At 35.3% G+C, this 57,671-nt stretch carries 49 protein-coding genes (1 of these 49 running past the window's edge); 9 read left to right on the forward strand and 40 right to left on the reverse strand.

The genetic code is table 11. From position 1 onward, the window contains the following. The first annotated feature begins 259 nt into the window (after positions 1–259). On the forward strand, positions 260–1,216 hold the full coding sequence (locus tag F7888_RS00005; RefSeq protein WP_191775801.1) for a dimethylarginine dimethylaminohydrolase family protein: 957 nt from the start codon (positions 260–262) through the stop codon (positions 1,214–1,216). Between the two features lie 403 nt (positions 1,217–1,619). Here the strand turns inward: F7888_RS00005 and F7888_RS00010 are convergent, their stop codons facing one another. From F7888_RS00010 to F7888_RS00045, 8 genes are all read right to left on the reverse strand, one after another. Continuing rightward, positions 1,620–2,852, reverse strand: coding sequence for a Zn-dependent hydrolase (locus tag F7888_RS00010; protein WP_225228516.1), 1,233 nt, complete (start codon positions 2,850–2,852; stop codon positions 1,620–1,622). 82 nt (positions 2,853–2,934) lie between these two features. After that, complete coding sequence (locus F7888_RS00015; protein ID WP_191775804.1) at positions 2,935–3,327, reverse strand: gamma-glutamylcyclotransferase family protein; 393 nt, start codon at positions 3,325–3,327, stop codon at positions 2,935–2,937. Positions 3,328–3,438: 111 nt separating this feature from the next. Then, entirely contained in the window at positions 3,439–5,634 is a 2,196-nt protein-coding gene (locus tag F7888_RS00020; RefSeq protein ID WP_191775807.1) for a DNA topoisomerase III, read from the reverse strand. Between the two features lie 191 nt (positions 5,635–5,825). Beyond that, entirely contained in the window at positions 5,826–7,025 is a 1,200-nt protein-coding gene (locus F7888_RS00025) for a DUF2812 domain-containing protein (RefSeq protein ID WP_191775810.1), read from the reverse strand. Continuing rightward, positions 7,018–7,338 carry a PadR family transcriptional regulator gene (locus tag F7888_RS00030; protein ID WP_191775812.1) on the reverse strand — a complete coding sequence of 107 codons (321 nt, stop codon included), beginning with the start codon at positions 7,336–7,338 and terminating at the stop codon, positions 7,018–7,020. The genes F7888_RS00025 and F7888_RS00030 overlap by 8 nt, the downstream gene beginning before the upstream one ends. Before the next feature lie 445 nt (positions 7,339–7,783). Then, positions 7,784–8,425 (reverse strand): ATP-binding cassette domain-containing protein, encoded by a 642-nt coding sequence (locus tag F7888_RS00035; RefSeq protein ID WP_191775815.1) that lies wholly within the window; start codon positions 8,423–8,425, stop codon positions 7,784–7,786. A 1,595-nt stretch (positions 8,426–10,020) separates the two neighbouring features. Next, positions 10,021–10,686: a hypothetical protein gene (locus F7888_RS00040; protein ID WP_191775818.1), complete on the reverse strand. Its 666-nt coding sequence runs from the start codon at positions 10,684–10,686 to the stop codon at positions 10,021–10,023. Between the two features lie 171 nt (positions 10,687–10,857). Continuing rightward, entirely contained in the window at positions 10,858–11,280 is a 423-nt protein-coding gene (locus F7888_RS00045; RefSeq protein WP_191775821.1) for a hypothetical protein, read from the reverse strand. A 983-nt stretch (positions 11,281–12,263) separates the two neighbouring features. Here F7888_RS00045 and F7888_RS00050 point away from each other — a divergent pair. Beyond that, positions 12,264–12,938, forward strand: a complete 675-nt coding sequence (locus F7888_RS00050) for an HAD family hydrolase (protein ID WP_191775824.1) — start codon at positions 12,264–12,266, stop codon at positions 12,936–12,938. A gap of 42 nt (positions 12,939–12,980) precedes the next feature. On the opposite strand, the gene F7888_RS00055 is transcribed toward F7888_RS00050, so the two are convergent. The 7 genes from F7888_RS00055 to F7888_RS00085 all read right to left on the reverse strand — a co-directional run bounded on the left by F7888_RS00055 (position 12,981) and on the right by F7888_RS00085 (position 22,103). Beyond that, positions 12,981–13,718: a DUF2161 domain-containing phosphodiesterase gene (locus F7888_RS00055; protein ID WP_191775827.1), complete on the reverse strand. Its 738-nt coding sequence runs from the start codon at positions 13,716–13,718 to the stop codon at positions 12,981–12,983. Between the two features lie 103 nt (positions 13,719–13,821). After that, entirely contained in the window at positions 13,822–15,945 is a 2,124-nt protein-coding gene (locus F7888_RS00060; RefSeq protein WP_191775830.1) for a glycoside hydrolase family 52 protein, read from the reverse strand. Positions 15,946–15,985: 40 nt separating this feature from the next. Beyond that, on the reverse strand, positions 15,986–16,879 hold the full coding sequence (locus F7888_RS00065; RefSeq protein ID WP_191775832.1) for a carbohydrate ABC transporter permease: 894 nt from the start codon (positions 16,877–16,879) through the stop codon (positions 15,986–15,988). 15 nt (positions 16,880–16,894) lie between these two features. Next, positions 16,895–17,773 carry a carbohydrate ABC transporter permease gene (locus F7888_RS00070; protein WP_191775835.1) on the reverse strand — a complete coding sequence of 293 codons (879 nt, stop codon included), beginning with the start codon at positions 17,771–17,773 and terminating at the stop codon, positions 16,895–16,897. A gap of 83 nt (positions 17,774–17,856) precedes the next feature. Then, positions 17,857–19,179, reverse strand: a complete 1,323-nt coding sequence (locus tag F7888_RS00075; RefSeq protein WP_191775837.1) for an extracellular solute-binding protein — start codon at positions 19,177–19,179, stop codon at positions 17,857–17,859. 400 nt (positions 19,180–19,579) lie between these two features. After that, a complete protein-coding gene (locus F7888_RS00080; protein ID WP_191775840.1) occupies positions 19,580–20,365 on the reverse strand; it encodes a response regulator transcription factor in 786 nt (261 codons plus the stop codon). After that, on the reverse strand, positions 20,358–22,103 hold the full coding sequence (locus F7888_RS00085) for a sensor histidine kinase (RefSeq protein ID WP_191775843.1): 1,746 nt from the start codon (positions 22,101–22,103) through the stop codon (positions 20,358–20,360). Before F7888_RS00085 ends, F7888_RS00080 begins: the two co-directional genes overlap by 8 nt. 390 nt (positions 22,104–22,493) lie before the next feature. On the opposite strand from F7888_RS00085, the gene F7888_RS00090 reads away from it, so the two are divergent. Further along, positions 22,494–23,543: a M42 family metallopeptidase gene (locus F7888_RS00090; protein WP_191775846.1), complete on the forward strand. Its 1,050-nt coding sequence runs from the start codon at positions 22,494–22,496 to the stop codon at positions 23,541–23,543. Between the two features lie 57 nt (positions 23,544–23,600). On the opposite strand, the gene F7888_RS00095 is transcribed toward F7888_RS00090, so the two are convergent. The 7 genes from F7888_RS00095 to mnmH form a co-directional block, all read right to left on the reverse strand. Further along, positions 23,601–25,148: a polyamine aminopropyltransferase gene (locus F7888_RS00095; RefSeq protein ID WP_191775849.1), complete on the reverse strand. Its 1,548-nt coding sequence runs from the start codon at positions 25,146–25,148 to the stop codon at positions 23,601–23,603. A 26-nt stretch (positions 25,149–25,174) separates the two neighbouring features. Then, the gene (locus F7888_RS00100) at positions 25,175–25,570 is read right to left on the reverse strand and encodes a DUF350 domain-containing protein (protein WP_191775852.1); all 396 of its coding nucleotides are present in this window, start codon (positions 25,568–25,570) and stop codon (positions 25,175–25,177) included. 14 nt (positions 25,571–25,584) lie between these two features. Continuing rightward, a complete protein-coding gene (locus F7888_RS00105) occupies positions 25,585–26,181 on the reverse strand; it encodes a DUF4247 domain-containing protein (RefSeq protein ID WP_191775855.1) in 597 nt (198 codons plus the stop codon). Between the two features lie 85 nt (positions 26,182–26,266). After that, positions 26,267–26,938 (reverse strand): PspA/IM30 family protein, encoded by a 672-nt coding sequence (locus F7888_RS00110; protein WP_191775860.1) that lies wholly within the window; start codon positions 26,936–26,938, stop codon positions 26,267–26,269. Positions 26,939–26,956: 18 nt separating this feature from the next. After that, positions 26,957–27,463, reverse strand: a complete 507-nt coding sequence (locus F7888_RS00115; protein WP_191775863.1) for a DUF4178 domain-containing protein — start codon at positions 27,461–27,463, stop codon at positions 26,957–26,959. A gap of 197 nt (positions 27,464–27,660) precedes the next feature. Next, positions 27,661–28,515, reverse strand: coding sequence for an MBL fold metallo-hydrolase (locus tag F7888_RS00120; protein WP_191775866.1), 855 nt, complete (start codon positions 28,513–28,515; stop codon positions 27,661–27,663). A 120-nt stretch (positions 28,516–28,635) separates the two neighbouring features. Next, positions 28,636–29,682, reverse strand: a complete 1,047-nt coding sequence (gene mnmH, locus F7888_RS00125) for a tRNA 2-selenouridine(34) synthase MnmH (protein ID WP_191775870.1) — start codon at positions 29,680–29,682, stop codon at positions 28,636–28,638. Between the two features lie 188 nt (positions 29,683–29,870). Here mnmH and F7888_RS00130 point away from each other — a divergent pair, with 188 nt between their 5' ends. Both F7888_RS00130 and F7888_RS00135 read left to right on the forward strand, forming a co-directional pair. Then, complete coding sequence (locus F7888_RS00130; RefSeq protein WP_191775873.1) at positions 29,871–30,488, forward strand: acetate uptake transporter; 618 nt, start codon at positions 29,871–29,873, stop codon at positions 30,486–30,488. A gap of 108 nt (positions 30,489–30,596) precedes the next feature. Beyond that, the gene (locus tag F7888_RS00135) at positions 30,597–31,352 is read left to right on the forward strand and encodes a MerR family transcriptional regulator (protein ID WP_191775876.1); all 756 of its coding nucleotides are present in this window, start codon (positions 30,597–30,599) and stop codon (positions 31,350–31,352) included. A gap of 252 nt (positions 31,353–31,604) precedes the next feature. Here the strand turns inward: F7888_RS00135 and F7888_RS00140 are convergent, their stop codons facing one another. The 3 genes from F7888_RS00140 to F7888_RS00150 form a co-directional block, all read right to left on the reverse strand. Next, positions 31,605–32,228: an exonuclease domain-containing protein gene (locus tag F7888_RS00140; protein WP_191775879.1), complete on the reverse strand. Its 624-nt coding sequence runs from the start codon at positions 32,226–32,228 to the stop codon at positions 31,605–31,607. Between the two features lie 69 nt (positions 32,229–32,297). Beyond that, complete coding sequence (locus F7888_RS00145) at positions 32,298–33,671, reverse strand: aldehyde dehydrogenase (protein WP_191775882.1); 1,374 nt, start codon at positions 33,669–33,671, stop codon at positions 32,298–32,300. Positions 33,672–33,742: 71 nt separating this feature from the next. Continuing rightward, the gene (locus F7888_RS00150; protein WP_191775885.1) at positions 33,743–34,597 is read right to left on the reverse strand and encodes a VOC family protein; all 855 of its coding nucleotides are present in this window, start codon (positions 34,595–34,597) and stop codon (positions 33,743–33,745) included. A 138-nt stretch (positions 34,598–34,735) separates the two neighbouring features. Between F7888_RS00150 and F7888_RS00155 the strand changes: the two genes are divergently transcribed. Further along, entirely contained in the window at positions 34,736–35,224 is a 489-nt protein-coding gene (locus F7888_RS00155) for a CBO0543 family protein (protein ID WP_191775888.1), read from the forward strand. 13 nt (positions 35,225–35,237) lie between these two features. Here the strand turns inward: F7888_RS00155 and F7888_RS00160 are convergent, their stop codons facing one another. The 5 genes from F7888_RS00160 to F7888_RS00180 form a co-directional block, all read right to left on the reverse strand. Continuing rightward, on the reverse strand, positions 35,238–36,671 hold the full coding sequence (locus F7888_RS00160) for an amidohydrolase (RefSeq protein ID WP_191775891.1): 1,434 nt from the start codon (positions 36,669–36,671) through the stop codon (positions 35,238–35,240). 203 nt (positions 36,672–36,874) lie between these two features. Next, positions 36,875–37,513 (reverse strand): ribosome hibernation-promoting factor, HPF/YfiA family, encoded by a 639-nt coding sequence (gene hpf, locus F7888_RS00165; RefSeq protein WP_191775894.1) that lies wholly within the window; start codon positions 37,511–37,513, stop codon positions 36,875–36,877. A 127-nt stretch (positions 37,514–37,640) separates the two neighbouring features. Continuing rightward, positions 37,641–38,033 (reverse strand): thiol-disulfide oxidoreductase DCC family protein, encoded by a 393-nt coding sequence (locus F7888_RS00170; RefSeq protein WP_191775896.1) that lies wholly within the window; start codon positions 38,031–38,033, stop codon positions 37,641–37,643. Positions 38,034–38,067: 34 nt separating this feature from the next. Further along, positions 38,068–38,982 carry a ketopantoate reductase family protein gene (locus F7888_RS00175; protein ID WP_191775900.1) on the reverse strand — a complete coding sequence of 305 codons (915 nt, stop codon included), beginning with the start codon at positions 38,980–38,982 and terminating at the stop codon, positions 38,068–38,070. A gap of 129 nt (positions 38,983–39,111) precedes the next feature. Continuing rightward, positions 39,112–41,175: a cation:proton antiporter domain-containing protein gene (locus tag F7888_RS00180; RefSeq protein WP_191775903.1), complete on the reverse strand. Its 2,064-nt coding sequence runs from the start codon at positions 41,173–41,175 to the stop codon at positions 39,112–39,114. A gap of 277 nt (positions 41,176–41,452) precedes the next feature. Here F7888_RS00180 and F7888_RS00185 point away from each other — a divergent pair, with 277 nt between their 5' ends. Further along, positions 41,453–42,682, forward strand: coding sequence for an MFS transporter (locus F7888_RS00185; protein WP_191775904.1), 1,230 nt, complete (start codon positions 41,453–41,455; stop codon positions 42,680–42,682). Between the two features lie 29 nt (positions 42,683–42,711). Here the strand turns inward: F7888_RS00185 and F7888_RS00190 are convergent, their stop codons facing one another. From F7888_RS00190 to F7888_RS00200, 3 genes are all read right to left on the reverse strand, one after another. Next, the gene (locus tag F7888_RS00190) at positions 42,712–42,888 is read right to left on the reverse strand and encodes a DUF4083 domain-containing protein (RefSeq protein WP_191775907.1); all 177 of its coding nucleotides are present in this window, start codon (positions 42,886–42,888) and stop codon (positions 42,712–42,714) included. Positions 42,889–43,023: 135 nt separating this feature from the next. Further along, positions 43,024–43,749: a membrane protein insertase YidC gene (gene yidC / locus F7888_RS00195; RefSeq protein ID WP_191776759.1), complete on the reverse strand. Its 726-nt coding sequence runs from the start codon at positions 43,747–43,749 to the stop codon at positions 43,024–43,026. A gap of 73 nt (positions 43,750–43,822) precedes the next feature. Continuing rightward, positions 43,823–44,113, reverse strand: coding sequence for a hypothetical protein (locus tag F7888_RS00200; protein WP_191775910.1), 291 nt, complete (start codon positions 44,111–44,113; stop codon positions 43,823–43,825). A gap of 288 nt (positions 44,114–44,401) precedes the next feature. Between F7888_RS00200 and F7888_RS00205 the strand changes: the two genes are divergently transcribed. Continuing rightward, positions 44,402–44,743 carry a hypothetical protein gene (locus tag F7888_RS00205; protein WP_191776800.1) on the forward strand — a complete coding sequence of 114 codons (342 nt, stop codon included), beginning with the start codon at positions 44,402–44,404 and terminating at the stop codon, positions 44,741–44,743. A gap of 54 nt (positions 44,744–44,797) precedes the next feature. Here F7888_RS00205 and F7888_RS00210 read toward each other — a convergent pair whose 3' ends face one another. The 5 genes from F7888_RS00210 to F7888_RS00230 form a co-directional block, all read right to left on the reverse strand. Continuing rightward, complete coding sequence (locus tag F7888_RS00210) at positions 44,798–45,661, reverse strand: CheR family methyltransferase (RefSeq protein ID WP_191775913.1); 864 nt, start codon at positions 45,659–45,661, stop codon at positions 44,798–44,800. 24 nt (positions 45,662–45,685) lie between these two features. Next, positions 45,686–48,925 carry a response regulator gene (locus tag F7888_RS00215; RefSeq protein WP_191775916.1) on the reverse strand — a complete coding sequence of 1,080 codons (3,240 nt, stop codon included), beginning with the start codon at positions 48,923–48,925 and terminating at the stop codon, positions 45,686–45,688. A 28-nt stretch (positions 48,926–48,953) separates the two neighbouring features. Then, entirely contained in the window at positions 48,954–51,023 is a 2,070-nt protein-coding gene (locus tag F7888_RS00220; RefSeq protein ID WP_191775918.1) for an EAL domain-containing protein, read from the reverse strand. Between the two features lie 139 nt (positions 51,024–51,162). Beyond that, the gene (locus F7888_RS00225; RefSeq protein WP_191775921.1) at positions 51,163–53,781 is read right to left on the reverse strand and encodes an EAL domain-containing protein; all 2,619 of its coding nucleotides are present in this window, start codon (positions 53,779–53,781) and stop codon (positions 51,163–51,165) included. Positions 53,782–53,981: 200 nt separating this feature from the next. Further along, the gene (locus F7888_RS00230; RefSeq protein WP_191775924.1) at positions 53,982–55,127 is read right to left on the reverse strand and encodes a CAP domain-containing protein; all 1,146 of its coding nucleotides are present in this window, start codon (positions 55,125–55,127) and stop codon (positions 53,982–53,984) included. 183 nt (positions 55,128–55,310) lie between these two features. Here F7888_RS00230 and F7888_RS00235 point away from each other — a divergent pair, with 183 nt between their 5' ends. Further along, the gene (locus F7888_RS00235; RefSeq protein WP_191775927.1) at positions 55,311–56,543 is read left to right on the forward strand and encodes an aminopeptidase; all 1,233 of its coding nucleotides are present in this window, start codon (positions 55,311–55,313) and stop codon (positions 56,541–56,543) included. 122 nt (positions 56,544–56,665) lie between these two features. On the opposite strand, the gene F7888_RS00240 is transcribed toward F7888_RS00235, so the two are convergent. Further along, positions 56,666–57,190 carry a DoxX family protein gene (locus F7888_RS00240; protein ID WP_191775931.1) on the reverse strand — a complete coding sequence of 175 codons (525 nt, stop codon included), beginning with the start codon at positions 57,188–57,190 and terminating at the stop codon, positions 56,666–56,668. Positions 57,191–57,394: 204 nt separating this feature from the next. After that, a protein-coding gene (locus F7888_RS00245; RefSeq protein ID WP_191775934.1) for a uroporphyrinogen-III synthase crosses the window boundary here: on the reverse strand, positions 57,395–57,671 show its end. The gene runs 527 nt beyond the window's last position; the window shows 277 of its 804 coding nt (coding positions 528–804); its start codon lies off the right edge, out of view — the gene reads right to left on this strand; it ends in the stop codon at positions 57,395–57,397.

Consider the following 57,671-nt stretch of genomic DNA (forward strand, 5'->3'; position numbering starts at 1 on the left):
GGGGAATTCCCCCTTTAAAACAAGCCTTTTTGATCTTATTTGAGAAAAAAAGGCTTGTTTTTTTCTTTGGAAATTAAAGTTATCAAAAAACGATAGTTTTTCAGTGGCCTCGCGTTGCTCCTGCGGGGTCTCACTTTGCTCACGCATCCCACGGGAGTCTCCGTGTATTCAGTCTGCTAGACATTTCATTTATATTTATTTTTGTTTAATACAACAATTATTGATAAAACACAACCTTAATAAATAAGGAGGCATTCATATGGCTATTAAAGTTCAAGGTGAACGTTGGTTCCCTTCTGAAATTTCTTTTTCTGATGAAAAAAATGATTTATGGGGTGATTGGTACTGTGATTCTGAGGTTGGTAAATTGCGTGCAGTACTAATGCATCGCCCTGGATTTGAGATTGAAGGAATCACTGAAGATAATTTTGAGGAGTACCGATTTAGAGCTCCAATGAATCCAGAACGTGCTCGTGCTCAACAGGATGCCCTAGCAGACATCTATCGAGCACATGGAGTCGAAGTCCATTACGTACAGAATCAGCGTATGGACAAACCCAATGCAATGTTTATGAGAGATTTAATGTTTATGACACCAGAAGGAGCCATTGTATGCCGTCCTGCCATCCCCGCTAGACGCGGAGAGGAAAAAGCCGTTGCTGCAACACTTGCATCACTTGGTGTTCCAATCATTAAAACCATTAATGGGTCAGGCTATTTTGAAGGTGCAAGCGCGATGTGGATTGACCGTGAAACAGTCATTATTGGTACAGGAAGCCGTACCAATGAATCAGGAGCAAATCAAGTAGAGGCAGAGCTTCGTAATATAGGAGTAAAGAATATTATTCGTACTCAGATTCCATATGGCTCTATTCATTTAGACGGTTATATGAATATGGTGGATACGAATAAGCTTCTCATTTTCCCATGGCATGTTACATATGATTGTGCGAAGCAATTACTTGATTTAGGAATCGAATTAATCGAATTACCTTATATCGAAGAACTGAAGCAAGGCATGAGCATGAACTTTGTAGCTATAGAACCTGGAAAAGTCGTTACTCCTGCAGGCAGTCCACAAACTAAGGCTCTTCTTGAGAGTCATGGTATTGAAGTCATTGAGGTTGAAATGGATGAAGTCATGAACGGTTGGGGAGCGATCCACTGTATGACCGCATTTCTACAACGTGATTCAGTTGGTATTATTACAAAATAAGCAAAAAAGAACTCTTTACATGTAAAGGGTTCTTTTTTAGTAGCAATTATTGATTTAAGAGGTTGCTAATTCTTTTAGCTAGAAGGGAAAGGGTCTATGCTGATTGGCCGTTGGAGTCTAATCTGATCGATTAGCTCAAGCTCTGATAAAATTAAAAGGAAAAATTCCGCTTAATTTTAAATTTTGATTAAACACAGTTGATATAAAAGGAGAATTTCCGCTTATCGTCTCAAAAAATGCAAAAAAAACTCAATTTCCATTGAATAGGGGAAAATCTTCCCCTTATTTACCTCGATACAAGCTACATTTTTGATTTAACCGAAAAATCTCCCTTTATTTACTTACTTTTAGTAACTAATAGAACACCTTATCTTATTTGGAAGCAGTCCTGCTACCCGATCATTTATTCATTCGCTACCTTTAAGACAGTTTTATATAAAACCTCTGCCCCTACACCAATATCCTCTTTATCAGACCATTCTTTCGGATTATGACTAATCCCATCCTTAGAACGAACAAATATCATTCCCATATTCGTTACTTTTGCCATTATCATTGCATCATGCCCCGCTCCACTTGGTAATTCAATTTCTTTTATGCCAAGCTCCTTCACTGAACCTTGAATCATTTCCTTAAGCTCTGATGAACAGATAGCCGATGGAAGACGATGTAAATCCTCAATCACACATTCTATTTCACGGCTTGAACAAGTCGTAGTGATAACGTCTCTAATTTGCTTCTCTACCTCAACTAGTAATTCATTTGATAAATCACGTAAATCAATTGTAAAATCTACTTCACTAGGAATGATGTTGATTCCCCCAGGACTAGCTGAAATACGCCCAACTGTAATCACTGTCCTCTCTTGTTGTTTTGCAATTTCCTCTAGCTTAGATAGAATAGTTGCCGTAGCAGCTAATGGATCTTTTCTTAACCACATTGGTGTTGTCCCTGCATGCCCTGCTTCACCTTTGATCGTTACCTTTAACCAAGTCACCCCGACAATGCCACTTACAATTCCCACAGGAACATCCTCTTGCTCTAAGATTTTTCCTTGTTCAATATGTAGCTCTATATAACTTTTTATCGTACTCGGATCACGTTTAACCTCATTTAGCTTACTAGGATCATACCCAAATTCCTTCATCGCTTCAGCTAGTGTCGTGCCATTTTGATCTTTGCTACTAGTAAGCTCCTCCTGACTAAGTACACCAATTAATGCAGAGCTTCCTAACATCCCTGTTGAGAACCTTGCCCCTTCTTCATCTGTGAATGCAACAACCTCAATTGGATGCTCTGTTGTGATGTTCTGTTCATTAAGAGTATGTAGAACCTCAATTCCTGTTAAAACACCAGCCGGCCCATCAAAAATCCCTCCACTAAAAACACTATCAATATGAGAACCTATGATAACCGCTGGCGCATTTGGAATCGTTCCCTCTTTTCTGCCAAATAAATTACCAATGCCGTCTTCCCATACTTGTAATCCTGCATTTAGCATATATTGTTTAACTAAAGTTTTTGCTTCCTTCTCTTGCTCTGTAAAAGATAAACGAGTGATTCCACCTTTAGGGTCACTTCCAATTTTCCCTAGATCATGTAAATGACCCCACAGACGTTCTTGATTAATATTCAACCTCAATCTCTCCTTTTTGAATAACTAGAATATTGCAATATTTCACCTTATAAATCTACAAACTGTATAGGACCTCTTCTACCTATCTATTTAACAATCTATTTCTCCAAGATCCAGATGTGATTCGAGGGAGACCTTCAATTTGCTCCTGGTTGTATACATAGACAAACCCTTCTAAGTTCTTGTTCCTATCCTTCACTAGAACTCGATCATAATGATTACTTTCCCTGCCCTCTTGGTAGTCCTCTAATTCATCCATTCGTGCTAATCCTTCTTCAGTGACGGTAAACCATTCACCTGATATGATCCCACCATTCTCGTCCAATAATAATGCTGGATATGGACCCACATCATGTAAGTAGCCGCGAATAGATCCTTCTTCCACATGGACTAAATGAGGCTTGGCAACATGATGATTTGATTCACCAACAAGTAAAGTACCGTAGACAAACACAAGATATTCTTTATCTTTCATGAAAAAAACACCCTTCTAATAGAATTAATTACTAAGATTAACTATTGCTTCCAATTATATCAAAAACAACAGCAAAAGAGGCCTTTCAACAAATGAAAGACCTACATTTTTTTATTTCAATTTCAACTTTGCCAAAGCCTCTGCTAATGCTGGATTAAACGGCTCTTCCTCTTGGTTTGTTTGCTTCTTCATATATTTAGCAACATCACTTTTTGAAACCTTCTTGTTAGCATCTTTTTTCCTTCTCTCATTAAATGTCGAGAGCTTCTCTCTATGCCCACATTTACATGCAAACATCTGACCTTCACCTTGTCCCCTGAGCTCTAGCTTTTTCTTACATTTTGGACAACGTGCATTTGTCACCTTCGAAATATTCTTTCTATGTCCACATTCACGATCTTGGCAGACATGCATTTTTCCTTTTTTCGTATTCACTTCAAGCATTGGCTTCCCACAATCAGGACATTTCGATCCAGTCAGGTTATCATGCTTGAATTTCTGAGTACTATTTTTTATCTCATGGACAATTGTTTTCGCATAGCTTTTGATTTCATTCATAAAGACATTTTTATTGAGCTTGCCTTTTGAAATTGCCTCAAGTTTTTGTTCCCATTCAGCAGTAAGTGCTGGTGACTTTAAGTCTTCAGGTGCTAACTCTAGTAGCTGCTTTCCTTTAGACGTGATGAAGATATCTTTTCCTTTCTTTTCAATCAGGAAGGAATTGAAGAGTTTTTCAATGATATCAGCTCTTGTCGCAACCGTTCCTAGTCCCCCTGTTTGACCAATTGTTTTAATCAACTCTTTGTTTTCACCAGCCATGTACTTAGCTGGATTCTCCATCGCAGAAAGGAGAGTCGCTTCATTAAATCTAGCTGGGGGTTTTGTTTCACCCTTTGTTTGAGACACTGAAGCAATCGATAGTGTCTCCCCTACTTCGATTCTTGGAAGCAGTTGTTCCTTCATATCATCGCTTTCTTCCTCCTCATCGAAGCGGTTCTCATATACCTCTTTCCACCCCATATTGGACACGATTTTTCCCTTAGCAGTGAATGTTTCGTCGCCAATTAATGCCTTAATGGTTGTTTGCTCATATTCAAATGGAGGATATAAAACTGCTAAAAATCGTTTCACCACTAAATCATAGACTTTTCGCTCTTTATCAGACATTTTCGCTAGAAACACCGTTTCCTCTGTCGGAATAATCGCGTGATGATCAGAAACCTTTGAGTCATCAACAAATGATTTGTTCGCTTTAATAGGCTTTTGTAGAATTTTATGAGCGAGCTTTGTATAAGGACCTACTCCACTGGCCTTAATTCTTTCTTTTAACGTCTCAACAATGTCTGAAGACAAATATCTTGAATCAGTTCTTGGATACGTCAATACCTTGTGCTGTTCATAAAGCTTTTGCATGATGGAAAGAGTTTCTTTTGCTGAATAACCAAACGCTTTGTTGGCATCCCTTTGTAACTCCGTCAAATCATATAATTGCGGTGCAAAGCTTTTCTTCTGTTTCTTATCTACATTCGTCACCTTAGCCTGCTTCTTATTTGTTTTGGTTAACAATTGATCTGCATTTTCTTTTGAAAATGTCCTTGTATCATTTGTTTTCGAATCTTGCCAAGTGAGTGTTAATTTATCAGCTGTTATAGCTCTCAATCCGTAATACGGCTTAGGAACAAATTGCTTAATTTCTTCCTCTCTTCTAGCAATAATCGCTAGAGTTGGCGTTTGAACACGTCCTGAAGACAATTGTGCATTATGCTTTGTTGTAAGTGCTCTTGTTGCATTTAACCCTACATACCAATCTGCTTCAGAGCGAGCAACAGCTGATAAGTAGAGATTTTCAAATTCTTTGCCATTTCTTAGCTTTTGAAAACCTTCCTTAATCGCTTTATCCGTAACCGAGGATATCCACAAACGCTTAGTAGGCTTTTGAACTCTGGCTTTTTTTATAATCCAATCAGCTACTAGCTGTCCTTCTCTCCCTGCATCCGTCGCTACAATAATTTCACCGACGTCACTACGTGTAAGCTGTGATTTCACTGCATGGAATTGCTTACTCGTTTGTTTAATCACAACTAGTTTCAAATCATTTGGCAGCATCGGAAGATCTTCCATTTTCCATGATTTATATTTGTCATCATAAGCCTCAGGATCTGCTAATGTGACGAGATGGCCTAAAGCCCAAGTAACAATATATTTGTCTCCTTCTAAATAACCATTTCCTTTTTTATGACAATTCAACACTCGTGCAATATCACGAGCAACTGACGGTTTCTCTGCTAGAACAACACTTTTCTTCATGCTATGTATAACATCCTTCCTCAACGAATCATTAACCATTACTATATCATATCATTTGTGATTAATTAACTAACCTTGAATTGTTGCTGTCGAAATCGCAGCCTGAATACACTCCGCGTCCTGCGGGAGTCTACGTGTATTCAGGCTCCTAGAAATCTCATTGTCAATTAATTTATGTCTAAAATAACAACTTAATCCGATATTAAAGTAAACTTTGCTACTATGTTTTCGATTATTGTATTTACATCTGCATAGCCATAGTATTGAACATACATCACTGTTGTTCCATTTGAAGCGAATACCTTTTTCCTCGTCTCTTCCTCATAAACAATCAAACGATCTAATTCCGGGTGTTCTGTTTCTATATAATCTTCTCTACTATCTTCGAATCTATGTCTTTCAATTAAATCAGACATCAGCTGGTTTGATAGAGTTGATATACTTAGCTGATAAACCTCTGTACTAATAGAAGGTGAATATTCACCGCTTCCATCTGCCCACATTTCCCCTGGAACAACACCCTGTTCATCAGTTTCATATTGTACGGGTGCCAATGGACTCCAATTGTATGTATATCGGTTGCCCCAGTCGACATTGTCACTCATATAAGAAGGTTCCTCTCGAACCATTGCTGGATTCTCTTCTACATCTGCTAATCTCACAATAGGTAAGTCAAGACTTGTTTCTGGTAAGGTTTTCGTATCCATTTTCACAAGAGTAATAAATGGAATGATTGCACTCAACCCTATCACTACTGTAAAAAGAAATGCGATGGTAGAATGTAGTCGATAATGCTTTTTCCAAGATGCATGATGATCAATCGATTTGCCTTCAATGAGATTTCTTCTTAGTGCATGAATTGAAATAGATGCTTTTAGAGAATGATAGGCTGAGTATGCAAGAAAGAAGGATATAATAATTTGTTGTATACCTCCATCCTTGACCAAGGCTAAAGTAGGTGTCCCATCAAGAAAGAAAATAGAAGATTGCATACCGATAATTAAAAGTAATGAGATCACTACTATAATCGCATTCGATGCTAATTTCTTATCAAGCTCCTTTAATGTATAAGACTGCTCGGCTGGATCTGTATGCAACTCTGGCGCATCAAGTTCTTCAGCTGATGAAAACACATGAAAATAACCATACCTTGTTACATAGTCCCAACCGCTTTCCGAATACATCTGCATTTGTTCTGGTGTCATTTTTTTCTTTATCGATACCTCAATCCGATACCTCGTTTTTTTCGGTTCACCTTTTTCAAACTTAGCAAACTGGATCCCCATCTTTTTTAGATGCAAGCCCTTAGCAGCCATGTCTGCAAACCAGCTTTCATGCTCACCAATCCGCCAATAATCACTAGGACGAAGTTTTTTGACCATTTTACTCATCATTTTCACCTTCTTCTAAAATGTCACTATCTTTTATCAAGGCTTTCAATCGTCCATACTCTATCCGCAAAGCCTGTTCTCCTTCTCTTGTAATGAGATAGGTCTTCCTTCTTCCATCATTTTCTGCCAGCCAAATAAGACCGTCTTTTTGCATCCGTGAGAGTACTCCATACAGTGTCCCTGGACCCATTTTCACTCTTCCTTTTGATACCTCTGTAATTGCTTGCATTAGTTGATACCCATGGTTAGGACGCATTAACGCTAAAAGTACATAATACATGGCTTCAGTCATTGGTCCCCCATTATATGCCATTGTTATATCCCTCCTTTCGTCCCTAATTCATTATTATGTATAACGATATATCGTATAACATAATATTACTTTATAAAATTTCTATAGTAAATACAAACATAAGTGAACTACCCCTATTTAAACTTCGCTTGCTGACTCCGGTTTGAAGATGGGAGTCTTCTCGACAAATTGATAAAAACCATACTAGTAAGTAGAAAAGCGACAAACCATGTGGGGATAGTTTGACGCTTACGTACAACCGAAGACGAATCTACGGAGCTATCGCAACAGCAATTAGAAGATTGGTGCCGTTCTAAAAAAGACTTAACATTTTTGCTTTCAAGATATTGACGTAGATCCATACAGGTGGCTCACTTAAGTAGATACTAGGATAAAACATATATTGAAATGCATAGTCATAAAATTCTAGTTGTATCATTTTGAAAAACATATCTAAATTGGAATATTAGTAATTTATTTCTTTTAATTCACCACTTTCCATTTTATAGACAGCATCACATAACATTCGAATATCTTCCGAATTATGACTTGCTAATAATAAGGTCTTACCCTCTTTTTTTAGGTCTAATAACATGTTTCTGATATCATTAATTCCATCTTCATCCAAACCATTCATTGGTTCATCCAGAATTAATAAATTGGGATTTTCCATTATCGATTGTGCAATACCAAGTCTTTGCTTCATTCCTAACGAATATTTTTTTACTGGTGTTTTATCATTATAATCTAAACCAACTATTGAGATGCATCTTTTTATATCTTCATCGCTAGCTATTTTTTGTATTGAAGCTAATAATTTTAAATTTCTATATCCTGAGTAGTGAGAAATAAAGCCAGGTGTATCTAATATTGCACCAAAGCTTTCTGGAAAGCTCCCATTACCTATTTTCTTATTAAAAATATGAATACTACCAGCTGTAGGTGATAATAAACCTGCTATACTTTTAAATAGTATACTCTTACCTGAGCCATTTCTACCAACAATTCCATAAACTCCTGGAGAAGATATTTCTAGATTTATGTTTTTAAGTAGATATTTACCTTTTATAACCTTGGTTAAGTTGTTTATTTTTATTATATTATTCATAGATTTTCACACTACTCCTAATAATTATTATTATTAAATATTGTTTCCTTATGTATCTTGTAAACAAACAATGTTAAAACATACATAATAATAATACTAAGTACTAAATAAAAATAGGACCATGACAATGGGTAGAAAACTAACTCCCTTAAACCAATTAATCCTAAAGTCAAAGGGTTCAGTTTGATTATAATTGTGTTTAATGGTATTACAGTGATTGAAATAGTTACTATCAAAATCAATATTAAGATTGCAACTGATTGATTTCTTGTTAAGAAAATCAATAAGATATAAATTAGGATTAATAAAAAAACGGATAAAAATATTAAACAAAATTCATGGAATAACAAATTAAGATAATAAGAATCTAGTTTGTAAAAATCTACCCTGCTAAATAAGTTGTGATTTTGAGTGAAAAAAAACAAAAGAATGAGTGAAGTAATAAAACTAATTATTAAAGTGACAAATGTATGTATAAAAGAGATAATTGTTACACTATTAAACCAATAATAAAAATTCTTCATTGAAATTAATATATAAATTGAATTCTCATATAGTTGATGATTTATAAAAGTACCAATTCCTATTAATGGTGTAACTATAATTAAAATCCATTTTAATGTATCAATTGTTAAATTTATTGGTAAATAATAGATTTTCACTAGTGCTTCTAATAAATTTGTTTCAAACAAATTATAAGTATAATAGCTTATTATTGTATTTATCGAAGAAATAAGAATAATTAATACTATATTTTTTATATTAAATATATGAAAGAAATGAAATGAAAGAATTCTTGGGAATATCATACTTTTTTTTCCTTTTCAAAGTATAAATCAGTTTTTTGTAATATTATCAGTCCCACAACTATTAATATTATTATCCAAACAATCCAAAATGAAAATATTGTATATGTGAATTGTGTTTCAGATTTCAAGTATAAATAATTAAATATGTTCGTGTGGAAGTAAAAAGTAAATGGGTAATAATTATCTATCTTATTCACAATAACTATTAAATTTATTAGATAAACTGCAAAAGTAAAGATAGAAGAAAATATACTGTTCTTGGATATGATGTAAAAATTTAAAAAAAGAAGAGCCAAAACCCATAATTGTAAGAACATCAATACAAATGAAACTAGAATATAGAATAATGGACTAGTTTTACTTAAAAATGATTCAAAATAAGCATAATAATTTTGTGAATAAAAACTCCAAGAATCCTTGAACTCTGATAAATCAAATAAAAACACAGATTGAAATAACAAAATAATTATAATTGAGGATAAAAATAGACAGGAAATAAATATAGTTAATTTTATATAGTATGAATACCATTTATACTTAGTTTTGAATCGAAATGTAAGGTAATTAGTGAAGTGACCTTCAAAAAAACAACAAGGTAATAAAATTAAAAACAATGGTACAATCATGTAAGAAAAAGTTAAGTAATCAGTCAATTGAATTATAAAATCATAAAAATTGGTTCCATGCTTTTCATCAGAGATATCTTTAAGTTGCACACTAAATAATAGAAATAAAATTAAGCAAGTAAAAAATATATTTTTTTTAGGAAAAAATAACTGTTCTTTATTAAATATTATTTTGTTCAACTTTCAAACCTCCAATATAAATTATGAAGGTGCTAATAGACAATAGAATAACAGCATTAATTATTTTATGTGTGAAACTTATTCCAAAATGATCTACATTGAACAAAGCTTGACCTGTTAAGTTTGGATGCGTATTTTGGAATAATAATGTCGAAGCTATATGTAATACAAAAGGAAATAATATTGTAAGAAAAATATTACGAGTAATAACTGATATGGCTAAAGCAATATTAGAAAATATGAAACCACAAAAGAATAAAGTAACAAATATAATTAGAATCATATTTATAGGTGAGTAAATACCAATACTATTGAAATATTCAATTGTTTCCATTTCTTCTTTAATATAGGGTATTCCTGTGAACTTTTGAGAAATCAAAAGAAAAATAAATGAAATTAATGGGCCTATTAATAAAACAAATCCTCCAACTAAGCCATTTACAATAATCTTGATAAATATATATTTATACTTACTCATTCTTATATAAATATATTTTAGTGTTCCTGTTTTAAGATCAGTTAAATATGAAGTTGAGAATGGTATAGACACAATTATCGGGAATATTAGTATTAAATAACTATTGTTGCTGTAGCCAGATAAAAATAGATAGATTAATGATATGTTACCGTTTTTTAACCAACTCATATATTAAAAAAAACCTGAAAAGACAACGAAAGTCGAAATAATGCAAGATATTAAAGTTAATCTAGATAAAAATCCTCGTTTAAGTTCTTCTTTTATATAACTTCTCATATTTAACCTCTATTTTTTTTTTGGAAAATTGGAAGAATTACATTTTAACGAGTTCCTTCGTTATTAATTTGGAGTCCAGGTACCGTTTGTCTTTACGGAACTCCATTGACTAAGGCTTGCAGAAAGTGCCAATCTTACTTTTTTACCTTTCCACTGACTAGCTGCGCTATAATCCATTGTCTTTCTGCCTGTTTGTGTGTAAGTAACTTTAGTAGTTAAATTGACACCATTAGATGGGTTTTCTAAAAAACTTTGAATTCTTGAATTATCAGGGATTTTTGTTACATTATTATATGCTGATCCTGTAGTAGTTTTTGTTTGAGAAGGTGAAAACCAGTGCTCGATACCAGCTAATCCTGGAACAGTTACATCTGATCCATCGTTTTTATAGCTGTAATAAGTAGCAGCAGAAGTAGTATTTCCTAGAGAAGTCAATAATAATCCAACTATGAGAGCTGTTCCCACAACTTTCTTAAATGATTTCATAGACTTATAGTTTCCTTTATATATATATTTTGTAATCCTTCCAATTTATATATCATTATACAATATTTAACTTTTTTTACAATTCATTATAAAAAAAAGATTACAATTTTAACATGTTGAAGATTTAATGCAAGAAGCAATTAAGTTTTAAATAATTTTTGAAATATCGAGGGGAAGTGATGATTGAGTAACTTTACAATATTACAATAGATTCATTTTATGTTCTTCACGCTTTAGGAGTGGTTTTTCAGTGGCCACGGACAGGTTCACTGTCCCTATGAATCTCCAACATATCAGCTTTCATTAAAACTATTATAAAATAAAATCAATTTTTGTTACTTTGTTCACTGTTCGAAATACCTAGGACACGGTGCCTGTCCCCTTGGTCCCTAAGTGAAAAGCTTCGCTTACTGACGGATAACTACGGTTTATCAAGGACTCTCTTTCACTAAATAACTTCCTATGAGCCAACTACTACCCTATATTATAGACCATTCCAACTGGACAAGACTTGTCTTTTTCGCATGGGTTTTGTCCTATGGGACATGGCAACAAGACAGCCCTTGTGCTTTTTCCCTATGTTTTGTCCTTATAACCAATTCAAACTGAAGCGCAAGAACCGTCCCCAAACTTTTCGGAAATTAGATCGTATTAAATAGTGGAGATAAAGGTTAATAAAGATTGGAGGATTTATTAATATGGAAAATAGAACATGCCTTAAATGTGGTAGTAACGAATTCGCAGAAGGATCAGATTATATGCCTATTAAAACAAGCAAAATGTCCTTTAATAGTTCTAATAAAGTTTACACGTTCTGTTTAGTGTGTGGGGAAGTAGATTCGATTCGTATTGAGAATACAACAATTTTTAAAAAAGGATATTAAATAATATTGTATGTATATAGAATAGAGTTTTATCTGAAAAACATCCAATAAATGACGAACATGATTTTTCAAATAATATGAGAAGGGCTGGGAACATATTTGAGCGATTATAAAGCCATACTATTTGATCTAGATGATACCTTACTAAATAGGGATGAGGCAGTTGATAAACTGTTTTTGATTATTTTCGATAAGTGCTATGAGGATCTTTCACTTTCTACTAAAAGTGAGATGTTAAAGAGATTCAAAGAATTCGATAAAAGAGATTATGGATTTGGTGATAAAACAAACGTGTTGGAATCTTTTTTTGTTGAATTCCCACCAAAACTGAGAATCCCTCACAATGACATTCAAGATTTCTGGAACCATCATTTTCCTCGTTGTTTTTCTGTAAACCAGAATACGATTAATATGATAAATACAATAAAGATGCATGCTAAAGTTGCGATTATAACAAACGGTTCAACTCAGAGACAAAAAGCTAAGATCATGAATACTCATTTAAATGATCGTTTTGATCTGATCATTATTTCTGAAGAAGTAGGAATGAGCAAACCTGATAAACGGATATTTGAACTGGCATTAAATCAGCTTAATGTGAAACCGGAAGATGCATTATTCGTTGGAGATGACCTTGAAAAAGATATTGCTGGTTGTCAAAATGCCAATATCAAGGGAATATGGTTTAATCCCAATAAAATCAAGAACGATACCGAGATCATACCATTTGCTGAAATCCAATCTTTAGACAGATTATTAGATTATTTTACATAAAAAGCATAAGCAGAGTCTGAGGAGGTTAATAACCTGCTCCACCTACCTCTCCACTCCTTCTTTAGTCAACTTAGCACGATAATATTCAACAAGGTCGGAAAATTCCTTCAGCTCTTGCTTGCCCTTGTCATTTATCTGATAGACCCCTCTTGAAACCTTCTCAAACCAGCGATAATAATTATTTGTTAGGATCGTTAGTGTCTTTTCTCCTGTGCCAAGACTTCTTAATTTTTTCGGAGATAATGGGCCGAATTCTTCTAGATAGCTTGCAATTTGGATGCAATTTTCTTTGTAGGCGGTCATGATTTTTGTCCGTGTGCTTCCACCAATATTGTAATCCCCGCTTCTTCCATTCACTTCTTTGATTAGTGAATTGCGTTTGTATTTATTTTGAGCGTAGCTTTTCTTTTGATCAAATGTCGTTGGATGTAGATGGATGTCCACTCTTGCACGATTTCCAGAGAAGGATACAAGAATCAGACCTAGCTCTAATCGACGTAATAAATGGCAGATGTCCTTCCATTTTCTAGAGCGGAAATTTTGCTTTCCTCGTGGAATGGCAATATAGACTTGATTTGTCAGCTTTTGACGCTTGGCTCCTTGAACTAACAGCTCCACATTTAGGGTTTTCTTTAACTCTACAACAATTAGTTCATCTTCTTTTAACGCAACTAAATCACAATCATTAACCTCGCCATACACTTCAAATCCTTGTTTTGCGAAATATCGTTGTATCGGTTTATATAAATCTACTTCTAATAGTTTCTTGTTTTCAGTCATAAAAAAAACACCTGCATTTCTGTTATACCTTCTTACCTATTGTATCGAAGTATGTAGGCGAAAAAAAGAGCCTAATCCTATGATTGGCTCTCATCTTCATTCATTACTTTTCTTTACCCTCTAATAACCATAGAATACTTGTTACACCACGAGGGTAGTATTTACTTCCTGTAATTTCTCCTGAGATGATTTGGTCACTCCAGCTCCATACAGAAAGAGTAGGATGTGTTAACCATTCAACATGTGCTGCATCTGCCTTAGCTCCTTTTTCATCCCATTCGAATCCAAGGATCTCACGAGCGATGAATTGGCTTAAGTAGATTTTGCTTAGCCATGAGTTATTGCTTGTTGATGAGATTTTCCAACCACCATCTTCAAATAAACACACACCATCTACTAGCACTGTTTCAAGATGTGTTTTCAATACTTTCAGATATTCACTGAATCGACCATTCGGATTTAATGCTTCCTCACAGTTTGTGAAATAAGGGAAAATTAACCCTTCTATTGCTGGAATGATTTTTGAATCATTCCCCTCCCCTACTACTGCAGGGATATATCCATCAGGAGTAACAAAGCTTACAATACTAGTTGCACATTTATCTGCCTGTGAACCAGCCTGCTGTGAAAGCTCAGTTAACCCTTGATTTGCGAATAGTCGTTCTAGTGCGATATAAGTGGCCCAACACTTGCTAGCCAAATAGATATTATTTCTCGCCTGCCCTAATGATACATCGAGACTATCATACGTGGTAATCTCCGCTCCACCCATACAACGAGTCGAATCTAACGCCATGATTCCATTTCGTTCTTCAGGAACTGGATGGTCACGGTTTAACATACTTTCAAAGCACTGCTCAAAGATTGTTAAATTCTCTTTTAACCACGCCTCATCCTTTGTTTGCTCATAATAGACGGCTCCGCATAACACCCAATTCACAAGCTGCTCATGGGTCATATGTGAGAAACAGCCATCCAATCCATATAACTCATAAGAAGAATAGGATGGTCTGGAAATCGTATTAGCAACCCCCATATCATGTGTGAAGCTTATTCCCCCTGGGTATACTTTGTCATCATTTGGAAAACGAACTCCGTCTTCATAGCTAAATCTCTTCACAAACATTTCCAACTCATTTTTTACAGTCCATGGGTTCATTTTGAGTTCAAAGAAAAGCTGGTCAACCGTTAAGTCAAAGGTATTCATCATACGATATTCCCCTTCATTAACGACCCAGAATGCCTCACCATTGTTATCTAATAATTGTGTACAGCCATAATAGCTTCTGATCGAATGAGCAAGCTGGAATTTTTGATCTCCAGACAAATGATTCGCTTCAGAAACAAGCCTATTAGCAGTAAGAGCTCTTTCTGCCAAAAGGTCATAATGACTTAACGTATATTGAGCTGCATCCTCGATATCTTTAAAGAATCTAGTATAGTAATAGCTAGTATCAAGACCAGCAGTAACCAAACCACCTCGGTAAAAGCTTAGCGCAAATTTATATGTTTTTACTTCACCCGCTGGTACATCCATAATCATTGAGCCAATTGGCCCAAGTCCAAATGTCCAATTCTCCTCAAAAGGATTCGTTAAGATATTCTCCATACTGAAATGAAGTGCTGATTTCACATCTTCATCAGCTGTTGTTATCGCTGTTAATCTTCCTTGACCAATACCTGAAATTCCATCCATCGTGTCATCTAGTCTTCTCATCGAGCTATATACATCACTACCTTCATACCCAAAGAAGGCACGGCGAGTTTTTTTACCTTGAGTATTATCAATTGTAAGTTCAGCTAGAACAGATGGAACCAATGCCAATTTCAACTCTTCCTCTGTTGCCGTTGCAGGATCAGGAACAGATTGAGCTTGTGAATAAATAGTGAAAGTCAAATCACCCGCTTTCCATGAATCAGTACCTAACTGAAAGTCTCGTTCAATCTGATCTGTAGCAAATGGAAAAATGATCTGTGGCTTATTTTGATCTGGGTCTGGATTTTCAATATCATATCGTTTACTTTCATCTTCACTATATTGGAAGAATGGTAGTGCCTCATACATTCCTTCTTGATCAATCGCTTCGACCCCAATATAGACACTTTTCTTAGGTGAGCGTCCTAATTCTAAATCAAAGCCACCACCATTACTTGGAAATCCTAAAGTAAAGCTTGAAAAGGCACCTATTGGTGAATGATGTGCATTAAAAAAGATGTTCTTTGGCATAGTTTCCCCAACTTTCATATTATTATAGTTTATTATTCTTCTAGCCCTTTACCGAACCAGCAGCAATACCCTCAACAATTCGGTTACTTAAGAAGAAGAACATAATTAATATTGGAATAATACTAATCATTAATGTAGCCCCAATCGCGCCCCAATCAGTAGCATACTGACCAATAAAGTTTTGAATACCGACGGTAAGGGTCTTATATGAATCAGAACTAATAAATGTATTAACAAAGACAAACTCATTCCAGTTATAGATCATATTGATAATCACCGTTGTAGAAATAACTGGAGTGGTCATTGGTAATGTAATTTGAAAGAAAATACGATGGATTGAACATCCATCCATCACAGCCGCTTCCTCAACCTCACGAGGTAGCGTATAGTAAAACCCTAATAAAATCATAATGGTTAGGGGTAGATTGAACGCTGTGTATGTGAGAATAATCGCTAACGGATGATCAATTAAATTAAGCTTCATGAAAAATTGGAATAAAGGAATTAAGGTTGAATGAACTGGAATCATTATTCCAACCATAAATAGCCCAAGAACTAGCTTATTCCACTTCCACTGCATACGAGTGATCGCAAATGTAACAAAGCTTGCCAATAATACAGTTAACACAACAGCTGATACCGTCACTAGAATACTATTAAAGAAATAGAGATTAATATTCCCCTGAGACCAAACAGTGACATAGTTTTCCCACTTCGGACTTTCTGGCAAGGCAAATGGTGAATTACTAAAAATTTCAGCATCTCCTTTTAGAGAGAAAAAGAAGAGCCAAATGAGTGGATAAATTTGTAATGCAGCAATAATCGATAGGACAATATATAGCACGGTCTTACCAAGACGGCTAAGTAATAATCGTCCTTTTTCTTTTTGTACGGATACATTTTTCTTCACTTGTTGGTTTGAACGGATCTCCATTATTAGCTCGCCTCCTTAATATTGAATTTCTTCTTTTGTTTCAGTTAGCTTTCGAATCAACCATGTAAGCACTAAACAAATCAGTAGTAAGAAGAACCCAATCGCACTACCATATCCGAAATCATAGGTTCCAAATGCTTTTTGATACATATACGAGGCCATTACTTCACTAGAACCATTTGGACCTCCACCTGTCATGACATAAATCAAATCAAAGTATTTCAAAGAACCGACAATCGCAAGAACAACCGTTACTTTAATAACTCCGGCAATTAATGGGACTTTAATTTTCCAAGCAATTTGCAATGCATTCGCACCATCAATTCTTGCAGCTTCAACCAATGATTCGGGGATATTCTTTAAAGCAGCATAATAAATCAAAATATAAAAGCCTGCATATTGCCAAATGATTGGAACAAAGAGTGCTTGTAATACTAGATTTGGCTCTGCAAGCCATGCTGGTGGATTTTCAACTCCGAACGTCATAAGTAAGCTATTAATAAGACCGTTTGACGGATGATATACTTTCAACCAAAGCTGGGCAATGGCAACAGAAGACAAGAGCATTGGGATCAGATAGATTTTTCTTAGGAGATTAGCTCCCTTTATTTTGCCTGCGAGGATAAGAGAGATGGCTAAATATCCTATTAGACTGATCGTAGAAAATATCGCTAGAAGAAATGAGTGATAGGCACTATCCCAAAACATCGCATCCTTCAATAGTTTTGTATAGTTGGCTAAACCGATAAACGTCATTTCACCAATTCCATCCCATTTCATTAATCCGTAATATCCTGTCATAATAATAGGAACATAAATTAATGCAATAAGGATGAGTAAAGCTGGGAGTACATATAAAGCAATAACTGTCTTATTTGACATGACTCGATTCATAAGCTTATTTCAGTCCTTTCTTTAAAGAAAAAGACATATCCTCTCACGTTAGATATGCCTTTTTCTTTTTCTGGCCTTACTGTTTATTCTTCACTTGCAAGTGCTTCTTCGTGTTTTTTCGCAAATTCTTCAGGTGTGATTTGTTTGCCAAATAGAGATTGAATCAAATTCAAATGCTCATTTGCCACACCTGCACTCATTTGAACGTCTGCATATAGAGTAATATTACTTGCATTTGCTAATTCATCTAGCACATCAATATACATTTGTGGAAGATCAACTTTAGATGTGTCTACTTTAGTTGCAGGGATTACACCAGCATCAGTTACAGAACGCTCTCCCCATTTCTCAACAAAGAATGCTACAAATTTCTTAGCCTCATCCTTTACCTTCGAGTTTTCAGATACGAATAACCCAACTCCAGGACCACCTACAAAGCTATTAATGTCACCTTTTCCACCTTCAACCGTAGGAAACTTGAAGAAACCAATTGAATCTCTGAATTCTTGTGGGACCTCTTCATTTGTTGTATAGTTTGGAAGCTCCCATGACCCCATTAAATACATCGCTGCTTGGTTGTTCATGAATGGACCTTTTGCTTCATCGTTTGATAATCCATTAAATCCTTTTACGAAAGCATCCATATCTACTAAGCTTTGAATCTCTTTTGCCGCTTCGACAAGAGCTGGATCTTCAAATGTGCCTGTACGATTAATGGCATTTGTTAATGTTTCTGGACCACCGAAGCGATCTGCTAGATACATATACCACATTGAACCTGTCCAACGATCCTTATTTCCAACTGTAATTGGTGTTACTCCATTATCAGCAAGTGTCTTAACAATGTGTTTAAAGTCTTCGTATGTTTGTGGAACCTCTAAATTATGATCTGCAAATATCTTTTTATTATAAAAAATTGGTGCGATGTTTAATTCAAGTGGAAGGCCGTAAGTTGTTCCATCAATGGCATAGGCTTCCGTTGTTCCAGAAATAAATGATTCATTTAATCCAGCTTCTAATACATCATCTAAAGGTGCAAACATGTTCCCTTTTACATACGGATCAAGGAAACCAGCTGCCCAAGTCATCCCAATATCAGGAAGCTCGTTTGAAGCTGATAAAACCTTAAGTTTTTCTTTGTACTGTTCATTAGATAAAATGTCTAATTGTACTTTTACATTTGGATTTGCTTCTTCATACTCAGCTACGATATCACTTACAATTTGGTGATGCTGCTTTGAACTTCCTTGAGGCCATAAGTGCATGAACTTCAATGTCACTTTATCCCCATCACCGCCTGAATCAGTTGGTTCATTACTACTAGTACCTGATCCACTACAACCACTAAGGATTAAGGATATGACTAGCATGCTCATTATCAGCAATGTAATCGTTTTTTTCTTCATGTTTGTTTCCCCCTTTAAATGTGTTATTACAGTTTTCATTTTATCATTGAAGCGCTTTCAAAAAAGGTACCTATCATTGGAGAAAATACCCTTATTTTTGGGTGTTTCTAATTATTCTCTTTTTATTAGATTGTTTTCTCAAAGTTTGTTGTTCTTAGATATAACCTATTGAAAAGTGAAATTTCTAGCAGACTGAATACACGGAGACTCCCGTGGGATGCGTGGCCAAAGTGAGACCCCGCAGGAGTATAAGCGACGAGGAGGCTCACCGGTCACCCCACAGGACGCGGAGTGTATTCAGGCTGCGGTTTTATAAACTTTTATTTAGTATCACATCAAAAAACTGCCCCAACATAGGCTTGGGACAGTCTCCAAGTTCATCACTTATATCTAATTAGTGTTAGATTTGTTCATTAAGAACCATTTTTCTATATTTACTAGGTGTAATTCCTTCATGCTCCTTAAATAACTTGATGAAATATTTAGAGGTACCATAGCCCGTTTCTTCTGCAATATCAATCACAGATAGATCGGTGTTGATTAATAGCTGCTTTGCCATTTGTAAGCGACTCCTCGTCACATATTCACTAAACGTCATATTAACCTGTTCCTTAAATAACACACTTAAATAGCTCGGATTTAAATGAACATGTTTAGCAACGTCATTTAAGCTGATATTTTGGCTCAAATGGGTATCGACATATTGGGTAGCTTTGGAAATAGGAGAATCCTGTTTTTTCTCATCTAACTTCACAGTCACTAATTTATCATCAACAACCCTTTGAATTCTTCCTATTCTTTCTCGACTCGATTCAAACTCAAGGGCTTCCTCAACAACCTCTATTAACTTTGTTTTGTTCACTGGCTTCAATAGATAGTTATGAACGCCAAGCCTAATCGCTTCTTGGGCATAAGTAAACTCTGAATAAGCTGAAATTACAATCACAACAGGATATTGATTTTGTTTTTTCAATATATCAAGCATTTCTAGACCAGTCATTTCTGGCATACAAATATCTGTGATTAGCAAATGAATCTTTTGTTTATTTAATATTTCCATAGATTCAGAAGCACTTGCTACACATAGAATCTCCTGCTCTCCTTTTGACCATGTCTCAAGTGCCTTCTTAAGTCCATGTCTTGTGATCGGTTCGTCATCCACAATCAAAATTGTTTTCTTATTCATCGATTCCTCTCCCTCCTGATAAGGGTATTTCAAACATGAAACATGTTCCTCTATTCACTTCACTAGTAATCGTAATCCCGCTATAGCTTGAATCTTGATAATATAGCTGTAGGCGCTTATTCACATTCGCAATCGCTACACCATTCCCTTTTAAGGATGATACTTTACCTGATTCTACCTGCTGAAGTATTCTATCTATTGTCTCTTGATCCATACCTACTCCGTCATCAATAACCTTAACGGTTAAATGTTGAGACTCTTCGTTTGGTGAAAGGATAACGGAAACAGATCCTCGACCAGACTTATTACCAATTCCATGAGAAATAGCATTTTCTACTAAAGGTTGAATAAGTAACTTCGGTATTTTTATATTCTCATATCCCTTTGGTTCAACAATCTCATACGTAAATCGATCACCAAATCTGATTTTCATAATTCTCATATAGCTTTCAACATGCTCTAGTGCCTGCCTAACCGTAACCCATTCATTCTTCTGTTGATCACTGATTGTATATCGAAATAGTTCACTCATCGAAATGACAATTTCAGCTAATTCTTCTTCCTCTTTTTCTTCTAAAGACCAATATAGAGCATCTAGTGTATTGAAGAGGAAATGTGGGTTGATTTGAGCTTGTAGTGCCTTTAATTCGGACCTGCTTCTCATTAATTCTTTCTCATATACAACTTGGATCAAGTGATTTGTATTTTCTACCAATTGATTGTACGATTTATTTAGATGCATAATTTCAATAGTGGAGGATGTTTCAGGGATTTTTATTAACTCTCCCTCTTTAGCTTTTAACATTGTCTTTGTTAAATTGTTAATCGGTCTGGTTATCATAGTAGAAAAAATATACGAGAATAAGAGAAATACGATGATTCCAATTCCACCTGAAAGGATGATTGTTGATTTCACAACTGATATTCCATCCATAAAGTTTTCCACTGGTGTCAAAATCGTTAATGTCCAGCCTGTCTTCTCTGACTCTTCCTTTGTCAATATATACTCATTATCACCTAGTAAGATGTTATTCCTCTCTTCTATCAATAGTGGTGCAACATCGCCTACATAATTAGAGGTAATTGGTTGTTGATATTGGTCGACTAATATCATGTATTCGTTTCCATTGCTATTATCAATGAAATCGAAATAATCAGCATTTAATTGAACTAAAAGATAACCTCCATTTGAAAAACCTCTCTCAATGAGACTTACACGTTTGATTGCTAGAAAAAATTCTGGCTCCATCGGATCCGTCCCAATCCATACAAGCTTTCCCTTTGCTTCATCAGCAAGCTTGATCCAATAATCATCAAGTCTGGTATGTAACGCTTCATCATCAAGAGGAATGATTTTTTCATAGTCAGAAGTGTATATTTCAAAATTTGATATTCCATTAGAGTAGGTTTGAAATGAATTTGAGATTTGCATAAAAGTTTGTCTTTGTTGATAGCTGATTGGTAACCCCGTATTATAGCCCTGTAGCTGTTGTTGAACAATTGTATTAGTGGTAATTTGAGTTGAGAGCATATCAACCTGCTCATAGAGTGACTCCACTCTCGCACTAGCTTGAATCGCAGTTTGATAGATTTGCTTCTCCGCATTATTCTTTAACATCTCTGAAACCTGACTATAAATTAAAATCCCTACGAAACATAAAACAATCGTCATGACTATTAAAAACACAATTAGAATTTGGTTTCTAAGGGTATTATATTTCATCCATTTATTCCCCATATTTTACATCCTTTATGAAAAAAAGATCATTTGCTTACACTTAGTTTATCACATAAACTAACTGTTAAGTAGCATTTTATTTAAGCGTTTTCACTATTCTGTTTAGCTAACAGCTTTGCAATAGGCTGTTTTCTCAAAGTTTGTTTTTTTTGACATAAATAAATTGAAATGAGTTCTCTAGCAGCCTGAATACACTCAAGACTCCCGCGGGAATAGTGGGCAAAGTGAGACCCCGCAGGACGCGGAGTGTATTCAGGCTGTGGCTTTAAAAGCAACAATTATACAAACAGCCTTGCAATAAGAAAAACTCAATCACTACATAGTGTATTAACTTATTCGAAAACTGTATAATAGGTTCATAGCTTTCAATTCGCATAGGAGGAGATTCAATTGACTTATCCAAACTCACAAGAAACCATTCAAATCATAAAAAACTTAGTTTCCATTCCAAGTCCATCTGGGAATACGAATGAAGTGATTACGTTTGTAGAGAACTTCTTAGCAGACTATCATGTAGAAACGAAACGTAACCGTAAAGGTGGTCTTATTGCAACCATTCGAGGAAAGGATCATTCGAATCATCGAATGCTAACAGCTCATGTTGATACATTAGGTGCAATCGTTAAAGAAATTAAACCGAGTGGTAGACTGAAGCTTGATTTAATAGGTGGCTTCAAATACAACTCAATCGAAGGTGAATACTGCGAAATTGAGACATCCTCTGGAAAGAAAATCACAGGTACGATTCTCATGCATCAAACAACTGTCCACGTCTATAAAAATGCTGGAACAGCAGAACGAAACCAAGAGAACATGGAAGTAAGGATTGATGAGAAGGTACATACTGCTGAACAAGCACGCGCCTTAGGGATTGAAGTTGGAGACTTTGTCTCATTTGATCCAAGAGTTCAAGTGTTACCTAATGGATATATTAAGTCCCGTCATCTAGATGATAAAGCAAGTGTTGGAATCCTTCTTCAATTAATCAAGCAAATTCAAACCGAAGGAATTGAACTACCATACACTACTCATTTCCTTATCTCAAATAATGAAGAAATTGGGTATGGAGGCAACTCAAACATTACCCCAGAAACAGTTGAATATTTAGCTGTTGATATGGGAGCGATGGGAGACGGACAGTCCACTGACGAATACACCGTATCTATTTGTGTAAAGGATGCTAGTGGACCATATCATTATGCCTTCAGAAAAAAGCTTGTCCAGCTTGCAGAAAACAACAATATTGGCTATAAACTTGATATTTACCCTTATTACGGATCAGATGCATCTGCAGCCATTCGCTCTGGTCATGATATCATTCATGGTTTAATCGGGCCAGGGATTGATTCATCACACGCATTTGAGCGTACGCATATTTCTTCCATTGAAAATACAACTAAGCTGCTCTATCATTACCTTCAATCAGAAATGGTTGAATAACTAACATGAAAAAAGCTCGTGTCTATGATTCTGTCATAGACTCGAGCTTTTTTTCGATTAGTATTGCTGCCAGGCCTTCGTGTATTTCTCAAGTAAGATGGGATGAATCAATGTATTAACTTCAATCTTAACAGGCTTGCCATTTTGATCAAAAATCTCCTGATCTATGTCCTTTCCAAACAATGTCATTCCTTTAATCAGATCTTCTGTCAGAAATTTTGTTTCAACAGCTAATTCTATATCCTCCAAGTCAAAGCTCTCTCTCTTAGCTAAGATAAAACCCCAATCTCCGAAGCTTGGAATATCAACATGTAAATTTACAACATGAAGACCTGTACTTGAAATTGTTTTATTGATGCCCCAATATACCTCAGTGGCAAAGGTAGGACTTGTTGCTTGTACCATTACACTTCCACCAGGTGACAAATGATTTCTTATCAATTGATAAAATTCTAATGTGTATAGTTTATTTAATGTTTCATTATTTGGATCCGGAAGGTCAACAATAATTACGTCAAACAACCCAGGATTGTTCTTCAAATAATGAAACGCATCTTCATTAATCACTTGAACACGACTATCCTCAAAGGCATGATCATTTAATTTTAGAAGATCGTGATATGTACTTGCAAGTTCAATCATTTTAGGATCGAGATCAACAACTGTTATAGATTCAATTTCACGGTATTTCCTTAGTTCACGTATGGCTAATCCATCTCCACCACCAAGAAGTAGAATCTTAGATTTCTCTTTTGCTAACATAACTGGGGGGTGAACTAGTGTTTCATGATACCGATATTCGTCTGATGAACTAAATTGAAGCTGTCCATCTAGGAACAATCGCATATCCCCCTGTTCTTTCGTTATAATCATTTGTTGATAACTTGTCTGTTCTGAATAAACAATAGGGTCACGATATAGCTTTTGTTCAAATCTAAATGCCATTTCTTCACCAAAAAAGACCCCACCCAGTAGAATAATAATAATGCCTATTCCAGCAATACCATGAACTTTTGCATATTTAATCTCTGTTTTAAAATAATTCAACAACCAAATAGCCACACATGCGTTAATTAATGCAACTACAAATGCAGTTTTAACCAACCCTAATTGAGGTCGTAATATATAGACAAATAATAGTCCACCAATTAAACCACCAGCATAATCAGAGAACAATACTCTTGCTGCACTTCGATTTAGAGTTTCTCCAATCTCATTTGCTTTGCGGATCAAGATAGGGAGCTCCACACCTGTTAAGGCACCAACGATTAATGTAATCGTATATAGAAAAAAGGCATCTGTTCCCGAACTTAGATAGGCCGTCACACCAAATAATAGGAAGGTAGAGAATCCACCGATGATAGCGATTAAAAACTCAATCCATACAAAAGAAAGAATAAGATTCCGTGTGACCTTTTCACTCACAACAGCTCCTATTCCCATTCCTGTTAGGAAGAGGGAAATGGTTAATGTGTATTGCTTCACACCATCTCCCAAAATATATGAACCAGCAGCACCAAATAATACTTCAAAGATAATCCCACAAATTGAAACGATTCCTGATGCCCAATAAATTGCATTTGTCTTTCTTATCCCATCCTGCATTCTCGAAAGTCCTTTCTCCGTTTAGATCATGTAATTGATGCACCAATCACAAATGCTAGGCCGACAGAAACGCCAAAGCTTATAATTCCAACTGCAAGATTCCCTTTTAATAAGTGCTCTTCTACAGAAAATTTTCGAGTGAACAATTCAAATAATAAATATGCAACCATCTGCAACACTACCCCTACTGCACCCCATATGAGAGTATCAAGGATTTGAGAACTATGATAAATTGAGAAAGCTAGAATAATACATATACCTATTATTTTACCAATAATAGATAACGCAACTGCTTGATTCCCTTTTTCCACTTCTTCCCAATCTTTATATTTCTTAGTTAAACTTTCAAAGATAAATAAACCAATAGCAACTATAATAATAGCAATCACAAAATACATAACAGTTAAAATAAATGGTTCCATCCCCATACTCCTCTCTATTTCCCTGCTCCTGGTCCACCACCACGTACGGAAGAGCTCCCCCCACGAACAGTTGGTTTTTTATTAATTCCTTTAAAGCTTCCACCTGAATATCCATAACCATCATAGCAATTATCTTGATTCATTTTACACTGACTATTACGCTTTTTCCCCCAATCATCAACATCAAGCACATCATCCAACACCCAAAGTAAAAATAAACCATCAAAAAAACTAGGTGAGTAATTATTGCGTACAAAATCATAATTAGCTAGTTCGATAAATGTATTCGCTGGATTTTCTGGATCTTCAGTTATGATAACAAATAAATTGTCATAGATTAGAGCCTGTTTCCCTTCAATTAGCTCGCTTATTTCGATAGGTTGTTCATGAGATGTAACTTGAGCAACTACTTCTGGTATTGTTAACTTCTCAGCAAAATAAACCTCAGAATAATTCGAGTTATCTGTCGTGTCATTTACTGTGTCGTATATGACATATTCATTATTGATAAATTCCCCTATACCTTCTTTGAACAATCCTCCCGCTTCTGTAGAACAAGCAGTTAAGAATAACAAGAATGAGAGAATAAGAGCAAGAAGTGGTTTTTTCATAGCTTCACCCACGTTTCCTTCAAACTAGAGGCTGACCCACTTGAGCTTTTAAAAGTATCAAGTGAATCAGCCATTACGAATTTATCTACTCTTTACCAAGTTTTCTCTTTAAAGCAGCTAGTTCATCATCAACCCCACTGCTTTTATCAAGGACTGCAAATTCATCATCTAAACTACGATTAGAAGAACGTAAATCCTCACTTGTCTCCGCTTCTGCTTCGAAACGAAGAACCTTCTCTTCCATTCGTTCAAACCCTTGACGGGATTGATCTCCACCGATATTTGACATTGCCCGGTTCATTTTTGTTCTTGTTTGAGCTGATTGGGCTCTTGCCTTAAGTGAATCCTTCTTAAGCTTCATTTGATTATATTCGCTTTTCATTTCATCTAGCTTAGCTCTTAGTGTATCAGCATCTTGTTTTGCTCTGGAATACGATTCTCTTAATGTTTCAGCAGCTGCACTTTGAGCTTTCTTATCTTCAAGCGCTCTTCTTGCTAAATCCTCATTACCTGCTTCTAACGCTGTAATCGCTTGTTCTTCACGCTTCGTTACCATTTTGTCCGCTTCGATAACCTTCTTCTCTAACATCTTTTCATTAGCAATTTGTTTAGCAACTGCAGCTTCTGCATCACGAATATCAGCTTCCATATCTCGCATAAATTGATCAAGCATTTTTACTGGATCTTCTGCCTTGTCAAGCATAGCATTTAACTCTGAACCTACAATCGTTTTAACCCTCTTAAAAAATGAAAACATCCTTCATTCCTCCTATTATTAACTACCAGCTATTATTTTTATTTCATATTCTTCAATTTCATACCCATAACTTACTTCAATTTCAGAGCCCCATATTTCTACCGATAGAAATTGTTCCTCATTATCATCACAAAAGTCAAAATATTGACATTCTAAATTATTGACATTCTTTCCTCTGCCTTCTCCTTTGACCCTTGCAATTCCTGATTCATCAAGATAATACTTGACTCCTTCATAAAGAAGTTCCTTTGGAATCGGTTCAGTGAGCTTTAAAGTTGCCTTCTCATAAATGGCTACATTTAATTCATCATCCATTTCAGCACTTAACCAAATCGATTTATTAGAACCCTGCAGCTGGTATGCAATCCATTCAAATCCATGAGAATGATATATTAATTTCCCTACAACCTGATAATCTTCAAGGTCATACGTAACTATATCTCCTACCTCTAGGGTGAGAACAGACCTATGCTTTACTTCAGGTACTACGTCTTTTTTTCCAAAGAGCTTCTTTAGTATGCTCATTCTAAACACTACACCTCCTATCTTAGTAGTATTTAAATATCTTAATATATGTACGGTTCATGCATGAATAGGTTTCAGTTTTGGCAAAATTCTTACATTACTTATTATAACGGAGCACAAAAGGAAATTCTATCCAAAAATACCTAATAAAAAAAGTTCCTGAGTACTTAAATACTTAGAAACTTTTAGTCGATTTATCAGTGGAGATTCTTATTGTTAACATAGCGACCATAGTCCGGAATTGCGATTGAATCAAATTCATTCACCAGTTTTGTTAATCCAACTGTCAGCTCTTCTCCAGACATCGGTGCCCCATGTCCCGTTACTACAACAGTTGGGTTTAGCTTAGCAAGCTCTCTCACAGACTCCCAGGCGGCTTGCCAATCAGTTGTTAAATATCTTGGTGGGCCATTGATTTCTTTTTGTTGGGTTAAGACCTTATATAATTCATCTTGTCTCACCGTAACGAAAGCATCGCCAACAATTAACGAATGATCTTCTTCTCTAAAAAAAGAAACATGCCCTGGGCTATGTCCTGGTGTATGAATCCACCTCCACCCTGGCAATTCTGGAACAGTTCCATCTGTTGGAAGGCTTTGGACATGATTAGATAAATTGATGGGTTCATTCGGAAACATGGCGGACATTTTAGCAACCATTCCACCCTCTACTGTCGGGTCAGGTTCTGGGTAGCTTTGTTCTCCTTTTAGAAAGGGTAATTCTAACTGATGGGCATAAACTGGAACTTCCCATTTATTGACTAACTCAATTATTCCACCAATATGATCAAAGTGACCATGTGTTAACAGGATGGCTTTCGGACGACTACCTTCTCCAAATCGCTCTTGAACAATTGAGTTAATCTCATCAGCAGAATGTGGCATCCCAGCATCTATTAAGACAAAATGCTCAGCATTCCCTACTAAGCAAATATTCACTACTTGAATTGTATGACAATAAATGTCTTCAGCTACAACCACACCTAAACCACTAGCAATAGATGTCACAGGTATATACTTATGATCTTTACTATATTCCATTTCTTTATCCATGAATGCTCATACCCTTTCAATGTTCTGTATCAAATAAGGGTTAGTTTCTACATTCATCTATTAATTATGTAACCATAAAAAAAACGGGTAGACATATTCCTTATCTCCCGTTTTTCATAATTACCTTGCTACAATCATTTCTTTTTCTAGAATATCTTCAATTAGGTCGGTTGCTTCTTCAATTGTCCTTGCCTTTATCGTCTTAATATTTTCTTCTGGATAAGACAAGCTCGTATGTTGATAACGAGGGTCATAATAATACTCTAATAAAAGTCGTATCGCTTGTGGATAATCCCTTGAAAGTAGGTCTTCTTCTATTTGTTTAGCAATTGGGGTATGAATGCGGTTCTTAATCTTTTGAAATGCATCGATATACTCTTGTTGATGCAATCCTGGTTCATATTCCTCCAAAATATGCTTCACTCGTTCTTCCATTGGCAGTTCAATAAATAATTGCTGTCCCTGCTGCTTTTTCTTTAACAAAAAGTCGGGTAATGCCACTTTCCCAATCCGTTTACTTTCAGCTTCAAACAAAACATATTTAGACTGTTCGGTTCGCACCAATTCTTTTAAAAGCAAGGCATCAAACATTTTCTGATTGCGTGGTTCAAGTCCGACTTGTCCAAAAATGGACCCGCGATGACTCGCCAAACCTTCAAGATCAATCACTGGATACCCTTTTGAATGTAAGGCCTTAAGAATAGCTGTCTTACCAGTACCAGTTAATCCATTTATCACAAAGGCCTTCGGGTTTATTTGAAATGAATTTAGTGAGTCTACAACCCATCTGCGATAGGCATTTAATCCTCCTAACAGACGGTAGACTTTGATGCCCATCAAGTCAGTAACTGTTGCAGATGTTTTACTTCTCATCCCACCACGCCAACAATAGACTAATTTCCCCCCTTTTATTTGTCGAAACTCACGAATAAAGGCTGGAAGTTTTGCAGATACAATTTCAAGACCTCGTTCCTTCGCGGCTTCCACATTAACCTGCTTATAAATCGTACCAATCTCTGCCCGTTCCTCATCATTGAAAATAGGAATATTGATACTACCTGGTATACTACTTTCTTTATATTCTGATGGAGATCTTACATCTATTAAAGTAAGCTCCTGCTCCTTCTGCAAATGAATCATTTGTTGTACATCGATATCCTTAAACACAGTTGTTTCCTCCTAACAAAACGAAAGGATACTCTTTCTTTCCTATTATAATATAAATTGCATATTTAAAGTAAATTTCAATTTAAGGAAATAATAATCATGATCTTGTGTAACTTTCACAAAAAATCAATTGACACCCTTATTTATTTTCTGTATTTTATTTAAGTATGTCTTTTTAGGAGGTAACAATGGAAAATCAAAATACACATCATGTCAAAATTACAACAGCTGACCCTTCAGCACTTGGGTTGTTTGGTTTAGCGATGGTCACGCTTGTCGCTTCCTCTCAAAAGCTAGGCTTAACAGAAGGTCTGTCATTCGTTATTCCTTGGGCATTCTTCTTGGGAGGAATTGCACAATTATTTGCTTGTGTTCAGGATGCTAAGCATAATAATACATTTGGAACAACTGCTTTCGGAGCCTTTGGATTATTCTGGTTTGGTGTTGGAACATCATGGTTAATACAATTAGGCTTCTTTGGAGAAAACCTAGCTGCAAATGTTGATTCAAGACAACTTGGAGTTGCATTTATTGGATATCTAATTTTTAGTATCTTCATGACAATCGGTGCAATGGAAACACATAAAGTACTCTTCTTTATTTTTGTATTTATCGATTTCTTATTTATAGGTTTAGCTTTAAGCTCTTTCGATATTTTACATGATGCAACACATATGCTTGCAGCCATTTCTGAACTTATTATTGCATTATTATCTTTTTATGGATCAGCTGCTGCAGTATTAAATACTCATTTCGGACAAATTGTTTTACCTGTTGGTAAGCCATTTGGAATCTTTAAGAAATAGCCATGAACTCCTGTATTTATACAGGAGTTTTTTCATACAAAAATTGATCATATTATTGACCTTCTCGTTACGTCATACTTTATAGTGATATTGAAAGGAGTTAAAAAAATGGAATGGCTAAAAGTGAAGGAAGTTGCGAATTTAGTAGGAATCAGTGTACGAACACTTCATCATTATGATGAAATTGGGTTACTTATACCACAAGAAACGACTGAAGCAGGCTACCGTCTATATAGTAATAAAGACCTCGAAACTCTACAACAGATTTTGTTTTTCAAAGAATTAGGTTTTCAATTAAAACAAATAAAAGAAATTATAAATAACCCATTATTTGATTCAGAGGAAGCATTACAATTACACAAAAAAGCGTTATATGAAAAACGTGACCGTCTTAACAAAATGATTTCGATGCTAGAAAAAACAATAGAGTATACGAAGGGAGAAATTGAAATGACAAATAAGGAAAAATTTGAGGGCTTTAACTTTAGTCATAATCCATTTGAACAAGAAGCTCGTGAACGATGGGGGAATCAAGCTGTAGATCAATCAAATAAAAAACTTGCAAAACTGTCTCAAAAGGAGCAGCTAGCACTAACACAAGAATGGGATAAAATCTATCAAAAGCTGGCCACCCTTAGACATGAATCTCCACATTCAGCTGATGCACAGGAGGCTATTAAAGACTGGTATGATTACTTGAATAATCATTTTGGGACCTACACATTTGAAGCATTCAAAGGACTAGGTCTATTATATGTTGATGATCAACGATTTACAAAAAACATTGATAAATATGGAGAAGGATTAGCAAAATTTATGTCAGAAGCAATGGGAGTATTTGCAGATAACCAAATGCATTCTTAAAATAGCAGATTGGATTATTTGGTGTCTTACTATTAACATTATTAAATATAGGTTGTTTTCGTATATATTATTGCTTTTGATACCGCAGCCTGAATACACTCCGCGTCCTGTTGGAGCCAACTAGTCTCACGGGAGTCCCCCGTGTATTCAGTCTGCTAGAAATCTATTCTTAATTAATTCACCTCAAAAAACAACAAACTTTGAAAAAACAGCCTAAATATATAAAAGGGATTATCTTGTAGCTAGTCCCTTTTATATAGAAAAACTTGATCCCGCTTGTTTTGTGTGAAAATCAAGTTTCACCTTTGGCTGATATTTACGCATAGCTTTTGTAGATAGAAGTTCTTTTAAATAGATTTCACCATTTTGACTTTTTAATTTCAATAAATTTAGTAATTGTGTTGTATCATCCAATGCTCGGTGAGATTGATTTGATGAAATTCTATGCCCTCTTATAAGAGTGAGCAGCTTTTTATTTGCAAAGCCATAATCCTTCCACTTAATATTTCTCATCGAACAATACCATTTCTTTTCATTAATAGACGGATACATTCGAACTAGAAAACTTCTGTCAAACGAAGCATTATGAGCGATTATGACATCTGATTTATTCAAAGCATCATTAATGATAGAATCATCAAATTCCTTCCCCTCAACATCTCTATAAGGGATTCCATGCACTTGATACGCTGACTCATAATTTGATCGAGCGGATGAAGTTTGAGGTTCTCTTAAATACGTAATCTCTTCAAGTTGCCGAATCACCTCACCTGTTTTCTTATCATAGGAAAATAGGATTAATGCAATTTCAATGATTTCATCAAAATCAGGGCTTAGCCCCGTTGTTTCAACATCGACTATACAACCAATATTCATGTTTTTATTAACTCCTTATACATAAAACTACCACTGATTATCTCATGTATCTCTTTTGACGTCTGTAGCTTATTTAATAAACTTTTTGATTTTCTTCAGTCCGTCCTTCGTATTCGGATAGCGGAAGGGGAGGTCAAACCTTGTAGTTTGTTTTAAAATGCTCTTTTCATGAGAAAATACATCAAAGCTGCCTTTCCCATGATAGGCTCCAATTCCACTTTCTCCAACACCACCAAAAGGTAAGTAAGGAGAGCTAAGATGATAGACCGTATCATTAATACATCCTCCACCAAATGATATACTACCAAGAATCCGTTGCTGAATCTCAACTGATTCAGAAAACAGATACAGTGCAAGTGGTTTAGGACGTTGATTAACCTCTTCGATCATCGTTTGTAGATCATCATATCCTAGCACTGGTAAGATTGGTCCAAAGATTTCATCCTTCATCACTTCATCGTTCCAAGTAATTGATTCTAACACGGTCGGCTCGATCATTAATGCGCTACGATTGTATTGGCCACCACTAACTATTCTTCCATTTGTTAGAAATGGAGTTAAACGATCAAAGTGACGTTCACTGATTATTCTAGTAAAACGACTACCACTTTCTAACACAGCTTCTCCATACATTTCTCTAATTGCAGATGTAAGATGTTCTAGAAATTCAGTTTTGATCTCATTGTGAACAAATAAATAGTCAGGTGCAACACATGTCTGTCCAGCATTCAAAAATTTCCCCCAAGCTATTCGTTTGGCTGCTAATTTCAGATTTGCATCCTTATGTACAATACAAGGGCTTTTCCCACCTAATTCTAACGTGACAGGTGTTAAATGTTTAGCCGCAGCCTCCATAATTACCTTTCCAACAGGTACACTCCCGGTAAAGAAAATATAATCAAATTTTTCATTTAGCAAGGCTTGGCTCGTGTCTACTCCCCCCTGAATCACAGTAATGTAATCTTCAGGGAAAGTATGACTAATCAATTTCGAGATTAACTCTGATGTCTTTGGAGTTAATTCTGACGGTTTAAGAATGACACAATTCCCAGCCGCAATTGCTCCAATCACCGGGGCTAGTGCTAATTGTAGCGGATAATTCCATGGTGCAATAATGAGAGCAACTCCATAAGGCTCAGGATAGATAAAGCTTCTCGAACCAATTTGAGCAAGCGATGATTTGACACTTCTTGGTTTTGCCCATTTTTTTAAATGCTTTATTGTAAAGCGTACTTCTTCTAGCAATATACCGATTTCGGTTATATAAGCATCAAAATTTGATTTATTTAGATCTGTCTTTAACGCTTTCATCAACTCTTCTTCATTTGATCGAATTAAATGACGTAGTTTTTCTAATGCATCAAGGCGAAAGTCAATGCTTTTTGTATGCTCTTGAGAGAAATATTGTCGTTGTTTATGAATAACCTCTTGATAGTTTTGCAATGCTTCGTTCCTCCATATTTCCATGTACAAAAAGCTAGAACATATCATATATTGCTCCAGCTCTTCTCAAATTAGATTTCAAGTCTTATCTTATTTCCTGAAGGGTCTTCTGTCATCATATAAGTGCCCTCTTCAATTACCCTTGCGCCTATCTCCTTTAATCTCATCATTGCTTCTCTTCTTGCAGATTCATTTGGAAGTTTGACCCCGTACCATGTCATCCTAACACTTATTTCTGAAGGTTTTGGCGCTCCTAGTCCATTCCAAATGTTCATACCAATATGGTGATGATAATTTCCTGTCGAAAGAAATAGTGCTTGGTCCCCATAAATCCGATTAACAACTTGAAAACCAAGTCCATAAGTATAGAATTCTTCTGTCTTCTTCAATTCAGATACATGTAAATGAATATGTCCCATGATTGTATCTTTTTTAAGCCCATTCCATTTTTCACCTTGAGTCAACGACAATAGCCCCTCTACATCCAGTCTTTTGGTATCCATTACTACGTCACTTCCTGACCACACCCACGTGCTCGCAGGACGATCGACATAGATCTCAATGCCAAATCCATCAGGATCTGCTAAATATATTGCCTCACTCACAAGATGGTCTGAAGCTCCTTGCAACGGATAACCACTCTCAAGAAGATGTAACAAAATCTTGGCTAAATCAGATCGTTCAGAAAGCAGTAAAGCATAATGGTATAAACCCGTTGTTCTCACTTGTTTTGGGGTCACGTCTCTTGGCTGTTCTATTGTAAGTAATGGAGTAGATCCATCAACTGTCAATATTGCCTTGTTCTTCTTTTTTTCAAGAACCTTGAAACCAATTATATCTTGATAAAATTTGAGTGAACGCTCAAAATCTTCGACTATCAAAGCAACTTGACTAATAAATGAATTTGGAACACAATGAAACCCCATTAAATACCTCCCACATATACGACTACAAAGTCTACCTTTTCTTTTGTTAATTATATTTTAATGTGGCTCTGAAAACATTTTATCTGCTCATAATTTTAACGTAGTAATAACATAATAACAAATGAGGTGAGTGAACATATGGACCGCATTTTATTAAAATTTTTAACCATCATTGGATTTGCCTTACTTCCAGTATTAATTAGAAAACCACCGATCAAAGACTGGTTCTTAGTTTTTTTCATCAAAGGAATGCTTACTGGGATATTAGATAATATTGTTGTTACAAAAAATAAAGTCTCTTATCCAGTAAGACATTATCCAAAACACTTTAAAATCCACCTACTTTTTGATTTTTTATTATTTCCAATTGCTTGTGTATTTTATAATCAACTTACATATCGCTCATCCATTCCTGGAATTATCTTCAAAGTGTTCTACTTAAGTGTTCCGATGGCAATTATTGAGTATTTCGCTGAAAAATATACAAACTTACTTAAATTTAAAAATAACTGGAATTCATTGTATTCATTGATATCACTCACATGTACATTTTGGTTTGTTCGAGCTTCTATTGCCTTGATTCGATATATCGATAAAAAGCAAAACCACCAGGCAATCAGCGAATAACTTTTTTATAGAACTACATTTTAATTAAGTGAACACTCTTTTTTGTTTTGTTTGTTGTTGGAGGCAATACATCATCTGGAATTCCGGGAATGTATGTCCTTCCACAAGAATTCATTTCAAATTCTTGTTTTGCGTGATCTACTAGGTCAACAGTTTTTAAAAGATCATAAGCTGATAATGCCATTGTTTTTGCAGCAAGATGCATCCCTTTGTAGCCAATTGATGAACCATAAGATGCCGTAGCCTGCCAGGAATGCGCTTGAACTCCAACAGGAGCACATGTCGTCATAACTTGGCCAATTGGAACAATCCAACTGACATCCCCAACGTCTGTAGAGCCAGGCATGGTTGTACCCTTTAACCCCGGAAAATGATAATATCCTGTTGGTAACAGTTCATCAATTTGGATACCAAATTGCTTCTTTGACTGACTAACAATAGTAGGTTCAACAGTACTTACTAATTGTTGAGCAAATGAATTCTCTTCTTCAGTATATATCGGAGAACCTCCAAGCTTCATATTTTCAAACATGAGGTTATTTAATATATCATTTGGCAACGTGTCATAAGCAAATGCTAGGATTTCATGACTTACCTCAGTTTCTGTCATTAATGCAGCTCCATCAGCTATTTTATGTACACGACGGAGAATATCATCTACTTCCTCCTTGGTAGAAGCTCTAAGATAATACCAGACGCTTGCCTGGTCTGGGACAATATTCGGAGCTAAACCACCATTGGTAATGACATAATGAATTCTTGAACCGTCTAAAAGATGCTCTCTCAAATAATTTGCCCCAATATTCATCAACTCAACTGCATCTAGGGCACTTCTTCCTGCATGAGGAGCGCCAGCTGCATGTGCAGTAGTCCCCTTAAAGTGAAATTTAATGGATACCATTGCTTGCATACTCATATTCACTGGGAAATTTGCTGTACCCGGATGCCATGTGAGGGCACAATCTAGATCATCAAAAACACCAGCACGAGCCATAAACGTTTTACCTGACAATACTTCCTCAGCAGGACATCCATAATACCTAATCGTCCCTTCTAACCCTTCATGATCCATTACCTCTTTCAAAGCGATCACTGCCTCAACACCAGCTGTTCCAAGTAAGTTATGTCCACAACCATGCCCAGGTCCTGCTTCTACTAGTTCATCTCTAAATGGGTTCACAGATTGAGATAAACCAGGTAACGCATCATATTCACCAAGTATCCCTATAACTGGTGTACCGATACCATACTCAGCTACAAAGGCCGTGGAAACACCTCCAACACCAGAAGTGATTTTAAATCCAACCTCTTTTAACGTCGCCATTTGTAGATTTGAGGCAAATGTTTCTTCATATGCTACTTGCGGGTTGTCCCAAATTTGCCTTGCTATATCTGTAAATCTAAATTCATGTCTCTGAATCCATTCTAATAGGCCCTGTTTACTCATAAAAGAATCACTCCTATTTTTAAGATTTCAAATTTCTATATCGTTCTATCATCCATAATTTTAAATATTCTATAGATTCAGATTAAACGACTTTAACTGAAAGAACAAGGTTTAAGTTAGATATTCTTACAATCTAATTGGCCGAATTTAATAAAATTGCTAGAAAAAGGTGAAGGATATTCACCATCCTTCACCTTTACTTATTAACCAACCTTGTCGATCATTTTTGTTTGATTTGGAGTGATCAATCCATATTTGCCATCACTCGTTTTATACACAGCTCTTAACTCGCTTGTAAGGTCATCTAAGAAATAGAGATGTTTTTGGTGATAAAGCTCTAATTGAAGAATTGCTTCCTCTACACTCATAGGCTTATTAAAACTTCTAGGAGCAAATTGTTTTCTTTTCTTTTTCGGTGTTTTTTGGTTATTAATCTCTGCTGTCACTATTTGTTGTTTTGGTTTGCGATTATATTTTGTTTTATATTTTCTGATTTGCCGTTTCATTTTTTCTTCTGCAATATCAATTGATTTATATAGGTCATCAGAATGTGCTTCAGCGCGAATGAACGTCCCATTCAAAGGTATATTAATTTCAATACATTGTTGATTTCTTACTACAAATACATTAACATGAACGTTCGTGTCAAATGGCTCTTCAAAATAGTGTTCCGCTCTCCCTATCTTTTCGTGGATATAATTTTTGATTGTCTTTGTTAGTTGAAGGTTCTTCCCATAGATGATTAAGTTCATCCTTACTTCATCTCCTGCCATGTGATTTACTTCACAAAGAACTTGGTTACAACTCACTACAGATACTCTAAGCGATTTCCTACAGCACATTGATGACCTCCTTTCACTTCTTGATATCTTTAGTATTCCACATTATTTCCATATTTTCTCTAGGAATGTTACAGTGTTGTGAACAAAAAAACAACAGTTTCAATAACCATTGTTTTTCTTCCATAAATTAGTCTAGAAATTTCTTTCGAATTTCAGGTGAAGGAATGTGGCAGGAATCATTCCGCCCAAACCACTTGTATCGATTCTTAGCTACATAATCATAAATTGGGTCCCTTACAAAACGAGGGACAACTGTAAGTACACTTGCTAATTTCCACATACCTTCTAGATGTCGAGAAATCCTTAATGCAGCATTTGATTTAATATAAGCTCTATCCTCTTCTATATAGACAATACTATCAATATCGTCTTGAATCTTAAATCTTTCCAAATAAGCTTTACCTACATTGCTTTGCAGGGATGCAAATGAAAAAACATCATCTTTGTCTCTTTTTATAATAAATTGCACACTATTATTACAAAAATTACATGTCCCATCAAATAAGATGATTTTTTTCATTTCATCAACCTCCAAGTGTAGTTACGTTAAACTTTCATATTTGACTTTCATAAATTTTGAGATTTGTATAAATGGTTTGTAGAACAGGTACATCAATGCCTTCTTTCACCGCTTTTTCATATAAATATCCTTGCAGATGATCTGCTTCTACGTGTAATCCCTTTTCCATATCCCTCTGCATAGAAGACTTCATTTCGTCAGTCATGAAATCCATTCGTCCAAACAGAAACTCCTCTGCGTTTTCACCTACTGGTGCCTTGATTTGTTCAACAATCGAAAGGATTTCTTTACCGTATCTGACAATCAATTCTTGCCCTAATTTCGTCTGTCTAATCGGACCAACTGGTGATCTCGTTAAAGACGTAATACCAGATAAGGTCGTAATAAATATGTACTTATGCCACATATCCTGAAGAATATTACTTCTTTTGCGAAAGTGCGCTTTTGTACCACTAAATACTTCATTTAGCTTTGTTATTCTTTCAGTAGTTTGACCATTTAACTCTCCAAATAGAATGTCATGAGAAGGACTTGTCTGAAGTACGGTCCCTTCTTTGTCTAGTGTTGATTCGATAAAGCTTAGTCCCCCAAGAACACGATCGATGCCATAACGTTGTTGTATAATTTCAAGATGAGCAATGCCATTTAATACAGGGAGAATCATCGTAGTCTCTCCTACAAATGGATCAATATCATTAAGAACATTGTCAAGATGATATGCTTTTGTGGAAAGTAGAATGACATCAAATGCCTGCGCCTCATCACTAGCTACAATCATCTTAGGGTGAATAGTAACATTTCCATTGACGCTCTCAACCTTCAAGCCATTTTGATTTAATTGTTCTCTCCGTTTTTCCCTTACTAAGAACGTAACATCTTCACCTTTTTCATGTAATCTTGCACCAAAATATCCTCCAACCGCACCTGCTCCAACAACTAGTACACGCATACATTCACCTCTTAAATTATTTAATATTCAAAAAACATTTCCTTATTATTCATTTTATACGAGAGTAAATCTTGCGTCACTTAAAATGCACAAAAAGGTGTCAGGACAATTCCTGACACCTTTTAAGACCTAATAAAAATCATTTTTAAAGAGCATTTCTTTTGGGAGCTCTGTTCCGGTTGTCCCGCGTACATCTATTTCCTTTTCCTCTTGTGGGTAATAGATGATAAAAGTTTCATGATTCATCGATGCAAGCTTTCCTGGAATCACCTCTAATTCTGGATGCCATGCAACGGTTCCCTGTCTTGCGCTAAGTAGAATGATAAGATCATCATTTTTCTGTTTACTTGGCTCTAAATATAGCTCTTCCCAGCCAGCAACCTCCTTAACAGTTGTTGGTGGGTTTGATTTGATTTCTTTTAAGTATTGTTCATATTTAGCTGCTTCATCATCAACTACGATACAAATAAGTTGAGCACCTAAATCATTAGTCATCAGCTTAATTCTCATCAAAGCTTCTTTAAAGCCTGTTGCATGGTCAATTCCTTTAGGTAAAAGAGTAATAATCCGTTTGGTTGTATTTAATGGATGTCCAAGCTTTGCAATAAGGATAGATTGAGATGTTTGCTCAACGAGCTGATCAAGGACATTCCCAAAAATACGCTGTCTGGTTGAACGCTTCCCCTCCCAGCCAAGTATGACAATCGTTGCCCGTTCCTCCACAATCGCTCGTGTTATCCCATTTGCAATGTTATGATCAACCCTTGTCACTAATTTAACTGGTACATCAGCTCCTGAGGCATACATCACAGTGTGACCTAACATCTTTTCAGCACTTGCAATATCTCCCTCAGCACTTCTTACGTCCTTTTTCACAACGGTTAACGGATAAAGAGGCTGATCCTTTGTTGTATTCTTCTTCAGTACAAACCCAAGTTCAAGTAGTGATTCCATCGTTTCCGGATTTGCCATCGGAATCATAATTCGATCTGGTGCATCACTTCTAACATATGGTTCTTGTTCTTCCATCAGTGAGATTTTTCTACCATATTTCTCAACCAAATAAGGACCAATGATACATGTTACTAAAATCATAATAATGACACCATTAACCGTTGATTGATCTAATAATCCTACGTCAAATCCAACCAATGTCGCTGCAAGTGTAGCTGCCGCTTGTGGAATCGTTAAACCAAAGATTATATTTCTCTCCTCAGACTTCGCTTTGTATATAAAGCTAATCAACCACGCAGCAAGATATTTACCTCCAATTACACCTACTAAGATGCATCCAATCAGAATCCATGCTCTAGGATCACTGAATAATACACTTAAATCCATTAGCATCCCAACAGATAACAAGAAAAATGGAATAAACAACGCATTTGCTGTAAAACGAATACGATTCATTAGTGGACCTTGATCAAAGACAAGTCGATTAAGCGAAAGTCCACATAAGAACGCTCCGATAATCGGTTCAACACCTGCTACAATCGCAAGAAATGCTGAAATAAATAATACGACAATCACATATGTAAAGACCTTGTCACCTTCATTTCCAATATTTCTAAAAATAAATTTTGAAATAAAAGGAATCCCAACTAAATTAGCTACAGTAAATATCATTAATGAAATAGATAGTGTAATAAAGAAGCTAATCGAAAGTTCACCAGTCGCCGCACCTGTAATAATCGCGAGTACTAATAACGCAAGTGTATCCGTTAATAAGGTCCCCCCAACGGCTGTGGTCACAGCTTTATTTTTAGAGATCCCTAATCGACTCGCAATCGGATAACCGAGTAATGTATGTGACCCGAGAATCGATCCTAACAAAATCGAAGCTGCTAGACTATAGTCCAGAATAAGACCAATTCCCGTTCCTAAAGCGAGTGGGATTGAGAAGGATAATAAACCAAAGATAATACTTCGATTACGATACTTTTTAAAGCCATCAATATCCATTTCAAGACCAGCAATGAAAATGATAAATAAAAGTCCGACTGTTCCAAGTAGTTCAATGGTTTGATCACGTGCTAATATCCCAAGACCATTAGGTCCAATAATCACACCTGCAATGATTGGGCCAATGATTCCTGGAATTCGTAATAGTCTCATTAGCATTGGACTAATAAGAAACAAGGTCATTGATAATGCAAAAACCAACACTGGATTTGTAAGTGGTAATGTAAACATAACTCATCTCCTTTACGAAACAATTCAGCTCTCGTATCACCGACCTTTATAATAAGGAAAAAGGCGTGTGTAATTAAGTAATCATAATACAGAAAAATCCGTATGATTTCTAGTATTTTCACTTCATTTTGATGAATTGACATTACAAAAAGAATATGTAGAATTCAGTCTTGTATGACTTCACCAGTTCTTCGTTAACAAAATGAAATTTCGTATTGCGAAATAGATGTAATATCCTTAAAATAAAGAATAGTTTTAATGTTAAGGAGACAACAACATGAATCGTAAATTATTTCTTTATGTGAAGGCTTTTTCTGATTTTGGTACTTTTATGGATATGATTGTTTTAAATGTCGTTATTTATGCAGCGACTGGAAGTCCATTATGGTTAGCAGCAACGATGGCAGCACGTACAATTGGAGGAGTTGTTTCTAGTTTATTTTCTGGTGTGGTTGCTGATCGATTTGACCGTAGAAAGATAATGATCTATACAGATATTCTTAGGGCAATTGTAATTCTTGCACTTATCCCTTATCCTAGCCCCACTCTGATCATTATTGGTTCTTTCTTCATTGGATTAACTAGTACATTCTTTGGTGTCAGCTTTAGTGCTGAGATTCCTAGAATCTTTGGTGAGGATAAAGTATTAAGCACGAATGCAATAATTGCGAGACTAACTTCCATCAGCTTAGTAGCTGGATTTATTGGTGCAGGGGTAATTACTGATTTCCTAGGTTACAAAATGACATTAATGATTGATGCATCAACTTACCTGATATCTGCTTTAGTACTCGTAAAAATGAAATGGGAAACATCAGGCCCACGTACAAGTTCAGCCCTTACATCAGGGATGAAAGAAAAAGCACTAAGTGTCATCAACGACTTAAAAGAAGTATACAAATATATACGTTTAGCTCCTATGCTTTTAATGGTTAATATTGTCTTTTTAATTGGTGCATTCGCAGGTAGCTCACATAATTTAGGAATACCGTTACTTGCTGAAAGCATCGATGCTGATCGACAAGGCTTCTATTATGGGATGATTTGGGGAAGTTGGGGTATTGGTTCTGTTCTAGCCACCATGATACTTCCAAAGCTTAGATGGTTACTAGACCAGAAACTGTATTGGGTGTGTTTCGGTTCTGCAATTCTAATGTCAACAGGTTTTATTATTTTCTTATCAACAACCATGGTATGGATCATTTTTCCATTTGCATTTTTTACAGGAATTTTTGATGCCTGCTTCACCACTCTTCATGCAACCATCTTGCAAAAAACAGAGAATCACATACGTGGAAGAATTTTTGGTGTAGGAATGCTCTTAAAATCATTAGGATTTGCTCTTGGTTTTATCATTGCTCCAATACTGCTCGAGCTAATGACAATGCCAAATATGGTATGGATCTTACATGGAACATTAATTCTAACGACGGCCATTATCACTTTCATTGCATTGAATTATCATTCTAAAAAGAGGCTTCTTCAAGCAATTCCTGAAAAAATATAAAAAAAAGGGCTGTAACCTTTCTGATGAGGTTACAAGCCTTTTTTTGATTCGATCAGTTTTTCTAATTTTTCTTCAATCTTTTTTAAACGCTCGTTTCTTTCCTGTTGATTTTTTAATAACAATTTAGCAAATAGTGTGATTGATGTAAAAATTAACAGGGTCACAAGAAATAACAAAACGGGTCCAACCAAAGACAATAAATTCATAGCGTCCCCCTCTTTTCACATTTCCTAGCCTTATATAAAACTATAACTTCTTAATTAGATATTATCCAATCGTTTTCCTTTTAAGAATCAAAAAAAGAAGTCGTCTCATTTATGAGATGACTTCTTTTAAATAGATTAGTTAAGCTGTAAGTCTTCCTGAGCTGTCTCTTTTTTCTTATATAAACGTTGTCCCAGCATAGTCTGTCCTATTAAGAACAAACCACCCACACACCAATATAGGGGCAGAGCTGCTGGTGCATTAAATGATATTACAACAATCATAATGGGTGAAAGTAATCCCATAAAACGCATTTGCTTCTGTTGCTCAATTGTTAAATTACTTTGACTTACTTTAAATTGTAGAAAGTAAATGACCCCAGCTATTAATGTCATTAATAAATCAGACTGACCTAGGCTGAACCATAGGAATGAATGTAAGCCAATCTCTGTTGAATGACTTATCGCATAGTATAGTGCCATTAAGATTGGCATTTGTATAATAAGCGGCAAACATCCCATCGAAAGTGGATTCACGTTATGCTTTTGATATAACTTCATCATTTCCTGCTGCAAATCTTTCTGTTCCTTTGGATCCTTTGTAGCTTTTAATTTAGCTTGAATGGAATCCATTTCTGGTTTAAGGATGGCCATTTTTTCTTTCATGATCTGTTGGTTCTTATATTGCTTAAGCATCAATGGCATTAATACTAATCGAATAATGATTGTAATTAAGATAATCGCTACTCCGAAATTACCACCACCTATTTTTGCTAATAATTGAATGAGGCTCTCCATCGGATGTACTAAATATGTTTGAAAATAGGAAGGATCATTTGACCCCTGTTGTGAGCATCCTGTCATGAATAGGACTAAGAAAAAGAATGAATAGCTAATTTTTTTGAACAATTTTGTTCCTCCTTGTTTTGTTTTATTCTTAAAACACAGGGAGGTTGTTCATCTCTTCGCTATCATCACCAGGACAAAGCTTTCTTCGTACTACTTTTGCAATCCATTGATTGATGGTATTACGATGTTTAAGTTGTGACCCAACATGCAGCTTAGATTTAGCACAAACTTTAATTCTTGTTGAGTGATACAACGAACCAATAAGTGTGTGATCAAGGCCACAATTCAAAGCGATTTTGATAGATAGACCCAAAAGCAAACTAAAGTATAGACTATATATTGAATATAAATTATTGAAATCTAATATGAGTTCAAACATTCATTTATCACCTTTACTTCCTACGAAGCTATTGTTTAAATTATATCGTTTCATAAATAATACTGCAATGATAGTAATAAACCAGCACGATATTATTCAGTTAAACAAGTCGAATTTGTGAACTTCAATACTCTCTATGTTACTGTGTGTTTACCTATTTTCTTCAAATAAGGGCAAATGACTAGGACATATATCTAATTTCTTCATAGGCTGTAATGTAATCAAAAACGGATAAATGATTCGTTAATAAAACCATTTATGCTACTGATGAGAAGGGAGATTGTTTTTATGTATAACACATACGGATATGATATGGGGAACGTTCCAACACATGGATATGATATGGGAAATGTTTCTGCACATGGTTATGGTACTCAAACTGACGAGCGTTTTGGATTAGGTCCTCTTGGTGCAGGATTATTAGGTCTTGGAGTAGGCTATTTAGGCGGAGAATTATTGTCTGGACCAGGATATGGTTATGGTCCAGGATTTGGTCCGGGTTTTGGCCCTGGGTATGGCTACGGATATGGTCCTAGACCACGTCCTGGATATGGTTATGGACCTGGTCCTGGATACGGATACGGCCCAAGACCACGACCTGGATTTGGATATGGCGGATATGGCCGCTAAAACATTCTAATTTAAATGGGATTCCCTATTTCCAAGGAAATCCCATTTGTTTGTTTATCTTATTTTTTTATATAATTTCTGCTTACCATTTATGTCTTCATATTTATCAGCTATATCATTGTAATGAATCGTTTCTTTATCCCCTAGTCCAAGGATACCAAACACACATAAGCTTTCATAGAAAAGCTCATGTACCTTCTTTTGTAATTGCTTATTGAAATAGATTAAGACGTTTCTACATAAAATCACATGGAATTCGTTAAACGATCGATCTGTAACGAGATTATGCTGTGCAAACACAATGTTTTTCTTCAGGAACGAATGAAATTTGACTCCACTGTTTGTGACCGAATAATAGTCAGAAAAGGCACTTTTTCCACCAGCTTGTACATAATTAGTTGTGTATTTCTTCATTTGCTCAATTGGATACACACCGTTCTTCGCAGTTTTTAACACATGAGCATTAATGTCTGTTGCATAAATCTTAGACTTCTCATAGAGACCTTCCTCATGTAGCAGTATTGCCATCGAATATACTTCTTCACCTGTTGCACTACCTGCATGCCAAATTCGAATAGATGGATATGTTCGTAACAGCGGAACGACTTTTTCTCTAAAATTCAAGAAAAACAATGGGTCCCGAAACATTTCAGTTACATTTATAGAGAAATCAGTAATTAATCGTTGTAAGCAAGTTGAATCATGTAAGATTTTTTCAAGAAGCCCCGTAATACTTGAAAGTTTCTCTGCATGGACTCGATGCCATACTCGCCGTCTTATTGAACTATATGCATAATTTCTATAGTCATAGCCACACCAAGAATAAAGACCCTGTAATAATAATTCAATTTCAACTCTCTCTAAATCATGGTTGCATTCAATGTCTTCACTTATTCGTCCATCTGATGAATTGATCATATTTTTACATGGTCCCTTCTTAGATTAATATAGCCATACCTTTATTAAAGAAATAAGCTGGTCTGGGTCTACAGGTTTGACGATATAATCAGATGCCCCAACTTCCATACATTTAATACGATCTTCTTTCATTGCTTTTGCTGTAAGTGCAATAATTGGTAAATTCACCAATTCAGGAATCTCTCTCACCCTTTGAATGGCTTCATATCCGTCCATTTCTGGCATCATAATATCCATTAAGACAAGATCAATCTGTGGATTTTCCCGTAACATATCAAGGCTCTCTTTTCCATTCTCTGCAAAGCTAATTTCCATTTTATATTGTTCTAGAATACTTGAAAGTGCATAAACATTACGTACATCATCATCAACAATTAGAACCTTCTTCCCAATAAGGCCATATGTATTGTTCATTTCTTCAAGATTCATAGGTTCCATCACATGAACTTCTTCATCATTCCCATTCACAAACAATTCTAGCTCTGCTTTTAGTCGTTGCGGAGAATGTGCATCCTTAATAATAATTGTATGGGCATACCTATTTAATTGCATTTCTTCCTTTGAAGATAGGTCTCGCCCTGTGTATACAATCACCTTCATATCATTATTTTCTGCCCGCTCCTTAATTCTTTCTAACAATTCAAAGCCATTGGTGTCAGTTAAACCTAAATCAAGAATTAAACAATCAAAATGATTAACCTTCAACTCTTCAATAACTTCATACCCAGTAGCAACTGATTTAATAATGATGTCCATATCACCGATTAATTCCATTAGACTACTACGCTGTTTCAAATCATCATCAACAATTAGAACTCTCTTTATATGACTATTTTCCTCTTTTATTTGAGTAAGTTCTTCGTTCTTGACTAAGTTCTCATTTTCTATCACAGATTGTACTTCTTTCTGATTTAATTCATCAATAGACGTCGCAACCTCGTCTAATACCACTACATTATTTATCGTTTCACTCTCTTCATAATCACTTATATAAAATGTGAAAACACTACCTTTTCCTACTTTACTTTTTACAGTTAATTTACCATTTAAGAGATTTGCAATTTCCCTACTAATTGACAATCCTAAGCCAGTTCCACCAAATTGTCTGCTTGTTGTTCCATCAGCCTGTTGAAACGCCTCAAAAATAAGCTCTTGTTTATCATCAGGAATCCCCACTCCAGTATCAATGACAGAAAATGCGAGTGAATTTTCTTTAGATTGATTCACATCAATTTCTAAAGTTACTTCTCCTGCTTGTGTAAATTTAAAGGCATTGGATAAGAGATTTTTCAAAACTTGTTTCATGCGTACCTCATCACTATAAATATAATCTGGAAGGTCTTCCTTCAAAATGACATTAAAGTCTAATTTCTTTTGAATAGCTATATGTCTAAAATGATTATTAACAAATTTTGCAATATCATCAATGAATACTTTATTTACATTTACTTCCATTTTCCCTGATTCAATCTTGGCTAAATCTAAGATATCATTAATTAGCGATAATAGATCATTTCCTGACGAATAAATAGTTCTTGAGAATTCAACTTGTTTTGCTGAAAGATTTCCATCTACATTATCAGCTAATAGTTTAGATAAGATCAATAAGCTATTAAGAGGTGTTCTTAATTCATGTGACATATTTGCTAGAAATTCAGATTTATATTTTGAACTTAATGATAGCTGTTTTGCTTTTTCCTCAAGCTCTGCTCTAGCTTTCTCTACCTCTCTATTTGTTTGTTCAAAACGCCTATTCTGATGCTCCAATGTCTTTGCTTTTTCTATTAAATCTGTATTTGTTTGCTCTAATTCTTCTTGCTGCATTTGTAATTTCTCTTCAGACTGCCTTAGAGCCTGTGTTTGTTCCTCTAATTCCTCATTGGTTGCTTTCAGTTCTTCTTGCTGATTTTGGAGTTCTTCAGATTGTGCCTGTACCTCCTCCATCAATGTCTGCGATTCTTCTAAAAGGTTAGCTAAGCGTATTCTTCCCATGAGGCTATCAAGGACAATCCCTAAGCCATTTACCAGTTCTTCTAGTAGTCCTTGTTGTGTTTCATTATATGGTTTGAATGACGCCATTTCTATGACCGCTTTCACATCGCCTTCAAACAAAATAGGTAGAACATAAATATTTAATGGTGGAGCCTCTCCTAAGCCAGATTGTACATGAATATAATCTGAAGGAACACTTGTTAAAATGATTGGCGTTTTTTCTATCACCGCTTGTCCTATTAATCCCTCTCCTACTCGAATGGTATTGGACATATGTTTTCTTTCTTTAAATGCATATGATGCTAATAACTTATATGTTAGTTCACTATGTTCATCTAAGTCTTGCACATAAAAAACAGCATGACTTGATTCAACCAATGGAACAGCCTTCGAGAGAAATGTTTGAGCAAGTGACTCTAAGTTACGAGCACCATTTAAACTTGTCATAATCTCCGCAATATTCGTCTTTGACCATGCAAGATTTTGTTCCTTTTCCCTCTGTTCTGCTAAAGAATCTGTCATCCGATTGAAGGAGGCTGCAACTTCATCTATTTCATCATTTGATATGACATCAACTTTAGTACTTAATTCAATTCGTCCATTTGCAATGCCGGTCATCACATTAGAAACTTTATTTAACCGTGTAGAAATTCTCCACACACTTCTAAAGACAAGAATTAGTAGTAACATGATTGTAATAGCTAATATTACGATTCCAATTATAATTTCCTTTTGAAAATCACTTAACATCTCTTCCAAGGAGGCATCCATACTTCTTTCAAAACTAGTTGTAAATTCTTTAATGATGTCAAAAAAACGGTCATGGAGTTCTGAAGAGTTCTCATCCATTAGTGATAATGCTTCTTCTCTTTTCCCCTCATTTATCAATTTTATTAACGACTCTTTGTATACATTAAATTCGCTATTTGTATTTTTTAATTGTTCCATCATTTCGTTATGTTCATCAGTGCTAACTTTGGTTTCTAATAGAGTTATATTTTGTATAATTGCATCATTTTCAACCTGTAAATTATTTAGCACTTCTTGAATCGAAATATCATCATTATATAGAACTAAATTTCTTAATAGAATCGCTTCATCCTTTATATCACGATGAATTTGTTCTACTAATATCGTTGTATCAAAGCCGTCTTGTACAGATTGATTCATTTCATTAATAGTAGAAATTTGTGACCAACTAGTTCCAAGGAGAATTAATAGTATGATCGGGAGTGTGCTAAGTCCTAACAGTAATTTTGTTCTAATTTTCATTTTAGAGCACCCTTTGTCATTTTAGTTATTAGTTAATAATAAGAGTTTCTCCTTCTTTAATGCATATCTCATAAACCATTGCCATTGCTTGGACACGGTCAGTCACATTTAATTTCTGGAGAATACGAGTTATGTGATTTTTGACTGTATGTTCACTAATAAAAAGTTGCTCTGAAATTTCCTTGTTACTTAACCCACTAATAATTAATTTAAAGACATCAAATTCCCTTTGTGAGATCGAATATAAAGCTTTTGTATGATGAATTGCAGCTTCAAGTATTTCTCCCTTCAAGTCCTTTCCGATAGGTGTTAGAACTTGACTGTCAATGAATCTAGCTTTCGTTTCTTTTCTAGGAGCTTTGTTCTCTAATTGATTTGCTAAAAACACTTCAAATTCAAGTGCTCCAACTGGTTGACTAAATAAAAACCCTTGAAATTCATGGCACTTGTAATCAGAAATGATATCTAATTGCTCCTTTGTTTCTACCCCTTCAGCAATAACTGACATCTTAAGATTACTTGCTAATGCTACAATAGCACCAATTATGGCTCTACTATCACTCTGCTGTGATAGGTCTCTAATAAATGACTTATCAATCTTAATTGTATTTACAGGAAAACGTCTTAAATAATTTAAAGATGAATAACCTGTCCCAAAGTCATCAAGACTAATCGTTATGCCCATTTTCTTAAGCTGGGTTAAGGTTTGAGTGATAATATCTTCATTTCCTAAAATCACAGACTCTGTAATCTCAATTTCTAGCCATCTACTATCAACACCAGTTGTTGCTATTTCTTGTTCAATATGTTCGATTAAGTTTTTTTGAAGAAATTGTTGTGAGGAATAATTCAAAGCAATTCGAATTGGAATAAGACCTTTCTCTTTCCAAGAATTTATTTGTTCACACACTGTCTTCAGAACCCATTCTCCAATTTCAACAATTTGACCTGTTTCTTCTGCTAAAGAGATAAATTCTAGTGGAAGAATTTGTCCCCAGCTTGGATGGTTCCACCTTATTAAAGCTTCAGCACTTGTCACTATCCCAGTTTCAACCTCTACCCTTGGTTGATATACAAGCGTAAGTTCATTTCTTGAAATCGCTTTTCTCAAATCATTCTGAAGGATAAATGTACGGTAAGACTGAATATTCATTCCTGAATGGAAAACCTTATATTTATTTTTCCCCTGTTCCTTAGCTCGGTATAAAGCTGCGTCTGCATTTTTGATAATAGTAACAGTATCCTCACCATCATAAGGAAAAACACTTAAGCCAATGCATGTAGTCACAAATAATTCGAAATTATCAATCAAAAAAGGTGTTTTAAATGATACTAATAGCTTCTCTGCTACATCAAGTGCCATTTCTCGATCCATATCTGGTAGCATGATGATAAATTCATCTCCACCAACTCTTGCAACGAGACCTTTCTCCCTAATATTCAACTCTAATCTTCTTGCAACTTCTTGAAGCAATTTATCACCAATCACATGACCCAATGAGTCATTGATATATTTGAAGCGATCCATATCTAAATATAAGACACCTAATGGTTTATTGGACATTTTAGCTATTGTAATCTGTTTATTTAATTCATCGTTAAATAATCTTCTATTCGCTAAACCAGTTAAGCTGTCATGATACGCCATATACTCAATTTCTCGATTCTTTTGAATGAGAGCTTCTGATTGCTGGATAAGTAGCTGTTTCATCTTATAAAGTTCTACAAACCCATCCACCTTTGTTTTTAAAATAATTGGATTAAAGGGCTTCATGATATAATCAATCGCACCAACAGAATACCCCATATAAATATGATCAGAATCCATATTATTGGCTGTAATAAATAAGATTGGTATGTTCTTAGTTTTTTCTCGGGCTTTTATAATTTTAGCAGTTCCAAAACCGTCAATGCCAGGCATTTGGACGTCTAATAGTATCGCTGCAAAGTCATATTTCAATAAATATTTAAGAGCTTCTTCTCCTGAGAAAGCTTTAATAATATTGTAATCTTCTCTTTCAATGATAACCTCTAATGCTAATAGATTCTCAGGTCGGTCATCTACGATAAGTATATTTATTTTTTCATTGTCATTCATGGCCACAGATACCCCACTCCCAACTGACACATTTTCGACATTTTCTCCATTTAGGATACCATAAATTTTGGAAAAGTGGGGATTATTTATCTGTGATTGTCCATACTAAATTATTCCAATTATACTATGCATATTAACTTCATTCATTTGAATTCATTCTTTTCAAATAAGTAAATCGATCTTCCTCCATAAAGCTACAATTCGGAACAATTGAATGGGAACGAAGGTGTAATGAAAAATTGTTCAATATTTTTACTATGCAATCTCTTTCATGTTCATCAATTGAGAATTTAAGACCGTATTGAAATACACCCTTTAATTCATCCTTCCAAACGATATGTCCTTTTAACTTGAGCGTTTGTCCTAAAATCAGTGTCTCAAATTCAAATGTTACATCTGGTCGAATTGGTAAGTGAATCGTTGATAGAAATCTAAGTCCTCCTGGACCAATATCTTCGATTAATACATTAGTTTTCCCTAATTGAACCTGTTTTCCTTGTATGGATGTCAATGCCATATCAGAACACAATGGATATACTAAGTTAATGCGATAATAACTTCTACGGTCTGTTAAATCAATTTGTTTATCACTATTAAAAATAGGTTTTAGTATCCTTTTTCTTAATATTACCTGGAACTGTTTATCTGAAATGGGTTTACTGAAAATATATCCTTGAACCTCCTTACACTCTTGTTGCTTTAAGAATGTAAGCTGTTCATTTGTTTCAACTCCCTCAGCAACCACATTCATATTTAACCCCTTCGCCATAAAAATCAATGATTTAATAATAATTTCGGCATTATGTTCATGCGCTATTTGTCTAATAAAAGATTTATCAATTTTAATCGTATCAAATGAAAAGTCTTTAATATAAGAAAATGATGTGTAGCCTGTTCCAAAATCATCTAAGGCAATTTTTATCCCAAATTCCTTTAAAAATTGAAATGCAGCTATAACTTCTTTCTCATATTTAATCAGAGTTGTTTCGGTAATTTCAAGTTCAATCAATGAAGGATCTGTGTCCGTTTCTTCCAGCCTTTTTATAAAATTGAACTTCCAATCATTCTTTAAAAATCGTTGAGCAGATATATTTATCGATATTGGGACAATCGGTAAATCCGCTTGCTTCCAGGCTTTAATAAACGTACAAACCTGTTGTAATACCCAATCCCCGATATCATTTATAAACCCAGTTTCTTCAGCTAATGGAATAAATTCATTTGGGGATACAATCCCCCATACCGGATGCTCCCATCTGACTAATGCTTCCGCACTTATAAGCTTCCCAGTTGAAGGTGATACTCTAGGCTGAAAATGAAGAAGCAATTCGTCATTTATAATTGACTTTCGTAGATCCCTTTCTAAATAGAATTGTTTAAATGCGTTGATATTTAAAGATGAAGAGTAGATTTGATAATTATTTTTACCATTTGCCTTCGCTCTATATAATGCTGCATGTGTATTCTTTGATATTTCTTCTACTGTTTTACCATTTACAGGGTATGAGCTAATACCAATACTAGCAGTTAGATATAATTCGAAATCTTCTACCATAAAAGGTTTATTTAAGCAATCAATGATTACTTTTGCTAATGTAATCGGATATTCATTTTGGGTATAATCCCAAATAATAATTCCAAATTCGTCTCCTTCCATTCTTGCCAAAAGTGAAGAATCATTTAATAAAGCATTAACTCTTTTACTTAATTGCTGTAATAATTGATCACCAATCAAATGTCCAAGTGATTCATTAATATGTCTAAAACGATCTAAGCCTAAATACATGATAGAAAAAGCTGCCTTACTACGTGAAGATTGTTTTATTAACGATTCAATTTTATTCTCAAAGAAAATCCGATTTGGTAAATCAGTTAAATAATCATGATAAGCAATATGTTGAACTGCTTTGTTGATTTCATTAAGCTTCTCTTCTGTTACTATCTTTGCTGTAATATCTTGAATAATTCCAACTAGTCGTATCGGTTTTTTATTTTCATCCAATATAATTTCAGTTAGTCCGGATACATAAATGAATGTACCATCTCTCTTAAGAATTCTATAATCAATCGAATAGCTCTCACTTGTTTTAATAGAACGATTTATAGCATTCTTATACGTTTGTCGATCTTCTGGATGGATATATTGTAAGGCTTCTTCTAATGAAAGCGTAGAGTCATGGTGGAAATCAAGTCCACAAATATCGAACATTTGCTTAGACCAATAGATCTCACCTTCAACAATGTCATAATCCCAGCTTCCGATACTACCTATTTGTTGAGCTAGTTCGAGGCTATTTTTAATTTTATTCACTTCTTTTTCACGTTCAACATGAACTGTGATATCCTTGGCTATGCCATACACTCCAATGACTTCCGTATTATCGGCTAATATTGGTACATACGTAATGTCAACATGGATCAGTCGTCCATTTTTATGATAAACAACTGCTTGAAAATTTTGAGCCTTCCCATTCAAGGCTTTTTGAAAATATTGCTTTCCTATTCCTCTGTTGCTTCTTTCATAAATTTTTTCTAAATTACCTCTCAGTTCTTGCACTCCATATCCAAAAATACGTTGAATAGATTGATTGACAATTTGTACTTTCCTGTTCACATCTAATACAAAGACGGCGTCGGGATGATTTGCGAACATTTCAGTAAATTTATTTTCGTCAAAAAAGGTGTTTTCATATAAAGACTCTGAATGATTAATTAAGCTTGAACCGATTCTTTTTTTTAGGAATGATAATTTGGGCATGACATATTCCCCCTTGGAATTCTAAGTGTAACTGGTTAAACTAATCTTTTTCGAACAATGGCTCTGTCTTTAATCGTAATTTTCTATACCCTTATTTTGCTAGATTATATAGGAAATATGTATCACCTTATCTTCCTATTCTTATAGGAAGAGGTTCCTATTTTTTTGAAATAAAAAAAAGCCCATTAAAGAAAAGGCTTTTATTTTGTATAGAAATTTTCGGTAAAGTAAGGGTTAGACTTCTCATTAAAGGCCACACCTACACCAAGTAATTCAAAATCGGGATGCAATATATTTTCTCGATGTCCTAAGGAGTTCATTAGACCTTCATGCGCAAAGATACTACTCAACTGACCTAGTGCCAGATTTTCACCTGCTACAGAATATTCTATCTGATCCTCCAGCATTCGATCAAATGGGGACTGCCCCTTTAAGTTGGTATGATCAAAGAATTGATTCTCTGCCATATCGACACTATGCTTTCTTGCTGTTATACTCACTTCATCATCCCATATTAATGGATCTAATCCATGTCTTACTCTTGAGGCATTTGTCAAATCAAACAATTGACGTTCGAACCCTTCCTTTAATTGGTCACTAGACTCAGTGTAGAAATCTTTTCGATTCTTTTCTAATTCTTTATCAATAATTTGTATGGCGGTTACAGTATTTTGTTTATGTTGATCATAGAAGATTGTAACAAAGCTATCATCCCACTCGAACATATCATAATCTCGATCCGCTTGAAATTGATAGTTCACTAATCCTTTGTTGATATACTCCATAGGATCACCGAGTTTTTCAAGCACTAACTCTTTACTAGTACCTAACTCTATCCCCTTACTAGATGTTATCAATTCTTGATTTGTATACATGGCGACAACTCTACTTTCTTCATTATAAGCTACCATCATGAAATTCATGTAATGATCATGATATGTATACCACTCAACTCCATACTCATTATATGATCTTCTTTTCGCTTCACCTATCGAGCCTTCAACCACTTCCCTTGTATCTCCAAGTTCTACATTATAAATAGAAAATATCTGTTCAGTGGGTGCTTCTAAATTTGGCTTACTCACAGCATCTTCTGATTCGAACTCATTAGATGATTCCGTTTGTTCTTCTGTTGCTTTATTTAATCCTGCTAAAAACTCCAAAAAAGAGGTAAAAGTCGTTTCAATGAACCCTTTTACTTCTGGACTTTCTTTTATTCCATCAATCTCTATTTTTATTGTCTCAATCGCATTCCCGTATTTTGTATCTTCAATCTTCTTCTCAACGACAGTCCATGAAGCATACAAAAAAAAGATGGTCGCTACTAATAAGAAAAAACGCCGCATTGGTTTCTCCTCCGTTTCTAATACTCATTCTAACCAAACGACAAATTATCAATCAATAATAGAATATCATATTCAATCATATATTCATTATTTTCACCATTCAGATTTTTTAAAGGAGCAATTTATTCCTTCCTTATATAAATCGTGGTAATATGAGTCTATACATAAAGAAGGAGGATTCTAATGAGTACATTTGAACAGAATCTTGAAAAATATGCAGACCTAGCTGTCCGAGTTGGTGTTAATATTCAAAAAGGACAAACACTTATTGTTAATGCACCTATTTCTACTGCTGAGTTTGTTAGAAAAGTAGCTAAAAAAGCGTATGAGGCTGGGGCAAAAAATGTCCATATTGAATGGTCAGATGAGGAAATGACACGTTTGAAATATGATTTAGCTCCTGATGAGGCCTTCACAGAATACCCAACATGGAAAGCAAAAGGCTATGAGGAAATGGGAGAAGATGGGGCAGCTATTCTATCTGTTATCGCTTCAAATCCTGATTTACTTAAGGGAGTAGACCCAGATCGAATTGCAAATGCCAATAAGGCGTACGGAATGGCTATGGAGAAATTCAGAAGCTTTATTCAATCTGATAAAATCAGTTGGTCAATCGTTGCCGTGCCATCTGAAGCATGGGCAGCCAAAGTCTTCTCAGATGCACCAAAGGAAGAACAAGAAGCAAAATTATGGGAAGCTATCTTCATGGCGACAAGAGTCAATCTAGAGGACCCTGTTCAAGCATGGAAAGAGCATAACGCAACATTAAAAACAAAAGAAGAATATCTGAATGAAAAGAAATACAAGCGGTTGCATTATAAAGCTCCAGGAACTGATTTAACCATCGAATTACCTGAAACACATGTGTGGATAGGTGGAGGAAGTGAAAACGAGCAAGGAACACCATTTGTTGCAAATATGCCTACTGAAGAAGTCTTCACTGTTCCGTTAAAAACTGGTGTAAAAGGTTATGTAACAAGCACGAAACCACTTAGCTATGGTGGCAATTTGATTGAAAACTTCAAAGTCACATTTGAAAAAGGTCGAATCGTTCATGTAACAGCTGAAGCTGGTGAAGAAACATTGAAGAGATTAGTGGAAACAGATGAAGGCTCACATTATTTAGGTGAAGTTGCACTCGTCCCACATAATTCTCCTATCTCTAACTCGAACATTATTTTCTTTAACACCTTATTTGATGAAAATGCATCAAATCACCTTGCAATCGGGAATGGATACTCCTTCTGTCTTGAGGGTGGAAAAACAATGTCTAAAGAAGAGTTAGAAGCAAAAGGCTTGAACACGAGTATTACACATGTAGACTTCATGATTGGATCTGCTGACATGGACATTGACGGGATCAAAGCTGACGGCACTGTCGAACCAGTCTTCAGAAAAGGAAACTGGGCTTTCTAAATTGTTTATAAAAAAAACGCTGAGGTCCTCAGCGTTTTTTATTTGTTTATATTTTTATCTCTCAAAAAGCCCTCTCCTCACCACCGATTGCGGTGAGGGGTTGTGAGGTAAAATTAGAGAGGTCAAGCAACATTAGTTGTCGTTTCTTTGTTGGCACCAAATTTAGTAAATTTATTTCTTAAATAAGGAAGGACATAATAGTCAGCTCCGAATTTACCTGCATTTGCACCAGCTGCTAAAATAATTACCCCTAGTAAAATCATTAATGGGTTTGTGCTAACAGTTCCAGCGAACATGAACATGAAGTTCATTAGTAATCCGAAGAACATGGCCGCTGTTGTTAAGCATCCTAGTAATAAACCAACACCTACTAAGAACTCGCCCCAAGGAATTAAGAAGTTAATCATTCCTACGTTTGGAAGTGCTAGGCCTTCTATAAAAGCTGTATAAGTTGGATAAAGTGCTGCGCCTGTTGCTTTGTCTGCAACTGGGTTTGTTACAGCTGCATTTAGGAATCCACTTGCGTCAAATCCACCAGCAGTTAATTTACCCCAACCACCTGTCATCCAGCTCCATCCTAAGTACAATCTAATCACTGTTAAAATTCCTGCTGCAATACGGTTTTCTCTAATAAATTTGTTGATCATCTTGATCCTCTCCTTGCGTTTTTTTATTTTGAATTTGTTTTTGTTTTCTCTCTATGTCTGTATCTTACTACCTTGTGAACATATTCACAATAGTTATGTGAGAAACTTCACAATTCATTCATAAAGATGTGAACTTTTTATTACAACCATAGTGTTTACAGTATTATCCCATTAAAAAAAACCATATTTCTATGGCTTTTCGAATTATTGTTGATAGTAATTTGCCAGTTCGACAATCATACTTCCCATTCTCTCATTCTTAGGATATACAATCCGGTCGATACCAACCTCTCTTAATGCTTGTGCTGTTACTTTTCCTACAGCAAGTGCCACTACTGAATCTTTGAATCGTTCTTTAATGTCATGAGCAATCCCCTTTTCGCTTGCATAATTCATTAAAAAGCGGACTTGAGGTGTACTAGTAAATGCCACTGCATCAATCTCACCATTTAATAGTTCTTTCACTAATAATTCAAGAACA

It is taken from the genome of Litchfieldia stipae, assembly GCF_014837155.1.
Classification (GTDB): domain Bacteria; phylum Bacillota; class Bacilli; order Bacillales; family Bacillaceae_L; genus Litchfieldia.

What these genes read in the sequence shown, in the direction of transcription:
- F7888_RS00005 (WP_191775801.1), top strand. Translation starts at nt 260, where the DNA reads ATGGCTATTAAAGTTCAAGGTGAACGTTGGTTCCCTTCTGAAATTTCT.
- F7888_RS00015 (WP_191775804.1), bottom strand. Translation starts at nt 3,327, where the DNA reads ATGAAAGATAAAGAATATCTTGTGTTTGTCTACGGTACTTTACTTGTT.
- F7888_RS00020 (WP_191775807.1), bottom strand. Translation starts at nt 5,634, where the DNA reads ATGAAGAAAAGTGTTGTTCTAGCAGAGAAACCGTCAGTTGCTCGTGAT.
- F7888_RS00025 (WP_191775810.1), bottom strand. Translation starts at nt 7,025, where the DNA reads ATGAGTAAAATGGTCAAAAAACTTCGTCCTAGTGATTATTGGCGGATT.
- F7888_RS00030 (WP_191775812.1), bottom strand. Translation starts at nt 7,338, where the DNA reads ATGGCATATAATGGGGGACCAATGACTGAAGCCATGTATTATGTACTT.
- F7888_RS00035 (WP_191775815.1), bottom strand. Translation starts at nt 8,425, where the DNA reads ATGAATAATATAATAAAAATAAACAACTTAACCAAGGTTATAAAAGGT.
- F7888_RS00040 (WP_191775818.1), bottom strand. Translation starts at nt 10,686, where the DNA reads ATGAGTTGGTTAAAAAACGGTAACATATCATTAATCTATCTATTTTTA.
- F7888_RS00045 (WP_191775821.1), bottom strand. Translation starts at nt 11,280, where the DNA reads ATGAAATCATTTAAGAAAGTTGTGGGAACAGCTCTCATAGTTGGATTA.
- F7888_RS00055 (WP_191775827.1), bottom strand. Translation starts at nt 13,718, where the DNA reads ATGACTGAAAACAAGAAACTATTAGAAGTAGATTTATATAAACCGATA.
- F7888_RS00060 (WP_191775830.1), bottom strand. Translation starts at nt 15,945, where the DNA reads ATGCCAAAGAACATCTTTTTTAATGCACATCATTCACCAATAGGTGCC.
- F7888_RS00065 (WP_191775832.1), bottom strand. Translation starts at nt 16,879, where the DNA reads ATGGAGATCCGTTCAAACCAACAAGTGAAGAAAAATGTATCCGTACAA.
- F7888_RS00070 (WP_191775835.1), bottom strand. Translation starts at nt 17,773, where the DNA reads ATGAATCGAGTCATGTCAAATAAGACAGTTATTGCTTTATATGTACTC.
- F7888_RS00075 (WP_191775837.1), bottom strand. Translation starts at nt 19,179, where the DNA reads ATGAAGAAAAAAACGATTACATTGCTGATAATGAGCATGCTAGTCATA.
- F7888_RS00080 (WP_191775840.1), bottom strand. Translation starts at nt 20,365, where the DNA reads ATGAATAAGAAAACAATTTTGATTGTGGATGACGAACCGATCACAAGA.
- F7888_RS00085 (WP_191775843.1), bottom strand. Translation starts at nt 22,103, where the DNA reads ATGGGGAATAAATGGATGAAATATAATACCCTTAGAAACCAAATTCTA.
- F7888_RS00095 (WP_191775849.1), bottom strand. Translation starts at nt 25,148, where the DNA reads ATGCAGGATGGGATAAGAAAGACAAATGCAATTTATTGGGCATCAGGA.
- F7888_RS00100 (WP_191775852.1), bottom strand. Translation starts at nt 25,570, where the DNA reads ATGGAACCATTTATTTTAACTGTTATGTATTTTGTGATTGCTATTATT.
- F7888_RS00105 (WP_191775855.1), bottom strand. Translation starts at nt 26,181, where the DNA reads ATGAAAAAACCACTTCTTGCTCTTATTCTCTCATTCTTGTTATTCTTA.
- F7888_RS00110 (WP_191775860.1), bottom strand. Translation starts at nt 26,938, where the DNA reads ATGTTTTCATTTTTTAAGAGGGTTAAAACGATTGTAGGTTCAGAGTTA.
- F7888_RS00115 (WP_191775863.1), bottom strand. Translation starts at nt 27,463, where the DNA reads ATGAGCATACTAAAGAAGCTCTTTGGAAAAAAAGACGTAGTACCTGAA.
- F7888_RS00120 (WP_191775866.1), bottom strand. Translation starts at nt 28,515, where the DNA reads ATGGATAAAGAAATGGAATATAGTAAAGATCATAAGTATATACCTGTG.
- F7888_RS00130 (WP_191775873.1), top strand. Translation starts at nt 29,871, where the DNA reads ATGGAAAATCAAAATACACATCATGTCAAAATTACAACAGCTGACCCT.
- F7888_RS00135 (WP_191775876.1), top strand. Translation starts at nt 30,597, where the DNA reads ATGGAATGGCTAAAAGTGAAGGAAGTTGCGAATTTAGTAGGAATCAGT.
- F7888_RS00140 (WP_191775879.1), bottom strand. Translation starts at nt 32,228, where the DNA reads ATGAATATTGGTTGTATAGTCGATGTTGAAACAACGGGGCTAAGCCCT.
- F7888_RS00150 (WP_191775885.1), bottom strand. Translation starts at nt 34,597, where the DNA reads ATGGGGTTTCATTGTGTTCCAAATTCATTTATTAGTCAAGTTGCTTTG.
- F7888_RS00155 (WP_191775888.1), top strand. Translation starts at nt 34,736, where the DNA reads ATGGACCGCATTTTATTAAAATTTTTAACCATCATTGGATTTGCCTTA.
- F7888_RS00160 (WP_191775891.1), bottom strand. Translation starts at nt 36,671, where the DNA reads ATGAGTAAACAGGGCCTATTAGAATGGATTCAGAGACATGAATTTAGA.
- hpf (WP_191775894.1), bottom strand. Translation starts at nt 37,513, where the DNA reads ATGTGCTGTAGGAAATCGCTTAGAGTATCTGTAGTGAGTTGTAACCAA.
- F7888_RS00170 (WP_191775896.1), bottom strand. Translation starts at nt 38,033, where the DNA reads ATGAAAAAAATCATCTTATTTGATGGGACATGTAATTTTTGTAATAAT.
- F7888_RS00175 (WP_191775900.1), bottom strand. Translation starts at nt 38,982, where the DNA reads ATGCGTGTACTAGTTGTTGGAGCAGGTGCGGTTGGAGGATATTTTGGT.
- F7888_RS00180 (WP_191775903.1), bottom strand. Translation starts at nt 41,175, where the DNA reads ATGTTTACATTACCACTTACAAATCCAGTGTTGGTTTTTGCATTATCA.
- F7888_RS00185 (WP_191775904.1), top strand. Translation starts at nt 41,453, where the DNA reads ATGAATCGTAAATTATTTCTTTATGTGAAGGCTTTTTCTGATTTTGGT.
- F7888_RS00190 (WP_191775907.1), bottom strand. Translation starts at nt 42,888, where the DNA reads ATGAATTTATTGTCTTTGGTTGGACCCGTTTTGTTATTTCTTGTGACC.
- yidC (WP_191776759.1), bottom strand. Translation starts at nt 43,749, where the DNA reads ATGACAGGATGCTCACAACAGGGGTCAAATGATCCTTCCTATTTTCAA.
- F7888_RS00200 (WP_191775910.1), bottom strand. Translation starts at nt 44,113, where the DNA reads ATGTTTGAACTCATATTAGATTTCAATAATTTATATTCAATATATAGT.
- F7888_RS00205 (WP_191776800.1), top strand. Translation starts at nt 44,402, where the DNA reads ATGTATAACACATACGGATATGATATGGGGAACGTTCCAACACATGGA.
- F7888_RS00210 (WP_191775913.1), bottom strand. Translation starts at nt 45,661, where the DNA reads ATGATCAATTCATCAGATGGACGAATAAGTGAAGACATTGAATGCAAC.
- F7888_RS00215 (WP_191775916.1), bottom strand. Translation starts at nt 48,925, where the DNA reads ATGAAAATTAGAACAAAATTACTGTTAGGACTTAGCACACTCCCGATC.
- F7888_RS00220 (WP_191775918.1), bottom strand. Translation starts at nt 51,023, where the DNA reads ATGAATGACAATGAAAAAATAAATATACTTATCGTAGATGACCGACCT.
- F7888_RS00225 (WP_191775921.1), bottom strand. Translation starts at nt 53,781, where the DNA reads ATGCCCAAATTATCATTCCTAAAAAAAAGAATCGGTTCAAGCTTAATT.
- F7888_RS00230 (WP_191775924.1), bottom strand. Translation starts at nt 55,127, where the DNA reads ATGCGGCGTTTTTTCTTATTAGTAGCGACCATCTTTTTTTTGTATGCT.
- F7888_RS00235 (WP_191775927.1), top strand. Translation starts at nt 55,311, where the DNA reads ATGAGTACATTTGAACAGAATCTTGAAAAATATGCAGACCTAGCTGTC.
- F7888_RS00240 (WP_191775931.1), bottom strand. Translation starts at nt 57,190, where the DNA reads ATGATCAACAAATTTATTAGAGAAAACCGTATTGCAGCAGGAATTTTA.